General features: G+C 68.3%; 52 protein-coding genes and 1 pseudogene (1 of these 53 only partly in view). 33 read left to right on the top strand and 20 right to left on the bottom strand.

What is annotated here, in order from left to right:
* The 6 genes and pseudogenes from P1K88_RS16600 to cofG form a co-directional block, all read left to right on the top strand.
* Window positions 1-1,088, top strand: the 3' portion of a protein-coding gene (locus P1K88_RS16600; RefSeq protein WP_276411336.1) for a tubulin/FtsZ family protein. The gene continues 97 nt to the left of window position 1, outside the view; only the last 1,088 of its 1,185 coding nucleotides appear in the window; the start codon falls outside the window, past its left edge; its stop codon occupies window positions 1,086-1,088.
* 22 nt (window positions 1,089-1,110) lie between these two features.
* Window positions 1,111-1,839 (top strand): hypothetical protein, encoded by a 729-nt coding sequence (locus P1K88_RS16605; protein ID WP_276411337.1) that lies wholly within the window; start codon window positions 1,111-1,113, stop codon window positions 1,837-1,839.
* Entirely contained in the window at window positions 1,840-2,442 is a 603-nt protein-coding gene (gene cofC / locus P1K88_RS16610) for a 2-phospho-L-lactate guanylyltransferase (protein WP_276411338.1), read from the top strand.
* A gap of 85 nt (window positions 2,443-2,527) precedes the next feature.
* On the top strand, window positions 2,528-4,096 hold the full coding sequence (locus tag P1K88_RS16615; protein WP_276411339.1) for a methyl-accepting chemotaxis protein: 1,569 nt from the start codon (window positions 2,528-2,530) through the stop codon (window positions 4,094-4,096).
* Window positions 4,096-4,809 carry a bacteriorhodopsin gene (locus P1K88_RS16620; protein ID WP_276411340.1) on the top strand — a complete coding sequence of 238 codons (714 nt, stop codon included), beginning with the start codon at window positions 4,096-4,098 and terminating at the stop codon, window positions 4,807-4,809. The genes P1K88_RS16615 and P1K88_RS16620 overlap by 1 nt, the downstream gene beginning before the upstream one ends.
* A 54-nt stretch (window positions 4,810-4,863) precedes the next feature.
* Window positions 4,864-5,971 (top strand): annotated as a pseudogene (gene cofG / locus P1K88_RS16625) (7,8-didemethyl-8-hydroxy-5-deazariboflavin synthase subunit CofG).
* 286 nt (window positions 5,972-6,257) lie between these two features.
* Here cofG and cofH read toward each other — a convergent pair.
* Window positions 6,258-7,610: a 7,8-didemethyl-8-hydroxy-5-deazariboflavin synthase subunit CofH gene (gene cofH, locus P1K88_RS16630; RefSeq protein ID WP_276411341.1), complete on the bottom strand. Its 1,353-nt coding sequence runs from the start codon at window positions 7,608-7,610 to the stop codon at window positions 6,258-6,260.
* Between the two features lie 95 nt (window positions 7,611-7,705).
* Between cofH and P1K88_RS16635 the strand changes: the two genes are divergently transcribed.
* Window positions 7,706-8,740 carry a phosphoribosylaminoimidazolesuccinocarboxamide synthase gene (locus P1K88_RS16635; protein WP_276411342.1) on the top strand — a complete coding sequence of 345 codons (1,035 nt, stop codon included), beginning with the start codon at window positions 7,706-7,708 and terminating at the stop codon, window positions 8,738-8,740.
* Window positions 8,741-8,750: 10 nt separating this feature from the next.
* Here the strand turns inward: P1K88_RS16635 and P1K88_RS16640 are convergent, their stop codons facing one another.
* Window positions 8,751-9,854 carry a helix-turn-helix transcriptional regulator gene (locus P1K88_RS16640; protein ID WP_276411343.1) on the bottom strand — a complete coding sequence of 368 codons (1,104 nt, stop codon included), beginning with the start codon at window positions 9,852-9,854 and terminating at the stop codon, window positions 8,751-8,753.
* A gap of 153 nt (window positions 9,855-10,007) precedes the next feature.
* On the opposite strand from P1K88_RS16640, the gene P1K88_RS16645 reads away from it, so the two are divergent.
* A complete protein-coding gene (locus P1K88_RS16645; RefSeq protein ID WP_276411344.1) occupies window positions 10,008-11,249 on the top strand; it encodes a DUF7094 domain-containing protein in 1,242 nt (413 codons plus the stop codon).
* A gap of 7 nt (window positions 11,250-11,256) precedes the next feature.
* Here P1K88_RS16645 and P1K88_RS16650 read toward each other — a convergent pair whose 3' ends face one another.
* Entirely contained in the window at window positions 11,257-11,877 is a 621-nt protein-coding gene (locus P1K88_RS16650; RefSeq protein WP_276411345.1) for a methyltransferase domain-containing protein, read from the bottom strand.
* A 146-nt stretch (window positions 11,878-12,023) separates the two neighbouring features.
* Here P1K88_RS16650 and ahaH point away from each other — a divergent pair, with 146 nt between their 5' ends.
* The 11 genes from ahaH to P1K88_RS16705 all read left to right on the top strand — a co-directional run bounded on the left by ahaH (window position 12,024) and on the right by P1K88_RS16705 (window position 22,371).
* On the top strand, window positions 12,024-12,356 hold the full coding sequence (gene ahaH, locus P1K88_RS16655; protein ID WP_276411346.1) for an ATP synthase archaeal subunit H: 333 nt from the start codon (window positions 12,024-12,026) through the stop codon (window positions 12,354-12,356).
* Window positions 12,343-14,586: a V-type ATP synthase subunit I gene (locus P1K88_RS16660; RefSeq protein WP_276411347.1), complete on the top strand. Its 2,244-nt coding sequence runs from the start codon at window positions 12,343-12,345 to the stop codon at window positions 14,584-14,586. Before ahaH ends, P1K88_RS16660 begins: the two co-directional genes overlap by 14 nt.
* A gap of 224 nt (window positions 14,587-14,810) precedes the next feature.
* Window positions 14,811-15,065, top strand: coding sequence for a F0F1 ATP synthase subunit C (locus tag P1K88_RS16665; RefSeq protein WP_276278409.1), 255 nt, complete (start codon window positions 14,811-14,813; stop codon window positions 15,063-15,065).
* A 21-nt stretch (window positions 15,066-15,086) separates the two neighbouring features.
* Entirely contained in the window at window positions 15,087-15,671 is a 585-nt protein-coding gene (locus P1K88_RS16670) for a V-type ATP synthase subunit E (RefSeq protein WP_276411348.1), read from the top strand.
* Entirely contained in the window at window positions 15,668-16,744 is a 1,077-nt protein-coding gene (locus tag P1K88_RS16675) for a V-type ATP synthase subunit C (protein WP_276411349.1), read from the top strand. The genes P1K88_RS16670 and P1K88_RS16675 overlap by 4 nt, the downstream gene beginning before the upstream one ends.
* On the top strand, window positions 16,741-17,067 hold the full coding sequence (locus P1K88_RS16680) for a V-type ATP synthase subunit F (RefSeq protein ID WP_276411350.1): 327 nt from the start codon (window positions 16,741-16,743) through the stop codon (window positions 17,065-17,067). Before P1K88_RS16675 ends, P1K88_RS16680 begins: the two co-directional genes overlap by 4 nt.
* Window positions 17,068-17,069: 2 nt before the next feature.
* Window positions 17,070-18,830 carry an ATP synthase subunit A gene (locus P1K88_RS16685; RefSeq protein WP_276411351.1) on the top strand — a complete coding sequence of 587 codons (1,761 nt, stop codon included), beginning with the start codon at window positions 17,070-17,072 and terminating at the stop codon, window positions 18,828-18,830.
* Between the two features lie 2 nt (window positions 18,831-18,832).
* Window positions 18,833-20,260, top strand: a complete 1,428-nt coding sequence (locus P1K88_RS16690; RefSeq protein WP_276278414.1) for an ATP synthase subunit B — start codon at window positions 18,833-18,835, stop codon at window positions 20,258-20,260.
* Window positions 20,261-20,354: 94 nt separating this feature from the next.
* Window positions 20,355-21,107 carry a bacteriorhodopsin gene (locus P1K88_RS16695; protein ID WP_276411352.1) on the top strand — a complete coding sequence of 251 codons (753 nt, stop codon included), beginning with the start codon at window positions 20,355-20,357 and terminating at the stop codon, window positions 21,105-21,107.
* Between the two features lie 87 nt (window positions 21,108-21,194).
* On the top strand, window positions 21,195-21,887 hold the full coding sequence (locus tag P1K88_RS16700; protein WP_276411353.1) for a V-type ATP synthase subunit D: 693 nt from the start codon (window positions 21,195-21,197) through the stop codon (window positions 21,885-21,887).
* 91 nt (window positions 21,888-21,978) lie between these two features.
* On the top strand, window positions 21,979-22,371 hold the full coding sequence (locus tag P1K88_RS16705) for a DUF6276 family protein (protein WP_276411354.1): 393 nt from the start codon (window positions 21,979-21,981) through the stop codon (window positions 22,369-22,371).
* Here P1K88_RS16705 and P1K88_RS16710 read toward each other — a convergent pair.
* Entirely contained in the window at window positions 22,368-22,754 is a 387-nt protein-coding gene (locus P1K88_RS16710) for a DUF7968 family protein (protein WP_276411355.1), read from the bottom strand. The two genes, P1K88_RS16705 and P1K88_RS16710, sit on opposite strands and share 4 nt — an antisense overlap.
* 235 nt (window positions 22,755-22,989) lie before the next feature.
* Here P1K88_RS16710 and P1K88_RS16715 point away from each other — a divergent pair, with 235 nt between their 5' ends.
* A complete protein-coding gene (locus P1K88_RS16715; RefSeq protein WP_276411356.1) occupies window positions 22,990-24,120 on the top strand; it encodes a GNAT family N-acetyltransferase in 1,131 nt (376 codons plus the stop codon).
* Window positions 24,121-24,136: 16 nt separating this feature from the next.
* Here the strand turns inward: P1K88_RS16715 and prf1 are convergent, their stop codons facing one another.
* On the bottom strand, window positions 24,137-25,387 hold the full coding sequence (gene prf1, locus P1K88_RS16720) for a peptide chain release factor aRF-1 (RefSeq protein WP_276411357.1): 1,251 nt from the start codon (window positions 25,385-25,387) through the stop codon (window positions 24,137-24,139).
* A 504-nt stretch (window positions 25,388-25,891) separates the two neighbouring features.
* On the opposite strand from prf1, the gene P1K88_RS16725 reads away from it, so the two are divergent.
* Window positions 25,892-26,704, top strand: a complete 813-nt coding sequence (locus tag P1K88_RS16725; protein WP_276411358.1) for a MinD/ParA family ATP-binding protein — start codon at window positions 25,892-25,894, stop codon at window positions 26,702-26,704.
* Window positions 26,705-26,714: 10 nt separating this feature from the next.
* On the opposite strand, the gene argS is transcribed toward P1K88_RS16725, so the two are convergent.
* The 4 genes from argS to pyrH form a co-directional block, all read right to left on the bottom strand.
* On the bottom strand, window positions 26,715-28,505 hold the full coding sequence (gene argS, locus P1K88_RS16730; protein WP_276411359.1) for an arginine--tRNA ligase: 1,791 nt from the start codon (window positions 28,503-28,505) through the stop codon (window positions 26,715-26,717).
* A 51-nt stretch (window positions 28,506-28,556) separates the two neighbouring features.
* Window positions 28,557-30,323, bottom strand: a complete 1,767-nt coding sequence (locus P1K88_RS16735; protein WP_276411360.1) for a PDZ domain-containing protein — start codon at window positions 30,321-30,323, stop codon at window positions 28,557-28,559.
* A gap of 216 nt (window positions 30,324-30,539) precedes the next feature.
* The gene (lysS, locus tag P1K88_RS16740; protein ID WP_276411361.1) at window positions 30,540-32,180 is read right to left on the bottom strand and encodes a lysine--tRNA ligase; all 1,641 of its coding nucleotides are present in this window, start codon (window positions 32,178-32,180) and stop codon (window positions 30,540-30,542) included.
* A 1-nt stretch (window position 32,181) separates the two neighbouring features.
* Window positions 32,182-32,868: a UMP kinase gene (pyrH, locus tag P1K88_RS16745; RefSeq protein WP_276411362.1), complete on the bottom strand. Its 687-nt coding sequence runs from the start codon at window positions 32,866-32,868 to the stop codon at window positions 32,182-32,184.
* Window positions 32,869-33,201: 333 nt separating this feature from the next.
* Here pyrH and P1K88_RS16750 point away from each other — a divergent pair, with 333 nt between their 5' ends.
* Both P1K88_RS16750 and P1K88_RS16755 read left to right on the top strand, forming a co-directional pair.
* Complete coding sequence (locus tag P1K88_RS16750) at window positions 33,202-33,450, top strand: DUF7123 family protein (RefSeq protein WP_276411363.1); 249 nt, start codon at window positions 33,202-33,204, stop codon at window positions 33,448-33,450.
* 189 nt (window positions 33,451-33,639) lie between these two features.
* Window positions 33,640-34,836, top strand: a complete 1,197-nt coding sequence (locus P1K88_RS16755) for a site-2 protease family protein (RefSeq protein ID WP_276411364.1) — start codon at window positions 33,640-33,642, stop codon at window positions 34,834-34,836.
* An 8-nt stretch (window positions 34,837-34,844) separates the two neighbouring features.
* Here the strand turns inward: P1K88_RS16755 and thiL are convergent, their stop codons facing one another.
* Window positions 34,845-35,711, bottom strand: coding sequence for a thiamine-phosphate kinase (thiL, locus tag P1K88_RS16760; RefSeq protein WP_276411365.1), 867 nt, complete (start codon window positions 35,709-35,711; stop codon window positions 34,845-34,847).
* A gap of 78 nt (window positions 35,712-35,789) precedes the next feature.
* Here thiL and P1K88_RS16765 point away from each other — a divergent pair, with 78 nt between their 5' ends.
* The 5 genes from P1K88_RS16765 (at window position 35,790) to hisS (ending at window position 40,049) form a co-directional block, all read left to right on the top strand.
* On the top strand, window positions 35,790-36,833 hold the full coding sequence (locus P1K88_RS16765; protein WP_276411366.1) for a lysylphosphatidylglycerol synthase transmembrane domain-containing protein: 1,044 nt from the start codon (window positions 35,790-35,792) through the stop codon (window positions 36,831-36,833).
* Window positions 36,834-36,926: 93 nt separating this feature from the next.
* A complete protein-coding gene (locus P1K88_RS16770; RefSeq protein WP_276411367.1) occupies window positions 36,927-37,388 on the top strand; it encodes a 30S ribosomal protein S19e in 462 nt (153 codons plus the stop codon).
* 326 nt (window positions 37,389-37,714) lie between these two features.
* A complete protein-coding gene (locus tag P1K88_RS16775; protein ID WP_276411368.1) occupies window positions 37,715-38,065 on the top strand; it encodes a DNA-binding protein in 351 nt (116 codons plus the stop codon).
* Entirely contained in the window at window positions 38,066-38,665 is a 600-nt protein-coding gene (locus P1K88_RS16780) for a DUF7411 family protein (protein WP_276411369.1), read from the top strand.
* A gap of 76 nt (window positions 38,666-38,741) precedes the next feature.
* Window positions 38,742-40,049, top strand: a complete 1,308-nt coding sequence (hisS, locus tag P1K88_RS16785; protein WP_276411370.1) for a histidine--tRNA ligase — start codon at window positions 38,742-38,744, stop codon at window positions 40,047-40,049.
* Between the two features lies 1 nt (window position 40,050).
* Here hisS and P1K88_RS16790 read toward each other — a convergent pair whose 3' ends face one another.
* A complete protein-coding gene (locus P1K88_RS16790; RefSeq protein WP_276411371.1) occupies window positions 40,051-40,557 on the bottom strand; it encodes a GNAT family N-acetyltransferase in 507 nt (168 codons plus the stop codon).
* Window positions 40,558-40,653: 96 nt separating this feature from the next.
* On the opposite strand from P1K88_RS16790, the gene truA reads away from it, so the two are divergent.
* The 3 genes from truA (at window position 40,654) to P1K88_RS16805 (ending at window position 43,829) form a co-directional block, all read left to right on the top strand.
* Window positions 40,654-41,454 carry a tRNA pseudouridine(38-40) synthase TruA gene (gene truA, locus P1K88_RS16795; protein ID WP_276411372.1) on the top strand — a complete coding sequence of 267 codons (801 nt, stop codon included), beginning with the start codon at window positions 40,654-40,656 and terminating at the stop codon, window positions 41,452-41,454.
* A 40-nt stretch (window positions 41,455-41,494) separates the two neighbouring features.
* Window positions 41,495-43,339, top strand: coding sequence for an oligoendopeptidase F (pepF, locus tag P1K88_RS16800; protein WP_276411373.1), 1,845 nt, complete (start codon window positions 41,495-41,497; stop codon window positions 43,337-43,339).
* A gap of 145 nt (window positions 43,340-43,484) precedes the next feature.
* Window positions 43,485-43,829 carry a HalOD1 output domain-containing protein gene (locus P1K88_RS16805; RefSeq protein WP_276411374.1) on the top strand — a complete coding sequence of 115 codons (345 nt, stop codon included), beginning with the start codon at window positions 43,485-43,487 and terminating at the stop codon, window positions 43,827-43,829.
* Between the two features lie 65 nt (window positions 43,830-43,894).
* Here P1K88_RS16805 and P1K88_RS16810 read toward each other — a convergent pair whose 3' ends face one another.
* Window positions 43,895-44,365 carry a pyruvoyl-dependent arginine decarboxylase gene (locus tag P1K88_RS16810; RefSeq protein WP_276411375.1) on the bottom strand — a complete coding sequence of 157 codons (471 nt, stop codon included), beginning with the start codon at window positions 44,363-44,365 and terminating at the stop codon, window positions 43,895-43,897.
* Window positions 44,366-44,544: 179 nt separating this feature from the next.
* Between P1K88_RS16810 and P1K88_RS16815 the strand changes: the two genes are divergently transcribed.
* A complete protein-coding gene (locus P1K88_RS16815; protein WP_276411376.1) occupies window positions 44,545-45,849 on the top strand; it encodes an outer membrane protein assembly factor BamB family protein in 1,305 nt (434 codons plus the stop codon).
* A gap of 2 nt (window positions 45,850-45,851) precedes the next feature.
* Here P1K88_RS16815 and P1K88_RS16820 read toward each other — a convergent pair whose 3' ends face one another.
* From P1K88_RS16820 to pan2, 3 genes are all read right to left on the bottom strand, one after another.
* Window positions 45,852-47,066: an outer membrane protein assembly factor BamB family protein gene (locus P1K88_RS16820; RefSeq protein ID WP_276411377.1), complete on the bottom strand. Its 1,215-nt coding sequence runs from the start codon at window positions 47,064-47,066 to the stop codon at window positions 45,852-45,854.
* Window positions 47,067-47,106: 40 nt separating this feature from the next.
* A complete protein-coding gene (gene fer, locus P1K88_RS16825; protein WP_276411378.1) occupies window positions 47,107-47,799 on the bottom strand; it encodes a ferredoxin Fer in 693 nt (230 codons plus the stop codon).
* Window positions 47,800-47,866: 67 nt separating this feature from the next.
* Window positions 47,867-49,087, bottom strand: coding sequence for a proteasome-activating nucleotidase Pan2 (gene pan2, locus P1K88_RS16830; protein ID WP_276411379.1), 1,221 nt, complete (start codon window positions 49,085-49,087; stop codon window positions 47,867-47,869).
* A 234-nt stretch (window positions 49,088-49,321) separates the two neighbouring features.
* On the opposite strand from pan2, the gene P1K88_RS16835 reads away from it, so the two are divergent.
* The gene (locus P1K88_RS16835) at window positions 49,322-49,675 is read left to right on the top strand and encodes a DUF5811 family protein (RefSeq protein WP_276411380.1); all 354 of its coding nucleotides are present in this window, start codon (window positions 49,322-49,324) and stop codon (window positions 49,673-49,675) included.
* A 66-nt stretch (window positions 49,676-49,741) separates the two neighbouring features.
* Here the strand turns inward: P1K88_RS16835 and P1K88_RS16840 are convergent, their stop codons facing one another.
* The 5 genes from P1K88_RS16840 to infB all read right to left on the bottom strand — a co-directional run bounded on the left by P1K88_RS16840 (window position 49,742) and on the right by infB (window position 55,309).
* Window positions 49,742-51,415: a GMC family oxidoreductase gene (locus P1K88_RS16840; RefSeq protein ID WP_276411381.1), complete on the bottom strand. Its 1,674-nt coding sequence runs from the start codon at window positions 51,413-51,415 to the stop codon at window positions 49,742-49,744.
* Window positions 51,412-52,020, bottom strand: coding sequence for a gluconate 2-dehydrogenase subunit 3 family protein (locus P1K88_RS16845; protein ID WP_276411382.1), 609 nt, complete (start codon window positions 52,018-52,020; stop codon window positions 51,412-51,414). The genes P1K88_RS16840 and P1K88_RS16845 overlap by 4 nt, the downstream gene beginning before the upstream one ends.
* Window positions 52,013-52,915 carry a hypothetical protein gene (locus P1K88_RS16850; protein WP_276411383.1) on the bottom strand — a complete coding sequence of 301 codons (903 nt, stop codon included), beginning with the start codon at window positions 52,913-52,915 and terminating at the stop codon, window positions 52,013-52,015. The genes P1K88_RS16845 and P1K88_RS16850 overlap by 8 nt, the downstream gene beginning before the upstream one ends.
* Before the next feature lie 299 nt (window positions 52,916-53,214).
* Window positions 53,215-53,397 carry a DUF8015 family protein gene (locus P1K88_RS16855; protein ID WP_276411384.1) on the bottom strand — a complete coding sequence of 61 codons (183 nt, stop codon included), beginning with the start codon at window positions 53,395-53,397 and terminating at the stop codon, window positions 53,215-53,217.
* A 103-nt stretch (window positions 53,398-53,500) separates the two neighbouring features.
* Window positions 53,501-55,309 (bottom strand): translation initiation factor IF-2, encoded by a 1,809-nt coding sequence (gene infB, locus P1K88_RS16860; protein ID WP_276411385.1) that lies wholly within the window; start codon window positions 55,307-55,309, stop codon window positions 53,501-53,503.
* Between the last annotated feature and the right edge of the window lie 42 nt (window positions 55,310-55,351).

Consider the following 55,351-nt stretch of genomic DNA (forward strand, 5'->3'; position numbering starts at 1 on the left):
CGGCTGTCGCGGTAAACACAGCGAAGGCCGACCTGCTCGGTCTGAACCAGGTACCGGAAGAGAACCGCGTGCTCATCGGGCAGGCACGCGTGAAAGGCCACGGCGTCGGTGCCGACAACGAGCTCGGCGCGGAGATCGCCGAGGAGGACGTCGACGAGATCCAGGGCGCCATCGACAACATCCCCGTCCACGAGGTGGACGCGTTCCTCATCGTCGCCGGGCTGGGGGGCGGGACCGGGTCCGGCGGCTCGCCGGTCGTCGCGAAGCACCTCAAACGGATCTACACCGAACCCGTCTACGGTCTCGGTGTGCTGCCGGGCAGCGACGAGGGTGGCATCTACACCCTGAACGCCGCACGCTCGTTCCAGACGTTCGTCCGCGAGGTGGACAACCTGATGGTGTTCGACAACGACGCCTGGCGACAGACCGGCGAGTCCGTCGAGGGCGGCTACGACCACATCAACGAGGAGATCGTCCGTCGCTTCGGCGTCCTCTTCGGTGCGGGCGAGGTGGAGGCCGGCGACAACGTCGCCGAGAGCGTCGTCGACTCCTCGGAGATCATCAACACGCTCGACGGCGGCGGCGTCTCGACGGTCGGGTACGCCTCGGAGGACGTCGAGATATCCTCGAACGGCGGGGGCCTCCTCTCGCGGTTCAAGGGCGGCGACGACAGCACCGACGACGGCATGGACACTGCCAACACGACCAACCGGATCACGTCGCTGGTTCGCAAGGCCGCCCTCGGTCGCCTCACGCTGCCGTGTGAGATAGAGGGCGCAGAGCGTGCGCTGCTAGTGATGGCCGGCCCGCCCGAGCACCTGAACCGTAAGGGCATCGAGCGCGGGCGCAAGTGGCTCGAGGAGCAGACCGGGTCCATGGAGGTCCGGGGCGGGGACTACCCGACGAACTCCCCGAAAGTCGCGGCCTCGATACTGCTGGCCGGCGTCCACAACGTGCCACGGATCAAGGAGCTCCAGCAGGTCGCCATCGAAGCCCAGGACAACATCGACGACATCAGGCGCCAAAGCGAAGATAACTTAGAGGAGTTAGTCGAAGACGACGAAGATGAACTCGATCCGCTGTTCTAAGGGAACAATCGCTCTGCTTTGTGTGGTCGGCCTGCTCGCGTTCGCGGGGACGGCCACCGCGTTTTCCGTCGCTGCAGACGGCGTTCCGTCCGAAGTGGCAGTTGATGAGGAGGTAACGGTCACGTACACCATCGACGACCCGTTCACCGACGCGCCCAACCAGTGGACGCTCCGGGGAACGACTGAACTGGAGAGTGTCAGCTGGCAGGTGTCGGTGTTCCGTGCCGGGAACCAGATAAGCGAGGACACCTACGGGAGCCAGAACATCTCCCAGGACCTGGATATCGACGACAACGGTGACGAGGTCCAAATCGAACTGTCGGGGACCGTCCCGAGCGTCGAGAACTACACGTACGCGCCGGAAGAACGGTTCACGGTCGCGACGCTCTCGCGCCAGACCGGCAACAACACCGAGGAGTTCCAGAACGACACGGCCCACCACTTCACCGAGGACAGCAAGGAGGCCCGTGAGGCCATCGACGCCGCCCAGGCGAGCATCGAGGCGGCCGGCGGCAACGAGGAGGCCGAGAGCCTCGTCGACAGCGCCGTCTCCTCCTACGAGAACGGGAACTTCCAGAACGCCATCGACCTGGCAGATCAGGCCCGGGACACCGCCGAGAGCGCCCAGCAAAGCCAGCAGACGACCCGGACGCTGCTCATCGTCGGCGGCGCGCTCGTCGTCCTCCTCCTGCTCGCCGGCGGGGGCTATTACCTGTACTCCCAGCAGGGAGACGACTACAGCAAGCTGTAGATGCGCGTCGTCGTCCCCGTCTCGGGGTCGAATCCCAAGACTCGCCTCGCACCCGTGCTCGACGCCGACGAGCGACTGGCCTTCACCGAAGCGATGCTCACAGACGTTCTCGCGGCGCTCGACGGGGCTGGACACGACCCGGCGGTGGTGACGACGGCGCCGATAGATTGCCCGGCGCCCACGACCGTCGACGACCGGGGGCTCGACGCCCTGGTCAACGACTGCCTCTCGCGGGGCGACCTCGCCGTCGTCATGGCCGACCTGCCGCTGGCGACGCCCGAGGCGATAGCCCGCCTGTTCGCGCCCGACGCGGACGTCGTGCTGGCGCCGGGCCTTGGCGGCGGGACCAACGCCTTCGTCAGCCGCCATCCCGACTTCCGCGTGGACTACCACGGCGCCTCGATACGGGACCACAGACGCATCGCCCGCGACGTCGGCGCGACCCTCGCGGAGGTCGACTCCCGGCGCCTGGCCACCGACGTCGACGAACCGGCGGACCTCGCGGAGGTCCTGCTCCACGGCGAGGGGGCCGCCGCGGACTGGCTCCGGGACGCCGGCTTCTCGGTCGGGGTCACCGACGGCCGTGCCGTCGCCGAGCGGTAGGTCCACCGTGCGGACAGCGCCCGCCAATTTTTGTGAGTGATAACTGTGTGAAAGTGTTTATGCTGATTTCGGCCAACGTCCAAATATGGTACTGTCCGTCATCAAGCAACGGTACGGCGCCAAGCTCGGGCTTGGTTACGTCGCGGCGGCGGCGCTGCTGGTCGCCGTCGGCGTCCTGACACAGGACGTCGCCTCGACCATCGTCGCGGGCATCGCCGGTCTGCTGACGCTCGGGTCGATAAACGCGGCCGAGACCGTCGCGAGCGTCACCGAGCTGTCGGCACAGACGAGACAGGTTGCCGACGGCCACTTAGACACCCAGATACGCTCCACCCGGACAGACGAGTTCGGGGACCTCGCCGGGTCGATAGAGGAGATGCGGGTCTCGCTGCGGGACCGCCTCGAGGAGATGGAGACCGCCCGCGCCGAGCTGGAGACCGCCCGCGAGAACGCCGACCAGGCGCGCGACGAGGCGGAGGCGGCCGAGCGCGAAGCGCGCGAGATGGCCGAGGCCTACCGCGACATCGCCACGGACTACGGGGCGGTGATGGAGCGGGCGGCCGACGGGGACCTCACGCAGCGAGTCGACGTGACCACCGAGTACGACGCGATGGAGACCATCGGTCGGTCGTTCAACCAGATGATGGACGACCTCCAGGGGACCATCGAGACGGTGACGGACGTCACCGACCGCATCGCCACGGAGACCGAGGAGATGACCGACATGAGCCGGCGGATAGAGCAAGGGGTAGCGGAGGCCGTCGACACGGCGGTGGGCATCCAGGAGCGTGCGACCCACCAGCAGCACGAGCTGGAGACGGCCGCCGCCGACGTCCAGGACGTGAGCGCCTCGGCGGAGGAGATAGCGGCCACCGTCGACGACCTGGCCGCCCGCAGTACCGAGGTCGAGGAGGCAAGCGTCGACGCCAAGTCGGCCTCCGAGACGGCACTCTCCGAGATGGAGAGCATCGAGGGTGACGTCGAGAGCGCGGTCGCACAGGTCGAGACGCTCCGCGAGCGCATGACCGAGATCACCGACATCGCGGACATCATCTCCGACATCGCCGAGCAGACGAACATGCTCGCGCTGAACGCCTCCATCGAGGCGGCCCGCGCCGGCGGCGACGGGGGCGGCGCCGACGGCGACGGCTTCAGCGTCGTCGCCGACGAGGTCAAGTCCCTCGCCGAGGAGACCCAGGACCGCGCCGACGAGATCGCGACGCTCATCGAGGAGGTCTCTACCCAGACGGAGGAGGTGACAGACTCCATCCAGCAGACCGAGAGCAGAGTCGAGACAGGGACCGAGACGGTCGAGTCCACGCTCGAGGAGATCGCCACCATCGCGGGGGCCGTCGACGACATCTCGGCCTCCATCGAGGAGATACGCGACACGACAGCCGACCAGGCCGACACCGTGCAGACGACCGCCGAGTCCATCGGTGACGTCACCGACGCCAGCGCGGAGACGGCGACGACCGCCGAGGAGATGTCGACCCAGATTCGCCAGCAACAGGACGTGGTCGAGTCCATCTCGGAGTCGCTGACCGCGTTCCGCGAGCGTGCCGTCGACAGTCTGGAGTCGCAGGTCCAGGTCTTCACCGTCGACGGCGCGGCCGGCCGCGAACACGCCGTGGCCACGGGGGGTGACGACTGATGGACGCCGTCACCGCCGCCTACTGGATGACCGGCGCGGGGTTCCTGGTGGGCGTCGCCATCGTCTGGTGGCTGTACGCCTCGCTCGAGGGGGCCGAGGAGCGGTCGGTCCTCGCGGCACTCGCCATCATCCCCGGGTTCGCCGGCGTCTCGTACGCCCTGATGGCGCTGGGGGTCGGCACAGTGTCGGTCGGCGGGACCACCCTGGTCGGCTTCCGGTACGTCGACTGGCTCGTGACGACGCCACTGCTGGTCGGGTTCGTCGGCTACGTCGCCGGCGCGTCCCGTCGGGCCATCCTCGGCGTGATGGCCGCCGATGCGCTGATGATACTGGCAGGCGTCGGCGCGACGGCGACCGAGGGGAGGCTGAAGTGGGCGCTGTTTGCCGTCTCCGCGGCGTTCCACCTCTCGCTGTTTGCCTACCTCTACCTGGTCTTCCCGAGGGCCGTCCCGGACGACCCGGAGCGCCTGGGGCTGTTCAGCCTCCTGAAGAACCACATCGGCCTGCTGTGGCTGGCGTACCCCCTGGTGTGGTTGGCCGGGCCGGCCGGCCTCGGAATCGGTACCTTCGTCGGGACCAGCCTCACCTACGCGTTCCTCGACCTGCTGGCGAAGGTCCCCTACGTCTACTTCTTCTACGCCCGGCGACAGGTCTTCATCGAGGGCGTCGTCGACAAGACGACCGGACGGACGGGGCCCACGACGGCGGACTGACGCGGCCGGGGAACAACCCCGCCGTTTTTGCGCCCGGAGCGCAGAGAAGGTGACGTGATACCGGGCGCCGCCGACCACGACGTGGACGTCTCGATAGCGGACGCGGCCGTCGAGCGCCTGCTATCGGTCACGCCTGCCGACGTGGACCCGGCAACCGAGCTCAGTTACTGTCGGAACGTGTTCGTCCCGCTGACGACCGCCTGCCGGTACACCTGCACCTACTGTACGTACTACGACCCGCCGGGCCAGGCCGACCTCCTCTCGCCAGCGGAGATACGCGACATCTGTCACCGCGGGGCCGACGCCGGCTGTACGGAGGCGCTCTTTACCTTTGGCGACGACCCCGACGACCGCTACACCGAGATATACGACCAGCTGGGAAGAGCTGGGCCACGAGAGCGTCCACGAGTACCTGCGGGAAGCCTGCAAGATCGCCCTCGAGGAGGGACTGCTCCCCCACGCGAACCCCGGCGACCAGACCCGCGAGCAGATGGCGACCGTCGCCGACCTGAACGCCTCGATGGGCGTGATGCTGGAGACGACAGCCGAGGTACAGGCCCACGGCGGCCCCCGGTCGAAGTCGCCGGGTCAGCGCCTCGCCACGCTCCGGACGGCGGGGGAACTGGGCGTGCCCTTTACCACTGGGATTCTCGTCGGCATCGGCGAGGACTGGCGGGCCCGCGCCGAGAGCATCCTGGCCATCGCCGAGCTCCACGACCGGTACGGCCACATCCAGGAGGTCATCGTCCAGCCGGTCGTCGAGAACGAGCGCTGGCGTGACGGGTCGCCGGACCTGGCGACGATGCGACGCGTCACCGCGATGGCGCGGGCGGGTCTGCCCGACGAGGTGGCCGTCCAGGTCCCGCCGAACCTGGCGCCGGCCCGGGACCTCACTGACTGCGGCGTCGACGACCTGGGCGGTGTCTCGCCGGTCACCGTCGACCACATCAACCCCGAGTACGAGTGGCCGGCGCTGCGCGAACTGGAGGCCGTCGCCGAGGCGGCCGGGGTCCCGCTCACCGAACGCCTGCCCGTCTACGAGCGGTTCGTCGAGTCGGGGTGGCTCTCGTCGCGGGTCGAGGCCGCTATCGACGCCGACACCGCGGCCGGCGAGCGGTTCCGCGCGGTGCTCGCCGGAGAGCAGTCGCCGGCCGACCCCTGAACCGTGGCGAGATGGGTCGAGGCGGGCCGGGATGAGACGAGAGGAGACACGAGCGCCGCGTCCGAAACGATGCCCACGGGCCCAGAGGCGACGTGCGCTCGTGTCAGGTATCGATCAAACCTAGTCGACTAGGCCAGACATATATACCGGTCCCACACTCTGTTTTCAGTGGCCCGGGTCTGCCTCTGACAATTTCCCGGGTTTCAAACCGTTTCCCGTACAGAGTGACAACAGATAGAGAGGTTCGCGTCTCCCGTCCGGGAGGGTGCCCCGTCGAGCTGTGGGCTCACTCGAGCAGCGGCGTCCCGTCCGCCTCCGGCCCCAGTCGCGGGCCGACCACGTCGGCGTCCGGGTCGACGACCCGGCGCTCGGTGTAGTCGGTCGACCGTTCGACCGGCGTCCGACCGATGGCCCGGATCATGTCGGCGTACTCCCGGACCGAGCGGAACTCGCCGTAGTCGCCGCCGGCCCGCTTTGTTATCTCCTCCGAGAGGATGGTCCCCATGAAGTCGTCGGCCCCGCAGGTGAGCATCTTCAGCCCCTGTGTGTCGCCGTATTTCACCCAGGAGGACTGAATGTGGTCGACGTTGTCCAGGAAGAGCCGCGAGACGGCGATCATCAGCTCGTCCTCGGCGGTGCTGGCGCCGCCCTCGACCATGCCACGCTCGTACAGCGGCGTCGCCTCGTGGACGAAGGACAGGGGAACGAACTCCGTGATGGCACCGGTCCGGTCCTGCAGGTCGCGGACCCGTTCGAGGTGCATGACCCGGTGCATCTCGTTCTCGACGTGGCCGTACATGATGGTCGCCGTGGTGCCCAGGCCGACGCTCGCGGCGGCCTCCATCGCCTCGAGCCACTCCGCAGTGCCGATCTTCCCCGGGCAGATGACCTCGCGGACCTCGTCGACGAGGATCTCGGCGGCCGTCCCCGGCACGCTGTCAAGTCCCGCGGCCTGCAACCGCCGGAACACCTCCTCGTAGGACCAGTCGGTCCCGCGCCGGGCGTGATACGCCTCCTCGGGCGTCATCGAGTGGACGTGGACGCCGCCGACGTCCATCGCCCGGATCTGTGCGCAGTAGGTGCCCGGGTCGACGTCGTACTCGCCCGGCGAGCGGTAGTTCAGGTCGCCCCGGTCGCTTCCCTCGAGTATCTCGCGGTGCTCGTCGTCGAGGGCGAGCGCCGGATGCAGGCCCGACACCGAGCAGACCTCGTAGATGCCCCGGTCAACGGCGTCGGCGACGATGTCGCGCGACTCCGCGGGCGTCTTCGTGAACCCGCCGTGAGACCCCTGGTACTCGGTCCGGAACTGCTCGGAGCGGTCCTTGAAGTTGCAGAACAGACAGCCCGTGTTGCAGGCCGTCGTCACGTTGTTGTTGAGGTTCGCGACGAAGGTGACCTCGTCGCCGACCACCTCGGCCCGGCGCCGGTCGGCCGCCTCGAGGACCCGTTCTTTCCGTCGTGGGTCGATCCCCTCGGTGTCGGTGCCGGTCGTGAGCAGTTCCACCCCGTCGGCCACTGAGAGGCGGACGCCGTCGCGAGCCTTCGCCAGCGCGTTCTCGAAGGACTGGTCGGTCACCGGTCGGTGCCTGAACTCCACGGTGTCGACCGGACGGCGCGGGGACTCGGAGGCGTCGGACATTGTACAACGGAAGGGGAGTAGCGGAGAAAAAGGTTGGTGACTGGCACGGTGTCGAAGTGCAAACCTCTTTGCCACGGCCCGAAAAGGCAGTCCCAATGACGAGCGTCAAGGACTTCCGCGTGGACGAGCCCGCGACGGCCGACGAGCTGGGCCGTGGCTCGTTCGTGTTCACGGACGACTACTCGGTGTTCGACTGGGGGAAGATGCCCGACCAGATACCGGACAAGGGCGCCTCGCTGTGTACGATGGGCGCGTTCAACTTCCAGCTGCTAGCGGAGAACCACGTCCCGACCCACTACGAGGGGGTCCGCGTCGAGGGTCACGACGAGGTGCTGGACCTCGGCGATGCGCTCTCGGTGGGCCAGCCGCCGACGGAGATGGTCATCTCGCTCACGCAGGTCCCCGACCTGCCCTTCGGCGACGGCACCTACGACTACGACGCCTACCACGACGAGGCGGGCGAGAACTTCCTCGTCCCCCTCGAGATCGTCTTCCGCAACCGCGTCCCGGTCGGGTCGTCGCTGCGCTCGCGGACCGACCCGGCCGACCACGGCCTCGACTTCGAGGAGTGGCCCGACGAGCCGGTCGACCTCGAGACGCCGGTCGTCGAGTTCTCCACGAAGTACGAGGAACAGGACCGCTACCTCGACCGCGAGGAAGCCGACCGCATCGCGGGCGCCGCCAGCATCGACCGGCTCGAGGAACTCGCGCTCGCGGTCAACCACATCCTCACCCGCCAGGCCGAGCAGGCCGACCTGGTCCACGAGGACGGGAAGATAGAGTGTCTCTACGACGACGGCCAGATCCGCATCGCCGACGTGGTCGGGACCTTCGACGAGAACCGCTTCTCCTACGACGGCCAGCAGGTCTCGAAGGAGGTCATCCGCCAGTACCACAAGCGCACACAGCCCGAGTGGGTCGCGGCCGTCTCCGAGGCGAAACAGCGAGCGACCGAGGAGGGCATCGCCGACTGGAAGGGCCTCTGTGAGGTCGACCCGGAACCGCTGGACGAGCGGGTCGTCCGGGTCGCCCGCGACCTCTACTGTGCCGGGACGAACGCCTACGTCGGCGGCGACGTGTTCGACGCGCCGTCGCTCGCCGAGGCCGTCGACGCGGCCGCAGAGCTCTAAGCCGGCGGCGTCACTCCTCGAAGTCGCCGATCTCCTCGTCGGGGAACGAGATGAGGTTCTCCCGGCCGATGCGGAGTTTGTCGATTCGGCCGTCCTCGTCCATCGACGAGAGCAGCTGCGAGACCTTCGCGTTCGACCATCCGGTCTCCTTGACGATGCGGGCCTGTTTCATCCGGCCGCCGCTCTGCTCTAACAGGCGTTCGACACGCTCCTCGTCGCTGAGCAGTTCCACGTCGACGTCGGCGTCGTCGGTCGAGTCCGTCGCGTCGGCCACCACGTCGTCGCTCTGCCCGGCCCCGTCGTCGCCGTCAGCGTCGTCCGTCCCTGCGGGCTGTGGGACAGCTCCCTGCCGGGCCATGTAGCCGACGGCCACGACGAGGCCGAGGATGAGCACCGCGGCGCCGCCCAGCCAGAGCGACCCGCCGCCGAACGGGGGGCCGTCGTCGGGCGTCTCGGGTGCGGTGGTCGTGGTGGGGGCCTCGCCTGCGTAGACGATCTGCAGGTAGCCCGGTTCGAACGTCCGGGGGCCCTCGAACCGGAGTTCCCCGCCCTCGACGGCCGTGGGAACGCTGCGGACGCCGTAGTTCGTCGGCGGGGAGATGACGAGTCGCTGTTCCTCGGTCAGGCGGCCCAGCCAGGTGCCGTCGGTGGTGTTGAACGCGTCACCGACGACCAGGCGGTCGCCCTCGACGGTCGCGAAGTTCGTCCAGGTGAACTCGAGGACGATGGTCCCTTTCCCCTCGCTGACGACGTAATCTCGCCGCACGTCGGTGACGTTCATCTGCCGGCCGGTGGCCTCGCTCGCGGCGGTGCTGGCCCGCCGGAACGACTGCTCCCACCCGACGTCCCTCTCGCCCTCGACGTAGGCGGTGGCGAGGTCTTCGAAGGCCCGGGTGTCGTTCTCGTCTTCGAGGGCGTACGTGTCGGTTATCGTCCACCGCGCGTCACCGTTCGCCCGTATCTGGAGGTAGAACGTGGTGTTCTCGGTGACCGACGTCGTGGGCGTCGTCTGTGCGACGGAGCCGTCGCCACCCAGCGTCGCACCGACGACAGGGGTCGCGGCCGGAACGAGGAGGAGGAGAGCGAGGAGGGCGGCCAGTACCCGCGGGGACATTTCACCTCGAGACTGCACGGTCCGGAGCAAAAACCCTTTCCATCCGAGAATAAAACGTCTCCGGACGTTTTGAAACGTCTTGAGCACTCTACGCCGTCTATCCGGGGTCGGGAATGCAGGGATTTTTGTACTGGCGGACTGTACGCCGTGGTGATGCGCCCATCCCCCGCCCTCCTCGTCGCCATCCTCGTGGTGGTGACGGCACCTCCTGCCGCGGTTGCGACGCCCGCGCTCGCCGCCGGGGACGGCGGCACGTACCAGATCACGCCCGTCAACGGGACGACCAACCAGCTGTCGATTCCCGAAAGCGAGGTCCGGACGGCGGCATTTACCTCGCCGGACGTCGAGGTCGGGACGGCCGTCGCGGCCGGGTCCCGGCAGCTCCACCAGGAACACGAGACCCAGGCCTTCGAGGAGCGGTTCATCCGCGCCGACTCCCAGCGGGCCCGTGCGGTGCTCGTCGATGACCGCCTCGACGCCATCGAGGAGCGCCGGCTCGAACTCGAACGCCAGCAGCGCGATGCGCTCGCGGCCGCCAGCGACTCGAGGTCGGTCGCCGAGTTCGTGACGGTGCGCGCACTGGTCGACGCCGAGGCCCGGTCGCTCGCCGACGGCCTGCGGCGAATCGAACGCACCGATCGCAACAACCCCGATTTCTCGCTGGGGCGCGAGCGACGGACCGAGCTCGAGAACACCAAGGGGAACCTCCGGATGCTCACCGGACCGGTGGCCACACAGCTGGGCCGGTCGCTGTCAGGGCAGTCGACGAGCGGTCCCGTCTACTTCGAGACGGCGACGGACGGCTACACGCTCGCGTTCGTGACCGAAAGCGAGTACGTCCGCGAGACCCACCTCGACGACCAGCGGTCCCCCGGGGCCACCGACCAGTTCGCCGAGAGCGAGGGCGACCGCCTGCGTAACGCCGCCGACCGCGCCGAGTCGCTGTACCCGTGGCTCTACGACCGTCAGCTGCCCAGCGTCCAGAGCTTCGGGGGGACGAACATCTACCAGCTGACCGCCGACCACTCCGACGGCCGGTTGACGGCGTACCTCGATGGCGGGTCGACCCAGGTGTTCCGCGAGATACAGTACCGCCAGCTCTCGACGGTCGAACCGACGGCCTCGGAGACGACCGTCGAGGAGTCCGTCCGCCTCACCGTGAACCGGGCCTACGAGACGGGCCCGCTTCGCGTGGTCGTCGCAAGCAACGAGACCGGCGCCCCGATCGAGGGGACCGTCGCGGTGAGTGGCCAGCGCGTCGGTGAGACCGGGGCCGACGGGACCCTGTGGACGGTCGAACCCCGCGGCGCGTACAACGTGACCGTGACTACCGCCGACGGGACCGAACTCGAGGTCGAGCGGACCGAGCTCGACGTGGACTCGTCGGTCCAGTGAGCCGTCGTTACTCGGGGACGTCCGCGACGGTCGTGATGGCGCGTGGACTCCCCGGCCGGGACTGCTGGATGTGGTGCTCGAAGGAGTCGAAGCCGGCGTCGGCGAACATCCGGTCGGCCTCCGCCTCGTCGTAGAAGAGCATGATGGCGTCGGCCATCTTCTGGAAGACCGTCGACCGGGGGTAGTCGGGGCCGACGATGAGCACCCTCCCGCCCGGTTTCGCGACGCGGCGACACTCAACGAGGGCGTCGACGGGGTTGGGCCAGTACTCGATCGAACCCGAGGACCAGACCACGTCGAACGTGTCGTCCGCAAACGGGAGGCGCTCGGCGTCGCCGAGGTGAAAGCGGACGTCGCCGTGCTTGCCGAACTTCTCGTAGGCCTTCGAGAGCTGGTGGGGGCTCTGGTCGAGGCCGTAGACGACGTCGACGTGGCGGAGCAGGCCCTCCGTGGCGAAGCCGGTGCCACACCCCACGTCAAGCACCCGGTCGTCGGAGTCGAGTCCGAGCATGTCGATCGCCTCGTCGCGCATGCGTTCGTCCCAGATGAAGGGGTTTACCTGGTCGTAGACCTTCGAGAGGTACTTGTAGAACAGCCGCGCGCGCGATTTGTTCTCGAGGACACCCATTGGCAGTACTTGGGACGAGACGGTCATAATTCCCCGGATTTCGGACCGCGGGGCTGGCCCGCTGTGGCGGCGCTACGGTGCGCTCGCGGCGCGCAAGTTTCGCAACTACCAAATAGGCGCTCTGGCAACGTCCGTACGATTAGAGAATGCCACGGCCAGAAGTTCTCGACAAGATAAAAGAGGCCGAGCAGGAGGCCGACGAGATCGTCGCCGAAGCCGAGGAAGACCGCGAGCAGCGGATCCAGGAGGCTCGCGAGGAGGCCGAGGAAATCCGCCAGGAGGCCCGCGAGGAGGCCGAGGCGGCGGCCGAAGAACGACTCGCCGAAGCCCGATCGGAGATCGAGGCCGAGCGCGAGGAGATTCTCGCCGACGGCGAGGCGGCCCGCGACGAGCTCGAGGCAGCGGCCGAAGACCGCGTCGACGAGGTGGTCGACTACGTGACAGAGCTCTTCGAGGAGGCGGTACATGCTCAGACCTGAGAAGATGTGCCGCGTCTCGGTGACCGGGTCGAAACGGTCCATGCGGGACACCGTGGAGGCGGTCCACGACCTCGACATGCTCCACGTCACCGAGTACGACGGCGCGTGGGACGGGTTCGAGCCGGGCGACCCCGTCGAAGGCGCCGACGAGGCCTCGGAGAAACTGGTCACCGTCCGGTCGCTGGAGTCGATTCTGGACGTCGGCGCGGACGATGCGGGCCCGACCCGCGTGGTGACCGACGAGGCCATCGACGAGGAGCTGGCGTCCGTCCGCGAGCAGGTCAACGAGCTCGACGACCGGCGTGACGACCTTCGCGGCGAACTCCGCCAGGTCGAAGAGCGCATCAACGCGATGGAACCGTTCGTCACGCTGGGCATCGACCTCGACCTCCTCCGTGGCTACGAGTCGCTGTCGGTCGTCGTCGGCGAGGCCGACCCCGACGAGGTGAAGGTCGCTCTCGCCGACAGTCCCGTCGACAGGTTCCGCGTCGACGCCGTGGACGGTGTCGTCGCCATCTTCGCCAAGGCCGAGGAGAGCGAGGTCCAGGACGCCCTGGTCGGGGCGACGTTCACCGGGCTGGAGATCCCCGACGGCGACGGCGACCCCTCGTCGTACCTCGAGGAACTCCAGCACCGCAAACAGAAACTCGAGTCGAAGCTCACGACGGTCCAGGACGAACTGGACGACCTCCGACTCGACTACGCCGGCTTCCTGCTGGCCGCCGAGGAGAAACTCTCCATCGAGGTCCAGAAGGCCGAAGCACCCCTGACCTTCGCGACGACCGAGAACGCCTTCATCGCCGAGGGCTGGCTCCCGAACGACCGCTACGAGGAGTTCCAGAGCGCGGTCCGCAGCGAGGTCGGCGAGGCCGTCGACATCGAGAAGCTCGAAGTCGCCGAGTACGACTCCGACGGGCACGCACACGCCGCCGAGGAGGTCGAACACGAGGCGTCGGCACCCGCCGCAGACGAGGGCGCCGCCACCGCCGACGAGGAGGGCGAGACCCGCGAGGCCGCTGCCGACGGCGGGACGGTGCGCTCCGACGGTGGCATCGTCACGATGGGCAGCGACGCCCCGCCGGTCGTCCAGGACAACCCGGCGACGGTCAAGCCCTTCGAGGCGCTGGTCGAGGTCATCAACCGACCGAAGTACAGCGAGTTCGACCCGACCGTCGCCTTCTTCCTGACCTTCCCGGCCTTCTTCGGGTTCATGATCGGCGACCTGGGATACGGGACCATCTACCTGCTGCTGGGTTACACGCTGTACAGCCGCGTCGACAGTGACGTCCTGAAGAGCCTCGGCGGCGTCGCGATGTGGGCCGGTGGCTTCACGATGCTGTTTGGCGTCCTCTACGGCGAGATATTCGGGTTACACCAGCTCGGTGAGATCGTCTGGGGCGGCAACCCGCCGATCCACAAGGGCCTCCAGCCCCACTACGGCGAGTACGCGCTCGGCTGGCTCGTCCTGAGCCTCTTTGCCGGGATGCTCCACCTCGCGGTCGGCTGGATCTTCGACTTCATCGAGAACCTCAGCCACGGCCTCAAGGACGCGGTCCTCGAGAGTGGCTCCTGGCTCATGATGCTGTTTGGCTTCTGGGGCTGGATCCTCGCCGACGCGCCGCCGACCGGCGCCGCACCGCCGCTGCTCGTCGGCTCTGCCGAACAGAGCGTCTTCGCCGGGAACCCGTTCCCGTTCGGCTTCACCGTCCTGCCGGAAGTAGTCGGCTTCCTGGCGTTCGCGGTCTTCGCCGTCGGCCTGGTCCTGCTGGTCGTCGGTGAGCCCATCGAGGGCGTCGAGTTCCTCAACGTGCTCGTCAACGTGCTCTCGTACACCCGACTCGCCGCCGTGCTGCTCGCCAAGGCGGGGATGGCCTTCGTGGTCAACCTCCTCTTTTTCGGCGTGTGGGTCACGGGCTCGGGCGCCGACGCCGAGTGGCACTTCGGCATCAACCACGCCCCCGCGTACTACCTCGAACAGGGGACCTACCACGGTGCCGAGGTCACCGAAGTGATGTTCGGCGGCCTGATGCACTCGGGCATCGCCGGCGTCATCGGCGGCCTGCTCGTGCTGGTCATCGGCCACCTGCTCGTGCTGGTGCTGGGTATCACCAGTGCCGGCCTGCAGGGGGTTCGTCTCGAGTACGTCGAGTTCTTCGGGAAGTTCTACGAGGGTGGCGGCAAGCCCTACACCCCGTTCGGCTACGAGCGCAACTACACGACCGAGGACTGAGGCTCGGTCCAGCGGATCGCTTTCTGCGTTCACACAGGTCCTGAGCGACGCGTCCCGGGCGGAGTGCGTCGGGGCGTGGCTGTTATCAGTCCACACCCCCGGCCCAGCGAGAGCGTAAATCGCCGGAACAGCGTCCCGCTGAAGCAGTTTGGGAAGTTTTATGAAGTACGTCGCGCCACATACGCCTGTTCGGACACGAGCAACCTCAGAGAGGACTTCAAACAATGATTGAATCCATCGCACCCGTTGTCAACGCTGTACTGCAGGGATCGAGCGCACCAGCAATTCCGCCGGCCGCCGGCGCAGCACTCGCCGTCGGTCTGGCCGCTCTCGGCGCCGGTATCGCCGAGCGTGGTATCGGTGCTGCCGCGGTCGGTGCCGTCGCCGAAGACGAGAGCATGTTCGGGCGTGGCCTCATCCTCACGGTCCTCCCGGAGACACTCGTCATCCTCGCGCTGGTCGTCGTCTTCGTCGTCTAAACGCACCCCCCTTTTCCAACAATGAGCCTTGAAACAGTCGTAGAGGACATTCGAGACGAAGCCCGCGCGCGTGCAGACGAGATTCGCGACGAGGCCGACGAGCGCGCCCAGGAGATCACCGACGAGGCACGAGCCGACGCCGAGCAGATCCGCGAGGACCGCGAGGCCGAAGTCGAGAGCGATATCTCCCAGGAGCGCGAGCAGCGCCTCTCCTCGGCGAAGCTGCAGGCCAAGCAGGCCCGACTGGGCGCCCGTCGTGACGTCCTCGAGGACGTCCGCGCCGACGTCGAGGCGGCACTCGCCGACCTCGGAGCCGACCGTCGCGAAGAGCTCACCCGGGCCCTCCTGGACGCCGCCGTCGCGGAGTTCGACGACGGCGCCGACCTGGCCGTCTACGGCCGGGCCGACGACCAGGACCTGCTCGAAGACGTCCTCACAGACTACGACGGTGCAACGTTCGCCGGAGAGCGAGACTGCCTCGGTGGTGTCGTCGTCGAGAGCGAGGCCTCCCGAGTCCGCGTGAACAACACGTTTGACTCGCTGCTCGAGACGGTCTGGGAGGACAACCTGCGAGACATCAGCGACCGCCTCTTCGACCCACAATGAGCCTGCGAACGGACGCAAAGCGCGGTCAAGGAAGTAACTACGAGTACGTCGTCGCCCGCGTGCGGTCGCGCCGCGCGTCGCTGTTCGACGACGACGACTACCGGAAGCTGGTCCGCATGGGGACGGGCGAGATCGCCCGCTTCATGGAGGAGACCGAGTACGAGACCGAGATGAACGCACTCGGCGCCCGATACAGCGGTATCGACCTCGTCGAGTACGCGCTGAATCGCAACCTGGCCAAGCACTTCGACGACCTGCTGAACTGGGCCGAAGGGCAGCTGTACGACTACATCGCCCGGTACCTCCGGAAGTTCGACGCCTGGAACATCAAGACCATCATCCGGGGAATCTACTCCGGGGCCTCCCGGACAGATGTCGAAGACAACCTCATCGACGCCGGGGAGTTCGACGAGCGACTGCTCGAGCAGCTGCTGGCCACCGAGAGCATCGAGGAGGTCGTCGAGACCCTCGAGACCACCATCTTCGGCGACGCCCTCGCGATTGCCTACGGCGAATTCGAGGACAGCGGCGTCCTCGTGCCGCTGGAGAACGCCGTCGACCGCGCGTTCTACGAGATGCTCCTGTCGGGGCTCCCGACGGGACCGGAGGTCGACAGCCCGACGGGGCTGTACATCGAGTTCCTCCAGGCCGAGGTCGACTTCCGGAACCTCCGGAACGCCCTCCGACTCGCTCGGAGCGGGGCCGACATGGACCCGGCCGAGTACTTCATCGAGGGCGGTCGGCTGTTCAAAGAGCGCCAGCTCGCCCAGCTTGCGACCGACACCGACCAGCTCGTCAACGCCGTCCGGGAGAGCCCATACGGCGACGACTTAGAGGACGCGCTGGAGACGCTCGAGGGCGCCGACAACCTCATCGACTTCGAGCGCGCCCTCGACGTCGCCTTGCTCGAGTACGCGGAACAGCTCTCGAACCGGTATCCGCTGTCGGTCTGTCCCGTCCTCTCGTATATCCTCTCGAAGGAGCGGGAGGTCGACAACATCCGCGCCATCTCGCGCGGCCGGGAGGCCGGGCTGGATGCCGACGAGATAGAACAGGAACTGGTGATACTATGAGCCAGGAGATAGCCGTGATCGGGAGCCCGGAGTTCACGACGGGGTTCCGGCTGGCGGGCGTCCGCAAGTTCGCGGACATCCCGAACGAGGAGAAAGACGAACGGTTGGACGACGCCGTCGAGGAGATGCTCACCGACGACGACGTCGGCATCGTCGTGATGCACGACGACGACATGGAGCGTCTCTCCCGTGGCGTCAGGAAGGACGCAGAGACCAGCGTCGAACCGGTGCTGGTGACCCTCGGCGCGAGCGGCGCCGGGAGCGGCGGACTGCGTGAACAGATCAAGCGAGCCATCGGAATCGACCTGATGGACGAAGACTAATCATGAGCCAAGCAACAGAAACAGACGTCCGCGAGGACGGTATCATCGAAAGCGTCTCGGGACCGGTCGTATCGGCTCGGGACCTCGAAGCCCGGATGAACGACGTCGTGTACGTCGGTTCGGAAGGGCTGATGGGCGAGGTCATCGAGATCGAAGGAAACATCACCACCATCCAGGTCTACGAGGAGACCTCCGGGGTCTCCCCGGGCGAACCCGTCGAGGGGACGGGCTCGCCGCTCTCCGTGGACCTCGGGCCGGGCATGCTCGACGCCATCTACGACGGCGTCCAGCGCCCGCTCGACGTCCTCGAAGAGAAGATGGGCTCCCCGTACCTCGACCGCGGTGTCGACGCACCCGGTATCGACCTGGAGAAGACCTGGGAGTTCACGCCCGAGGTCTCTGCGGGTGACGAGGTCGAACCCGGTGACATCGTCGGGACCGTCCCGGAGACGCCCAGCATCGACCACAAAGTGATGGTCCCGCCCGAATCCGAGGGCGGCGAGGTCGTCTCGGCGAACTCCGGCTCGTTCGACGTCCAGGAGACGGTCGTCGAGCTGGACACCGGCGAGGAGATCTCGATGCACCAGGAGTGGCCCGTCCGCAGTCAGCGGCCGGCCGACGAGAAGCAGACCCCGACCGAACCGCTCGTGTCGGGCCAGCGCATCCTCGACGGCCTGTTCCCCATCGCGAAAGGTGGGACCGCCGCCATCCCCGGTCCGTTCGGCTCGGGGAAGACGGTCACCCAGCACCAGCTCGCGAAGTGGGCCGACGCGGACATCGTCGTCTACGTCGGCTGTGGCGAGCGTGGCAACGAGATGACGGAAGTCATCGAGGACTTCCCGGAACTCGAGGACCCGACCACCGGGAACGCCCTGATGGACCGGACCTGCCTCATCGCCAATACGTCGAACATGCCCGTGGCGGCCCGGGAGTCCTGTGTCTACACCGGCATCACCATCGCGGAGTACTTCCGCGACATGGGCTACGACGTCGCGCTGATGGCCGACTCCACCTCGCGGTGGGCCGAGGCCATGCGCGAGATATCCTCGCGGCTGGAGGAGATGCCCGGTGAGGAGGGGTACCCCGCGTACCTCTCGGCTCGCCTCAGCGAGTTCTACGAGCGCGCCGGCTACTTCGAGAACATCAACGACACCGAGGGGTCGGTCTCGGTCATCGGGGCCGTCTCCCCGCCCGGCGGGGACTTCTCGGAACCGGTCACCCAGAACACGCTGCGCATCGTCAAGACGTTCTGGGCGCTGGACGCCGACCTCGCCGAGCGCCGGCACTTCCCCTCGATCAACTGGAACGAGTCGTACTCCCTGTACCGCGACCAGCTCGACGACTGGTTCGTCGAGAACGTCCGCGAAGAGTGGCCCGAGACGCGACAGTGGGCCATCGACGTGCTCGACGAGGAGGCGGAGCTCCAAGAGATCGTCCAGCTCGTCGGGAAGGACGCACTGCCGGAAGACCAGCAGCTCACGCTCGAGGTCGCTCGCTACCTGCGTGAGGCCTGGCTCCAGCAGAACGCGTTCCACGACGTCGACACCTACTGCGAGCCCGAGAAGACCTACCGCATCGTGAACGCCATCCAAACGTTCAACGACGAGGCCTTCGACGCGCTCGAGGCGGGCGTCCCCGTCGAGGAGATCACGGACATCGACGCCGCACCGCGGCTCAACCGCATCGGCGTCCAGGAGGACTACGGGGCGTACGTCGACGACTTAGAAGAGGACCTCGCTGCGGAACTCCAGGAGAAGTACTAACGATGAAAGAGTACCAGACAATCACGGAAATCAGCGGACCGCTGGTCTTCGTCGAGACCGACGAACCGGTCGGCTACGACGAGATCGTCGAGATCGAGACGAGCGACGGCGAGACCCGCCGTGGCCAGGTGCTGGAGTCGACCAGCGACTACGTCGCCATCCAGGTGTTCGAGGGCACCTCCGGTATCGACCGGAAGGCGTCCGTTCGCTTCCTCGGCGAGACCATGAAGATGCCCGTCACCGAGGACCTGCTGGGACGGGTCATGGACGGGACCGGCCAGCCCATCGACGGCGGGCCCGAGATCGTCCCCGACGAGCGCCAGGACATCGTCGGCGCGGCCATCAACCCCTTCTCGCGGGAGTACCCCGAGGAGTTCATCCAGACCGGGGTCTCGGCCATCGACGGCATGAACACCCTGGTCCGTGGCCAGAAGTTGCCCATCTTCTCGGCCTCGGGGCTGCCCCACAACGATCTGGCGCTCCAGATCGCCCGCCAGGCGACCGTCCCCGAAGAGGAGGAAGGCGGCGACGACGAGGAGGGGTCCGAGTTCGCAGTCATCTTCGGCGCGATGGGCATCACGGCCGAAGAGGCCAACGAGTTCATGGACGACTTCGAGCGCACCGGCGCGCTGGAGCGGTCGGTCGTCTTCATGAACCTCGCGGACGACCCCGCCGTCGAGCGGACGATCACGCCGCGACTCGCGCTCACCACGGCCGAGTACCTCGCCTTCGAGAAGGACTACCACGTGCTGGTCATCCTGACGGACATGACCAACTACTGTGAGGCGCTCCGAGAGATCGGTGCCGCACGTGAGGAGGTCCCCGGCCGGCGTGGGTACCCCGGGTACATGTACACCGACCTGGCCCAGCTCTACGAGCGGGCCGGTCGTATCGAGGGCCGCGAAGGGTCTGTGACCCAGCTGCCCATCCTCACGATGCCCGGCGACGACGACACCCACCCCATCCCGGACCTAACTGGTTACATCACCGAGGGCCAGATCTACATCGACCGGGACCTGAACAGCCAGGGCATCCAGCCGCCGATCAACGTCCTGCCGTCGCTGTCGCGCCTGATGGACGACGGTATCGGCGAGGGCCTGACTCGTGGCGACCACGCGGACGTCAAGGACCAGCTGTTCGCCGCGTACGCGGAGGGGGAAGACCTGCGCGACCTGGTGAACATCGTCGGTCGCGAGGCCCTGTCGGACCTGGACAACAAGTACCTGGACTTCGCCGACCGGTTCGAGTCCGAGTTCGTCGATCAGGGCTTCGATACGGCTCGTGACATCGACGAGACGCTCGAACTCGGCTGGGACCTCCTCTCGATGCTGCCAAAAGAGGCGCTCAACCGCATCGACGAGGAACTCATCGAGGAGAACTACCGCGAGGACGAGGACGCCGCGGCCGAGGCCGTCGAAGCCGAAGCCTAGCGTCGGCGAGCGGTTCGCCGTCGCGGCGTTACCCCGTCCCTAACCATTTTGGTATGATAGATATTGGCAGTTACTTCTTAGTGAGTGATGCACTATGCCTGCACCAGGTGGCGAATCGATATGGCTATGGCTCGGTACTGCCGGGATGTTCCTCGGCATGTTGTACTTCATCGGTCGCGGTTGGGGAGAAACCGATGAACGAAGACAGAAGTTCTACATCGCAACGATACTGATAACGGCGATCGCCTTCGTGAATTACCTCGCGATGGCGCTCGGGTTCGGACTGACGATAATCGAGTTGGGCGGAGAGGAGGTGCCCATCTACTGGGCCCGGTACACGGACTGGTTGTTCACCACCCCGCTGTTGCTCTACGACCTCGGGTTGCTCGCGGGTGCCGATCGCAACACCATCGCCTCACTGGTGAGCCTCGACGTCCTGATGATCGGCACCGGTGTCGTCGCGACGCTCAGCGCGGGGAGCGGCGTCCTCTCGGCCGGCGCGGAGCGACTCGTCTGGTGGGGTATCAGCACGGCGTTCCTGCTCGTGCTGCTGTACTTCCTGTTCAGTTCGCTCTCCGGCCGGGTCGCCGACTTGCCGAGCGATACCCAAAGCACGTTCCGCACGTTGCGGAACCTCGTGCTGGTCGTCTGGCTCATCTACCCGGTCTGGTGGCTCGTCGGAACGGAGGGTCTCGGCCTGGTGACGCTGGGTATCGAGACCGCCGGCTTCATGGTCATCGACCTCACCGCGAAGGTCGGCTTCGGGTTCATCCTCCTGCGCAGTCACAGCGTCCTCGACGGCGCTGCGCAGGCGACTGCGAGCGGCGCGGCCCCGGCCGACGACTGACGACCGACGCGGCGTCCATTTTTTCGTGCGCCGACCGCCAGTCCCGACTGAAAACGGTTAACTGACTCCGCCCTGAAAGAGTCGGTAATGGCGAAGGACGTCAAACCCACGCGGAAGAACTTGATGCAGATCGAGGACCGCATCGAGCTCTCCGAGCGTGGGCACGACACGCTGGAGAAGAAGCGTGACGGCCTCATCATGGAGTTCATGGACATCCTGGACCAGGCTCAGGACGTCCGCGAGGACCTGGGCGAGGACTACCAGCGGGCCCAGCGGGCCATCAACATGGCGCGAGCGATGGAGGGGGACGTCGCCGTGCGAGGCGCCGCCGCCGCGCTGAAAGAACACCCCGAGCTGACGACCCAGTCGAAGAACATCATGGGCGTGGTCGTCCCCCAGATCGAGTCCAGCAAGGTCAGGAAGTCCCTGGACGAGCGTGGCTACGGCGTGATGGGGACATCGGCGCGCATCGACGAGGCCGCAGAGGCCTACGAGGAGCTGCTCGAGACCATCATCCTCGCCGCCGAGGTGGAGACGGCGATGAAGAAGATGTTAGAGGAGATCGAGACCACCAAGCGTCGCGTCAACGCCCTGGAGTTCAAGCTCCTGCCGGACCTCTATGACAACCAGGAGTACATCGAGCAAAAGCTCGAGGAACAGGAGCGCGAGGAGATCTTCCGCATGAAGAAGATCAAGGCCAAGAAGGAGGCCGAGGAGGACGCGATCGCGGCCGAGGAGGCCGCCGAAGAGGAAGTCGAGCCCGTCTCCGCCGACGACTGAACCCCGTTCGATTCGCTCTCGTTCTCGCACCGACCGCTGGTTCGGGGGTGCCAGCCGTCACGCTCTTCCTGCCGCCCCACGGACTACCGGCATGGCCTGTTCGAACTGTGGTGGCGACACCGTCGCGGTCCCGGTGGCCGAGGAGTTGCGCCAGTACCTCCCAGAGGGGACTGTCGGGGTGAGTCTCTGCCGGTCGTGTCTCACGATGGACCCCGTCGAGGACCCCCCGGAGACGGTGCCCGACCTCACCGCGCTCGACGACAGCTTCCCGTCGAACCCCGAGGCGGCGGTGCCATTGGCGTTGCTCGTCGGGTTGCTCGACTCGCTCGCGCTCAACCGCCAGGAGATCACGGCGTTGCTCGAACGGGTCGAGCGAGCGGGGACGGACCCGCTGCTGGTGGTCGACCGACTGGACGATTCGTTCGGGGGCGACGCCTTCGTGGACCTCGGGGCGCGTCGCCACCAGCTGGCGCAGTTGCTCTAGGGGGGGCGGACCGCACTGACGTCGTCGGCGTCCAGCACGGTCTTTCGCGAGACGACGTCGATGGTCGTGTCCGCGCCGATGCCGGTGCCGCCCTCGACGCGCTCGACGCGCAGTATCACGTCCTCGGGACTCGCACAGCCACAGTTGACGAACTCGTCCCACTCGTCGCCGACGGCGACGGGGCCGGCGTGGGCCCACCGGAGGTACCGGAGGTAGGTCGGTTCGGTCATGTTCTCCTCGAGCCAGGCGCTGTCGGCGACGAACCAGCCCTCGTTCTCGTCGGGGTCGGTCTCGGGCGACCGGAAGGAGACGAGGACCCGGTCTGCCTGGTCCGACACCGTCGACGGGTCTGTCCTGTTGACGCGCTCGCTGTCGGTGGTCATTGCTACGTCTACGCGGGACGACGGGTTAAGAGTTTTGTCCACATAGTGCAATACTACCGTAACCGAACCCGTGTCGCCGTCGTCTGCGAACGTTCCCACGAACCGACAGGGTCCGCCGGACGGACCGAAGACGACGGCTCCCGTACGGGACTGCCACGTCTGGTGTCCATCCTGATACGTTTGGCTTCCCGGTCAACCGATAGAACTTACGTAAACGTCACCGAATGGGTCGCGCATGGACCTCTTCGGGATCGCCGTGGAGAACGTTGTCGTCGGTATCGGGGCGGCGTTGCTGGTCGGGGGCGTGATGCGGGCGAAGGACGTTGCCTACAACAAGTATCTCGAGCGACAGTATCCGATCGCGGGCGAGTACATCACCATCTGGGAGCAGGAGGTCGACGGCGAGCTCGTCACCGAGTCGGCGGCGGCGACCCTGACACAGCGTGGGACGGAGATAGAGGGCGTCTCGGAGATGCCCGATTCCGACATCGAGTGGAAGTTCGAGGGACAGGTGTCCGAGACCGGCTACCTGAACGGCATCTACTACTCGACCAATCCCCACGACACTTCCATCGGGAACTTCTTCTTCCACATCAACTACGACGGGGAGCTCGAGGGGCTGTGGTCGGGGTACCAGGAGCGAAACGACACGTTGAACTCCGGTCGCTACCGATTCGTCCCGGTCCTCGATGCGTACAACATCCACCCGGTCCACAGGTCCCACGTCCCCGCGGCAGTCGACATCGCCGAGCAACGGCTGGGACCGGAGGACGCCTCGGCCGAGTTACTGACGCGGGCACTCGACGCCGACGACGCGCACTTCGGGCACGTCGCACAGATCGACACCGGCTTCGAGACGGAGACGTCGCTCGGGGCGAACCTGACCGACTCGTTGCTCGGCGAACCGTCGATAACCGACCAGACCGGGCCGGGAGACCCCGTGCCGAGCGACGTGATCGGGTTCTGCGTGGGTGCGGTCCTCGACCAGGACACGTTCCGGTCGTCGCTGAACGTCCCGGAGACGGAGCTCTCGAAGGCGTTGCAGCACGCAGACCGCGTGGGCGTCATCGAGGTGGTCGCGGTGAAAGACGGCTTCGAGAAACGCGGCATCGGGACCGAACTGGTCGAGCGCTGCCTGGCGGCCTGTGCCGACAACGGCGCGACGGCGCTGTTCGCGCTCGGGCGTGAGCACGACGACGACGTCGCCATCGCCGGGATTCTGGAGTACTTCGGCTTCCGGGCGGTCGCTCGTATCGACGATTACTGGCGCGAGGAGCGGACCGCCTGTCTCGACTGCGAGGCCTCTCCGTGTACGTGTACGGCCGTGCTCTACGCCCGCTACCAGTCGCCCGAAGAGATAGCGTGAGGGGGGCTGCCGTCGCTTACACGCCCGTCGAGTACCGCAGGAGGCCGGCGACGCCGCCGAAGGCGTTGAGCAGCTGTTCGCCTTTCTCGAAGTCGGTGGAGATGAACACCGTCTCGGTGCCCCGCTGGTCGGCCAGTTCCATCAGGTGGTCGATGGCGTCCTCTCGCTCGCCCTCCTCGGCCGGGACCGTCGCGTTACAGCGGGTGCAGTCGTGGTCGCCGGTGCTCGCGTTCGCATCGACGAGTTCGAACTCCTCGTGGCCGTTCTCGCAGGTGTAGGCGACGACGTCCTTCCGGAGGTCCTCGGAGATGAGCAGCTGTTCGACGGCACCCATGTTGAGGTTCTTCCGGGTCTGGTCGAACCCGTAGGTGGCCTTCTCGCCGTCGTGGAGCTGCTTGAAGAACTCCTCCATGACCTGCTTGTCCTGGAGCATCTCGTGTTCGGCCAGGACGTCCTCGGCGGCGTCGACCAGGTCATAGAGGCCGGACTCGTCGGTGTAGGCCACGTCGAACTTCCCGAGCACCATGTCCTGGAGCTCGTGATGGAGGTAGTCGCCGTCGAGGAACTCGTCTTTCGTCGGCGAGGGGCCACCGACGAGCACGCCGTCCATCTCGTGGCGCTCGGGGACGAACAGCTCGTTTGCCATCCCCGCGACCTCCTGGTAGAAGTTGTCGATGGCCTCCAGGCGCAGACGGGCGAACCGCTGTGCGGACTGGCCACCTTTGCGCTGCTTGCCGGGGACCAGCGAGGAGGCCGACTTGACGGCCTCGACGCGCTTGCCCTTGAGCCACCCGACGTTGGCCTCGCGGCGGTCGAGGACGACGAGGCCGAACAGGCCCTTGTCGGCCAGCATCTCTTCTAAGGGTTCGGTGAGGAACTCCGAGTCACAGTGGTACCGGAACGACTCGATGGGGTCCGGCGGGTTCTCGAGGGACTTGGTGACCATGTCCGTCCGGCCGCCGCCGGTGTCGATGGCGCCCGAGAACAGGACCATGCCGTTCTCCGGCGGGTTGTCGTAGTACCGAAGCCGGTCCTTGATCGAGGTCAGCGCGTCCTGGACGGCCGTCCGGGTGTCCTTGGACTTGATGTTCGACGCCTCGGAGTGTTCCTGCGTGACGTGGGCGACCACGTCGCTCAGCTGCTTGTCCTCGGGGACGTAGATAGAGACCAGCTGGGTGCCCGAGCCGCTGTATCCCTTGAGCTCCTCGATGACCTTGCGGAACTCGTATTTCTGTTTGTCCGACTGCTCCTGTTCCTGCTCACTCATTGTCCCCGTTTGGCTAGTGGTGGGTAAGAAACTGTTGAAGGTAGCGAGGGGCGCGAACGAGCCGTGCGAGTGAGCGGCCCTCGAAGCGGAACGGCGAGCGAAGCGAGCCGTGGAGCAGAAGCGAGGCGCTACGCGCCTCGAAACGTCGAGCGGTGAAACCGCGAGACAGGTAGCGAGGGGCTGAGCGAAGCGAAGTCCCTCGATGTGAAGCGGTGAGCAAAGCGAACCGCGGAACAGATCTCCAAGAGCGTAGCGAGGGGCGCGACCGAGCCGTACGAGTGAGTGGCCCTCGAAGCGGAACGGCGAGCGAAGCGAGCCGTGGAGCAGGAGCGAGGGCGGCCCGTAGAGCACGGACGGGCCGACCGCCAGACGAACGGTTCCAGCGCGCCGATGCACCCGTTCAGGGCGGATACAGACACACACACCGGCGAACTGCCGACAGCACGCGTCCGGCCGACAGCCGGATTTATATGCCCCACTACCCTGAAGACAAGCAATCAGAACATGGCGGGCTACGTCTGTACAATCGCGGGCGGGAAAGGCGGCGTCGGGAAGACGACGACCGCGGTCAACCTCGGGGCCGGACTCCAGGAGCTGGGGTACGACGTGGCGGTCGTCGACGCCGATCTCGGGATGGCGAACCTGGGTGCGATGCTCGACGTCGAGCCCGACCGGAGCCTGCATGACGTCCTCGCCGGTGACGGCCCCGTGAGCGAGGCGCTCACCGACGCGCCCGGCGGCCTGACGGTCATCCCCGGCGACCAGTCGCTCGACGCCTTCGCCGACGCGGACCCCGCCAACCTCCGGCGGGTCGTCAAGACGCTGCGCAACGCCTACGACGTGGTGCTGGTCGACACCGGCGCGGGCCTGAGCGACGCGGTGGCGGTCCCGCTGGGACTGGCCGACGGCATCGTCCTGGTGACGACGCCGGACGACGTGGCCGTTGGCGATACGATAAAGACCGCGGAACTGGCCGACCGCATCGACGGGGCCGTCGTCGGCGCGATACTCAACCGGGTGACCCGCGAGACGGACGTAGCCGCCATCGCGGACCGATTTTCGTTCCCGCTGCTCGCGGTCGTCCCGGACGACAGGGAAGCGACGGCCGACGAACCGCTCTTGTTCAACGCCCCGGAGGCCCCCGCCTCGGACGCCTTCATGCGACTGGCCGAGGCGCTCGAGGGCGTGTTCTTCGACGGCGAGACGGCTACCGAGGACGTCGAGACCATCGTCGACGAGGAGTGGTTCGTCGACGAATCCTCCGACGCAGACGACGAGGAGGAGAGTTCCGGCGGCGTCTTCGGCCTGTTCAACTGAGTCGCCGGCCCTACATCGAGTCCGGCGCGGCGACGCCCAGCACGTCCAGCGCGTTCGCGACGGCGTGGCGCGTCCCGGCGACCAGCGCCAGGCGTGCGGCGCGGGTCTCGGGTTCGGCGTCGAGGACCGGGCACTCGCGGTAGAAGGCGTTGAACGTCTCCGCGAGGTCACGGGTATAGGTGGCGACCGTGTGTGGCTGGAGGTCGTCGGCGGCCGTCTCGACCACGGCCGGGAAGCGGGCGAGGACCCGCAGGAGGTCGCGTTCCTCGGGTTCGTCGAGAGCGTCGGCGTCCGGCGCGGCCGGCACCTCGGCTTCGACCTCGTCGTCTCGCGGTTCCACCGCTCGACTGTCCGAGGCGCGGTTCCGCGCCTCGCTAAGGATTCCGCAACACCGTGCGTGGACGTACTGGACGTACGGTGCGGACTGGGCCTCGAAGTCGAGCGCGCGGTCCCACTCGAAGGTGATACCCTTCGTCGGTTGCTTGGAGACGATGTCGTAGCGGACCGCCCCGATGCCGACCTGGTGGGCGATGCGCTCGACGTCCTCGTCGTCGAGGTCGTTGCGGGTCCGGTCCTCCAGCCGCGACTCGACCTCCTCGCGGGCGCGGTCGATGGCCTCGTCGAGCAGGTCGTCTAAGTCGATGCCGGTCCCCTCGCGGGTGCTCATCCCGCCGTCGGGGAGGTTGACCCACGAATAAAAGACCTGCCGGAGGGCGTCGGTGTCGTTGCCAAGCAGGTCCAGCGCCGCGGAGAGCTGGTCGGCCTGGAGCTTGTGGTCCTCCCCCAGCACCGTCACGGCACGGTCGTAGTTCTCGAACTTCCACTCGTGGTGGGCCAGGTCCCGCGTGGTGTACAGGGAGGTGCCGTCCGAGCGCAGGAAGACGAGGTGCTTCTCGAAGTCCGGCAGGTCCAGCTGCCAGGCGTCGTCCTCGTAGACCGCACAGTCCAGTTCCTTCAGGCGGCCCACCAGGTCGTCGGTGGAGCCGTCGCGCATGAATCGGGTCTCCTTGACGAACTCGTCGAACTCTGCGGGGAGGCGTTCGAGGGTGCCGCGCATCCCGCCCAGCACAGTATCGACAACCTCGGCGACTCGTTCGTAGGTGTCCTCGTCGCCCGCCTCGAGGCCCTGCAGGATGGCCTGGACCTCGGCCTCGGCCGACTCGACGCGCTCCGGGTCGGCCTCCTCCAGGAACTGGTTGCCCTTGCGGTAGTAGCGGACCATCTCGTACTCGGGGGAGTCCCGTTCCGGTTCGGGCAGGTCGCTCTCGTCGAATGTCTCGTAGGCCCACGTGAACACCGCGATCTGGCGGCCCGCGTCGTTGACGTAGTAGTGGCGGTCGACGTCGTAGCCGGCGTAATCGAGCACGCGTGCGACGGCGTCCCCGATGATGGGGTTGCGCGCCCGACCGACGTGGACCGGGCCGGTGGGGTTGGCCGAGGTGTGTTCGACGACGACGCTCTCGTGTCTGGCGGGCAGGCGACCGTAGTCGGCGTCGGTCGCGGCGTCGAGCGTGTCCGCGAAGTACGCGTCGCTGGGCAGAAAGTTGACGTAGGGGCCCTGAGTCGCGACCGTGCTGACGTAGGGCAGGGCCGCGGCGTCTATCTCGTCGGCGACCCGGGCGGCGACCTCCGGCGGCGGGGCGCCGACCTCACCGGCGAGGCGGAAGGCCACGCTCGAGGCGAGGACGGCGTCGACGTCCGCCGGCGGCTCCTCGATACCGAGGTCGTCGGTCGGCAGGTCGAGACGCGTGAGCGCGGACTCGAGGGCGTCCTCGACCTCCGCGCGGAGCTGCAGGAACATACGCCCGGCTTTCGCGGCGGGGGGTAAATGGGTAACGAAAGGCCCGATCGGTCAGGTAAGCAGCCGGGGGCCAAAGACCATCAGGACGAGCCCGCCGATCATCGACAGGGTGACCGTCAGCGTGACAGCCGTGGTCAGGCGCCGCCGGTCCGGGATCGGCAGCCGGGAGACGAACGACTCCGTCGTCGTCCGGAGGATGTGCCCGCCGTCGAGCGGGAACGTCGGCACGCAGTTGAACTGCCCGATGACGACGTTTATCCACCCGGTCCAGAACAGCGCGTTAGCCAGGACGAAGACGCCGCCGGTACCGAGGGCGGAAAGCGGTCCCTGGACGGTATAGAAGCTCGTCGCGATGCCGGTGAAGCCGGCGAAGTTGTAGCCGAAGCCGCCGGCGACCCCGATAAAGGGCAGGATGAGCACGCCGAAGACTCGCTGGGCGAACGAAAAGCCCCGGTCGGCCGTCGGGTCGTCCGTCTCGCCGCCGATGAAAGAGAGGAAGGTGGCGGCGGGGTACTCGTCGATGCCGAAGTCGTCGACGGAGACGCCGCTGACCCCCGCCAGCGCGTTGATACCGAGGATGCCGTTGTCGGACCCTGCGGTCGACCCGAGCGTGACGTCGTACGTCCGGCGCTCGCCGTCGACGTAGCCGGTGACGGTCACCCGGTCGCCCGGGCTGGTCCGATCGAGCGCGGTCAGGAGTGCCTGGGAGTCGTGAATCCGCTGGCCGTCGAGCTCGGTGACGACCATGGACCCGCCGGCGGGGCCACCCGCGTCGGCCAGCGCACCGCCCTCGGCCACGAGGACGTAACTGCCAAGCGGCATGGTCACCGTCCGGCCGCCCTCGGTCTGGAGCGTCGCGACAGTGGTGTTGCGCGCGGCCCGTTCGAACTCGCTGCGGGTGCTCACCGCCGTCCCGTTGACCGCGGTGATGGTGTCCCCGTTGCGCAGTTGCGAGCTCTGGACGGCGCTGGCGACGACGACGGCCCGCTCGACGGGGACGGCCTCGCCGTCGCGCCGCGAGACGGTCACGGTCTGGTTGTCGGTCGCCGCGAGGACTGCCTCGAGGTCGCGCCCGTTCGCGACGGGGTCGCCGTCGACGGCCGTGATGACGTCGCCGGACTCGAGGCCGGCGTCGGCGGCTGGCGTCCCTTCCAGCGTCCCCCCGACCGGGACGCCGTCGACGACGGCGATGGCGCCCGCGACGGGTCCAAACAGGAGGACGAGCGCGACCAGGGCCAGCGCGAAGTTGTTCGTCACGCCCGCGGCGTACATCCGGGTCTGTGCGCCCCGGTCCGACTTCAGGAGCGCCTCCTCGTCGGGTTCGACGAAGGCTCCGACGGGGACCACGGTCAGCATCGCCAGCCCCATCGACTCGATGTCGATGTCCTCGACCCGGCAGAGCAGTCCGTGGCCGCCCTCGTGGACGACCAGGCCAAGCACCAGGCCCAGGACGATCTCGGGCGCCACCGAGAGCGGGAGGAAGTCGTTGACGCCGGGGATCGCCAGCGCGTTGCGCGGTTCGTTCAGCGCGGAGGGCTGTGGGTCGAGGATCGCCTGGACGGCCCCGACGGCGACCAGCAGGAAGGACCCGACCATCACGACGATGGCGATGCCGACACCCAGGTTCCCCCAGGCCCGCCAGAACCGCTTCGGGCGGGCCAGCCAGGTCAGGAACGCCTTTCCGCGCTGGGTGTGTATCGTCGTGATCGGGCCGCTGAACCGGACGTACTCGGGTACCACGCCACGGGCACGGAGGACCATCGCCACGAAACTGTAGGCGACGAGGCCCGCGAGGACCCACGTCAGCGTGCTCACCATCTACCGCTATGGAAGGGGCACCGATTCAAGAGGGTTTGGTTCCACGCAGTCGGCCAGTCAGTGGGCGTCACGACAGCGAGCGATGGTCCCGCAGACGACGGTCGGGACCGACCACCCGGCCATGGACGCGGCGACCGTCGCCCCGGCGAGGTGGAGGGCACTGCGGCGGTCCATCCGTGCCGACCGGCCGGGCGACAGATCAGTGTACCGACCGGCCTACGCCTCGCGGCGGAGCCGGTCGACGACGAACTCGCGGTCGAGTTTCGCGATGAACGGGCCCAGTTGCGGGCCCTGCGTGTCGTCGAACAGCAGGCGGTAGCCCGCCGCGAAGAACTCGCCGATGTCGATGTCGTGGCGTTTCGCCGTCTCGTATATCTCGCCCTGGATCTCGTCGCCGTCGTGGCCCTCCGCCACGAAATCGGCCAGTTCGTCCAGCGCGGCCTGGGTCGCCACGTCGAACTCGGCGTCCGGCATCGCGGTTCGCTTGAGCTCGTAGTCGAACTCGTTGCCGGTCCGGCGGGCCCAGTTGCGGGCGCGCTCGACCCGCGCCAGGGCACTCTCGACGGCCCACTCGGGGGCGTCGTCGGGGATGTGGCCCTCGTTTCGTGCGATCTCCTCGCGCAGGTCGGGGTCGTCGGTCATCCCCAGCACGGCGGCGAAGGTGTAGGGGATACGCAGACGCTCCTGGCGGGGGTCGTCGACGACCATCGGGTAGGCGCGCTCGGCCAGTTCCCGCTCGTCGTCCTCGCGGGGCTCCACTTCGCCGAAGTACACCCGCTCGAACGCGTCGAACTCGTCGACGAGCTGGTCGACGTGCTCGACCGAGAAGTCCCGCTGCTTGCGGGGGTTCTTCACGAAGAAGTACCGGAAGACCTCCGGTTCCAGCAGGTCGAGCACCTCGTCGACCGTGACGACGTTGCCCGACGACGAGGAGAGCGGTTCGCCGTCGAGCGTGAACCACTCGTAGACCATCGGGACGGGCGGCCGGATGTCCAAGACGTTCTCGGCGACGTCCTCGCCGGAGGGCCAGGAGCCCTCGGCGTGGTCCTTGCCGAACGGCTCGAAGTCCACGCCCAGAATCTCCCACTGGGCGGGCCACTCGAAGCGCCACGGGAGCTTGCCGTCCCGGAGCGAGGCGACGCCCTCGTGGCCACAGCCCTCGATCGTCTGGTCGCCGGCCTCGACGTCCGTACAGACGTAGTGGACCTCGCCGGCGTCCAGGTCGACGTCCGTGACGCCCTCGGTGAGTTTTCCGCATTCCTCACACTGGGGGACGAACGGGACGTACTCCTCGTCGACCTTGTTCTGGTAGTCGGCGAGCACCTCGCGGGCCCGGTCGGCGCGGTCGAGCACCCGCCGGGTGACCGCCTCGAACTCCCCTTCGGCGTACAGCCGGGTGTTCGAGACGAACTCGACGTCGACGCCGACGAGGTCGGCGCTCTTTTTCAGCAGGTTCGTGAAGTGCGCGCCGTAGGAGTCACAGCAGCCGAAGGGGTCGGGGATGTCGGTGTAGGGCTTGCCGAGGTTCCGGCCGAGCGCGCCCGCGTCGACCTCACCTAGGCCGACGACGTTCCACTCCAGGTCGGCGAGTTGCCGGGGGACCTTCCGCAGGCGGTCCTTGTCGTCGGCGGTGAAGACCTGCCGGACCTCGTGGCCGCGGTCGCGCAGCGCTTCGGCGACGAAGTAGCCTCGCATTATCTCGTTGAAGTGGCCAATGTGGGGCACGCCCGAGGGAGAGACGCCGCCCTTGACGACGATGGGGTCCTCGGGGTCGCGAGCCTCGACGGCGTCGGCGACAGAGTCGGCCCAGAACGCCCGCCGGCCGCCGCGACCGACCTCGTACGGGTCTTCGGCCATCTCAGGCCCCCGGAACGATGGCGGTACCGTCGACGTCGTCGTCCTGGACGGCCTGCCGGACGCGGTCGGGGTCAGTCCCGTCGAGGACGACCGTCTCGATGCCCGAGCGCTGGATGACCTTCGCGGCCAGCAGGTCGACGGGCGCGTTGCTCCCGGCGTTCATCTCGTTGCCGACGACGATGTCGACGAGTTCGTCGGCAGTGAGCTCGTCGAAGCGTGTCGCGTCGGGGTCCTCGTTCGGATCGGCGTCGTAGACGCCGGGGACCGAGGTGGCATAGACGAGCAGGTCGGCGTCGACGTACTCGGCGAACGAGGCGGCGACGGCGTCGGTGGTCTGAGCGGCGACGATACCCCCCAGGACCGGCACCTCGCCCCGGCGCATGGTCGCCCGGCCCTCGTCGTAACTCTCGGCCGGCGCGGGCGCGGCCAGGTCATCGAGCGCGGCCGTCAGCAGGCGCCCGTTCAGGCGCGTGACGGCGATGCCCAGCTGGTCGAGTTCGATCTCGTTTGCGCCCAGTTCGCGGGCGGCACCGATGTACTTCCGTGCGGTGGGCCCGCCGCCCACCACGGCGCCGAGGCGGTGACCCGCGTCCACGAGCGCCTGGACGACGTCCGCGTAGGCTTCGACTCGGTCTGATTCCAGGTCGGGGGCCAGGACGCTCCCGCCGACTGAGACGACGACTTTCATTGGCCCGGCGTAGCCACGATGCGGTCTTAAGGGTTGTCAAGCCCACTGACCAACCGGCCGCCTCGACCGGCAGACGCCACACTATATCCGGCAACATGCTCCGTTAAATGCGCCACTGGGTACGTGAGAAATCGGTTTTACACAGGCTATATAGCAACGACATCCGGACTCGATTTTACCGACGCTAAAGCGTTCGTAAAATGTCTAAGCGCCTCTCGAACCGTCGTAAAAGGACGATTTTTCGTTGATTTCGGCTGAAAGTGACCGAAGAGACTCGAAGGTTCCTTCCTTTATATACTCGTCCCGCAGCAAGGGGGTAGTGAGGTGACACAGATGAGCGCGACAGTTTCCCCTGCTACGAAAGAAGAGCCCTCCAAAGAAGAACGCCTGCAGTCCTTCCTCACCAAGAAGGCGGCCGACGGCGAGATGTACTTCAAGAGCAAGTTCATCGCGGACGAAGTCGGCCTCTCCCCGAAGGAGATCGGCGCGCTGATGGTCAAGCTGAAAGACAGCGCGTCCGAGCTCGAGGTCGAGAAGTGGTCCTACACCAGCGCGACCACCTGGCGCGTCGAACCCGCGTAACCGCCCCAGCCGGTCCCCTCTACCGTCGAGTGTTCGCGCTTTCGGACCCACCCGGTCGGCCCGACCCGGCGGGTCCACCGAACGCTATGCCATCACGCGCCCGGATAGCCGACCTTACCCGGGTAGTACGGTCCTTCGGCCCGGTATGGCCGACAGTATATTAGTAGCCAGCGCCCATATCGAGTGACGATGAGCCGCTCCGCCGACGACCCACCCGCGCCGGCCGAGTTCTCGGACGTGTTCTTCGTGACGGCCGTGCGGCGCGACGGGGAGGCGGTCAGGTACGTCGGTGACTCGCTGGTCCCGCCGGAGGCGCTCCTCGCCGAGCTCCGCCCCCGGTTCCGCGAGCGGGGCTATACGCTCTCCCTCCAGCGGCGGTCGGCCGCCACGGGGCCGACGGACGGGGGGACGACGCTCGACAGTCCGTCGGGAGGCCGGACCGCCCCGTACGAACTCGTCGCCGAACCCACCGGGACCGACACGGGCGGCGTACCGTGGCTGAACGTGGTCCTCTTGCTCGTGACTGTCGCCTCGACGCTGTACGTCGGCGCCAGCCGGTGGTACTACATCCCGGTCTTCGAACAGCCCTGGCGCGTCATCGAGGCCTGGCCGTTCGTCGTCGCGATGCTGGGCGTGCTGGGCATCCACGAGCTGGGCCACTACGCGGCCGCGCGGTACCACGGCGTCGACGTGACGCTTCCCTACTTCATCCCGTTCCCGTCGCTGCTGGGGACGATGGGTGCGGTCATCAACATCCGCGGCCGCATCCCGGACCGGACGGTCCTGTTCGACATCGGCGTCGCCGGCCCGCTTGCGGGCCTGGTCGCGACGGCCGTCGTGACAGTCGTCGGCCTCTCGCTCGACCCCATCACCGTCCCCGAGCGGGTCGCAGAGGGGGGCGCGAACTTCGTCATCACCTTCCAGGACCCGCTGCTCCTGCAGGCGCTCGAGTTCATGGTGCGGTCGGCCGGGCTCGGCGCGGAGTACGGGCCCGGCACGGCCGTCCACCCCATCGTCTTCGCCGGGTGGGCCGGGATGTTCTTCACCTTCCTGAACCTGCTGCCGGTCGGGCAACTCGACGGCGGGCACATCGTCCGCGCGATTCTGGGCCCGCGCCAGGAGACGGTCGCCGCGGCCGTCCCGGGTGGCCTGTTCGCGCTCGCCGGCTTCCTCTATTTCACCCGCGATCCGCCGCCCGTCGGCTTCGGCGTCTGGACGCTGTGGGTGTTCTGGGGGCTGTTCGCGACCGGCCTGGCGTACGCCGGCCCGGCGAGGCCCACCGTCGACGACACGCTCGACCGCCGGCGGGTCGCCATCGGCGTGGTGACCTTCGCGCTGGGCCTGGCCTGTTTCACGCCGGTCCCGTTCGAGATCGTTGCTGCCTGACCCGAGAGTCAGTGCGAGTAGCCCCGGTCCGGCAACGGATCGCCGTCGAGCATCACGCCCGACTGGGTGACCCTGCCGATGCGATGGAGCGGGCAGGGGACCGCCTGGCGGGCATCGTCGAAGTCCGGTTCCGGCACCGTACAGACGAGTTCGAAGTCCTCGCCGAGAAAGAGGCCCAGTTCGCGGCGCTCCGCGGCGTCCGCTGCCACCCCATCGACGCGCTCGTCGATGGGCAGGGGCGACTCGATAGCGGCCCCACAGTCGCTGGCCGCCGTCAGCTGGTGGAGCGATCGGGCCAACCCGTCGCTGGAGTCCAGCATCGCCGTCGCGTGTGGGCGAAGCGCGGTCCCGGCGGCCACTCGCGGTTGGAAGCGAAAGAGGGCGTTCGCGCGCTCGATTTCGCCCCGCTCGAACAGTTCGAGGGCGACCCCGGTCCGGCCCAGCGTCCCGGTGACACAGACCGCCTCGCCCGGCGAGGCCCCGGAGCGCAGGACGGGGTCGTCGACCTCGCCCAGCGCCGTCGTCGCGACGGTGAACTCCTCGTGGCCGTCGAGGTCGCCACCGACGTACTCGGCGCCGACGGCGTCACAGACGTCGCTCGCCCCGTCGACGAACGACAGGAGGTCCTCTGCGTCGAACGCTGGCACCCCGTAGACGGCCACCGCGGCCGTCGCCCGAGCGCCCATCGCCGCCACGTCCGAGAGCGAGGCACCGACGGCCCGCCAGCCGGCCGTGTAGCGGGTCGTCCCGTCCGGGAAGTCGGTTCGGTCGTGGAGCATGTCCGTCGTGAGGACCTGGCCGTCGACGACGGCACAGTCGTCGCCGGCCGCCGACAACCGATCGCCGATGAGCGCGAGTGCGGCCTGTTCGTCCATACCGTCCAGTGGTGACCGGCGGGCAAAACGGTCGGGGATTGCGGTGCCTTCATACCCACGACGCCCGACGGCACCGATATGGACGAGAGCCGGTGGGCGACGGTCCTTGGCTTCGCTGGCACGCTGGTCGTGCTCTCGGCGCTCGTGGTGGTCGTCGGCGTCGACGACACCGTCCGGGCGCTGACCCGTGCCGACCCGGGGGCGGTGGTGGTGGTGGTCGCCATCGCCGTCGTCTGGCTCACCTCGTGGGGCCTGGCGCTGTGGACCATCCTCCGCGCGCTGAACGCACCCATCGCGGCGCACCGCGCAGTACTGCTCTTTGCGGGTGCCGTCTTCTCGAACAACGTCACGCCCTTCGGCCAGGCGGGCGGGGAACCGCTCAGCGCCCTGCTCATCTCGACGGCCGCTGACAGCGAGTACGAGACCGGCCTGGCGGCCATCGCCAGCGTCGACACCATCCACTTCGTCCCCTCGGTGGGCTACGCCATCGTCGGGTTCACCTTCGTCGCGGCCGGCGCGGTCCGGCTCGGGCGGAACCTCATCTTCGCCGCCGCCGCCGTGGCCGTCCTGGCCGTCGGCCTCCCCGTCGGCGCGTACCTGGGCTGGCGGTACCGATACGAGCTCGAGGCCGCCGTCGTCAGGCTCTTCACCCCCGTCATCCGCTTCCTCGGTCGCATCGCACCCCGTCGCTCGCCGCCCACCGCCCGGATGATCGAGGACCGCATCGAGAGCTTCTTCCAGGCCATCGACCGCGTCGCGACCGACCGGTGGACGCTGCTCCAGACGCTCGGGTTCTCGGCGCTCGGGTGGGCCTGTCTGGCCGCCTCGCTGTGGACGTCGCTGTACGCCGTCGGGTACAGCGTCCCGCCGTCGACGGTGCTACTCGTGGTCCCGGTCGGCAGCATCGCCAGTCTCGCCCCGCTTCCCGGCGGATCCGGCGCCATCGAGGCCGTCCTGGTGACGCTGCTCGTCTCGACGGCACCGGTGCCGGCGGCGGCGGCCACCTCCGCCGTCCTCGTCCACCGCGGTGCGACCTACCTGCTCCCGACGATCGTCGGCAGCGGCGTCGCGACGGCGCTGGGCGTCGACCGCGCCGTCGAGTTGAACCGCGAGGACGAGTGAGCCGACGGTCCCCGGCGAGGGAGCACGTGAACGGTTCACTCTCCGGACCAGGGAACGATGCGCTTAAATGACGGCGACGGAAAGAAAGCGGCAATGACGACACTCTACGACGTTCCCGCCGAGGACCTCATCGAGGCCCTCACGGAGACGCTCGCCGAGGAGGACGCCATCGAAGCACCGGAGTGGGCCGCGTTCACCAAGACCGGCGTCGACAAGGAACTACCCCCGGAACAGGAGGACTTCTGGCAGCGACGCGCCGCCAGCCTGCTCCGCAAGGTCGCCGTCGACGGCCCCGTCGGGGTCAACCGCCTGAAGACCGAGTACGGCAGTTCCAAGCAGGGCACGACCCGCTATCGGGTCCGACCACACCAGAAGGTCGACGGGTCGGGGAACATCGTCCGGACCGCCCTCCAGCAGCTCGAAGAGGCCGGCTACGTCGAGACCAGCGAGAACGACGGCCGCCGCGTCACCGGCGAGGGCCGGAGCCTCCTCGACGACACCGCCAGCGAGGTGCTCGAGTCCCTCGACCGTCCGGACCTCGAACGCTACGCCTGACCACCGCTCTCTAGTTCTTCCGTCACTCACGACCGCCTCGAGCCGCTGGTGGGTCGCTGGCGCTCCCCGCTCGAGTCACCGAGGGTCTTCGCTCCGCTCAGACTGCAACGTCCCGACAGCACCGTCGGCTCTCGCGGGTCGCTGGCGCTCCCCGCTCGAGTCACCGAGGGGCTTCGCTTCGCTCAGACTGCAACGTCCCGACAGCACCGCCGGCTCTCGCGGGTCGCTGGCGCTCCCCGCTCGAGTCACCGAGGGGCTTCGCTTCGCTCAGACCCTCGCTACTCCCGAAATTGTTTTCCGCCCGACTCCAGTACATCTAACCAGTCATGAGTGGCGACCCAAGCGAGGAAGAGCTCGAGGAACTCCGCCAGAAGAAGATGGAACAGCTCAAAGAGCAACAGAGCGAGGAGGGGGACGCCGAGGCCCAGCAGGCCGCCCAGGAGCAGGCCGAGGCCCAGAAGAAGGCCATCCTTCGCCAGCACCTCTCGGATGGCGCTCGGAAGCGACTGAACACCGTCAAGATGTCCAAGCCGGAGATCGGCGAGCAGGTCGAACAGCAGATCGTCTCCCTGGCCCGGGCCGGCCGCCTCGGCGAGCAGATCGACGAGGAGAAGATGAAACAGCTGCTCTCGGAGCTGACGCCGGACTCGAAGAGCTTCGACATCAAGCGCCGGTAGATGCGCTGTGGGTTGCTGTACAGCGCGGGCAAGGACTCGACGCTCGCCGCCCTCCTGGTAGAGCGGTTCTACGACGTGACGCTCGTCAGTTGCACGTTCGGGATCGTCGACCCCGAACCAGCACGCGAGGCGGCCGCGAGCGTCGGCTTCGACCACGAGACGGTCGAACTGGACCCTGCCGTCGCCCGCGAGGCCGTCGACCGGATGCACGACGACGGCTTTCCGCGCAACGGCATCCAGCAGGTCCACGAGCACGCCGTCGAGACGGTCGCCGCCGGCGAGTGGACCGACGCGCTCGACGCCGTCGCCGACGGCACCCGCCGGGACGACCGCGTACCGACCGTCGAACGACCGTTCGCCCAGAGCGTCGAGGACCGCTTCGACGTGGCCTACCTGGCGCCGCTGGCGGGCGTCGGCCGCGGGGCCATCGACGCCATGGCCGCCGCCTCGCTCGACGTCGAGACGGGACCGAGCGACGAGCTGCAGCAGGGCGACTACGAGGTGGAACTGCGAGCGCTGCTCGCCGAGGAGTACGGCGCCGACGCCGTGACGTCGGTGTTCCCCGAGCACACCCAGTCGCGGGTCCGGGGCCGCACCTGACCGGCCCGGGTCGGGCGGTCGCCGGCGTCCGGACCGAACGGACAGGTTCAAGCGCACGGTGCCTGTAGACCGCGACATGTACGACTCCGTCAAGGGCTTTCGCGACTTCTACCCCGAGGAGATGCAGGCCCGTCGGTGGGTGATGGACACGCTCGAGGATACGGCAGGCCGCTACGGCTTCCGTGAGATCGGCACGCCGGCGCTGGAACCGACCGAGATGTACGTCGACAAGAGCGGCGAGGAGATCGTCGAGGAGCTCTACAGTTTCGAGGACAAGGGCGGCCGCGACGTGGCGATGACTCCCGAGCTGACGCCGACGGTGGCCCGCATGGTCGTCGCCAAGCAACAGGAGCTCTCGAAGCCCATCAAGTGGGTCTCGACCCGGCCGTTCTGGCGCTACGAGCAGGTCCAGCAGGGCCGCTTCCGGGAGTTCTACCAGACCAACGTCGACATCTTCGGGTCGTCGGACCCCGCCGCTGACGCCGAGATCCTGGCCGTCGCCGTCGACATGCTCACCGACCTCGGCCTCTCCGGCGAGGACTTCGAGATTCGCGTCTCGCACCGCGACATCCTGGCCGGCCTGCTGGAGTCCTTCGAGGCCGACGTGGACGTCCGCGAGGCCATCCGCGCGGTCGACAAGCGCGCCAAGGTCGACCAGGACGAGTACCACGACCTGCTGGTCGAGGCGGGCCTCAACTACGGCCAGGCCGACAAGTTCGACGAGATGCTCCAGGTCGAGGAGGACGAACTCGACGCGTTGGCCGAGATTACCGGCTCGGACGCGGTCCGTGAGGCCACGGAGAACCTCCAGGCCGTCCTCGAGGCGACGGCGGATTTCGGCGTCCGCGAGCACCTGACGCTCTCGCTGACGACCGCCCGGGGTCTGGATTACTACACCGGCGTCGTCTTCGAGTGCTTCGACTCGACCGGGGAGGTCTCCCGCTCGGTGTTCGGCGGCGGCCGCTACGACGACCTCATCGAGGGCTTCGGCGGGCAACCCACGCCGGCCGTCGGGTTCGCGCCCGGCCACGCCACGCTCGGCCTCCTCTGTCGGCGCGCCGGCGTCTGGCCCGAGGAGGAACTGACGACGGACTACTACGTCCTGCAGGTCGGCGACACCCGGCCGACCGCCGCGCGGATCGCCCGCGAGCTGCGCGAGAATGGCCACGTCGTCGAGAGCGACGTCGCCGGCCGTTCCTTCGGCGCCCAGATGGGCTACGCCGACGGCATCAACGCCGAGACGGTCGTCATCGTCGGCGAACAGGACCTGGAGAACGACGAGGTGACGCTCAAGGAGATGGACGAGGGCGAACAGACCACCGTGCCGCTCGCCGAGTTCCCGGGTGAGTACGACCGGCCGACGTTCGAGGACTTCGCGGAGTGAGTCACATCTCGAGTTCCATCTCGTGTTCGGCCCGGTCCCGGACCGTCGTCTCGAACCCGACCGACTTGTAGAGGTTCATCGCCACGAGGTTCGTCCGCTCGACGGCCAGCCAGACGTGGTCCAGCCCGTTCGCCTGGCCGTACCCCAGCAGAACCCGGATGAGCCGCGAGCCGATGCCGATGGTCTGGTAGTCGGGGTGGACGAAGATGGCCAGTTCCGCCGTCTCGTCGTACGGGAACAGCACCGCGTGGCCGACGATCCGGTCCCCGTGCCAGGCGGCGACGCTCAGCCCCTCCGCGAGCAGGTCGTCGAGCCACTCCCGGATCTGAGCCTCGCCGCGCGGCGGGAGCCCCTGTGCCCGCGAGTCGTCGTCGTAGTCGAGGTACATCTCCGCGAGCGGGTCCTGCCCCCCCTCGTAGGTGCTGATCCGGATGTCGTGGCCGGCCCGGTCAGTAAACTCCAGGGGCGGGCGGGGAAACTCGGTGCCTTCCTCGGCGGACGACTCCATGTGTCGGGGGTCAGTCGGGACGGCAATAAACCCCGCCGCCGTTCTCGCCGGGCGAGAGCCGGACGGCACAAGTGCCCTGCCCGCCAAAGGCCGTCGATGCGCGCGTTCCGCGTCGCCTACGACGGCCGGCCGTACTACGGCTTCCAGCGCCAGCCCGACGTCGAGACGGTCGAAGGGCGACTCCTGTCGGCGCTCGACCGCCTCGGCGTGACCGACGGCGACACGCCCGAGGGGTACGCCGCCGCCGGGCGCACGGACGCCGGCGTCTCGGCCGTCGCCCAGACCGTCGCCTTCGCGGCCCCCGAGTGGCTCTCGCCGGCCGCGTTCAACAGCGAACTCCCGGCGAGCGTCCGGGTGTGGGCCCGCGCACCGGCTCCCACGGACTTCCACGCGACACACGACGCCACCGAGCGCCGGTACGCGTACCACCTCTACGCGCCCGACGCCGACGAGGGCCTGGCGCGGGCGGCGCTCGACGCGCTCACCGGCGAGCAGGACTTCCACAATCTCACCCCCGACGAGTCCGGGACCGTCCGCAACCTCCGGGGAGCGCTCGAGCGAGACGGCCCCTTCCTCGTCGTCAGGCTCCGAGCCGGGGGGTTCTGTCGCCAGCTCGTCCGGCGCGTGGTCGGCCTCGTCGCCGAAATCGCTCGCGGCGACGCGCCGCCGGCGAAGGTCGACCGGGTCCTCGGCTCCGACCCGTTACCGGGGCCCGAGGGCGTCGCTCCCGCCCCGGCGTATCCGCTGGTGCTGACCGGCGTGGCGTACCCGGACGTGACCTTCGAGACGGACCCCGAGGCCGCCGCGAGCGCCCGGGAGGTGTTCGCCGACCTGCGCGCGGAGCGCCGGGCCGGGGCCCGGGTCGCCGACAGCGTCCTCGACGGCATCGAGCGGTAGTCTGGAAAGGCTTACTTCCGGGCCGACCCTACTCCGGGCCATGAGTTCGGTACCCGTACGCAGCGAGGTCGACGAAGAGTACAAGTGGTCCCTGGAGAGTCTCTTTGCCTCCGACGAGGAGTGGGAGGCCGCCTTCGAGGAGGCCGAGTCGCTGGTCGAGGACCTCGCGGCCTACGAGGGACGGGCAACAGAGGACGCCAGTACCCTGCTCGAGACCCTCGAGACCTACGAGCAGACGATGCGGACCGTCTCGAACGTCGCGGCCTACGCACGGATGCGCCGCGACGAGGATACGACCGACGACACCTATCAGGCCCTGACCGCCCGCGCCCAGTCGCTCTCCTCCGACGCCAGCAGCGCGGCCTCGTTTCTCGAACCCGAACTGCAGGCACTGGACTACGGCGACATCGACGCGCTGATCGACGAGGAATCCGCCTTAGAGGAGTACGACCACTACTTCGACGACGTCCTGCGGATGAAAAACCACACCCGCTCGGCCGAGGTCGAGTCGCTGCTGGCCGAACTCGGGGAGGTCACCGGCGCACCGGGCGAGGTGTACAACATGCTCGCCAACGCCGACATGGAGTTCCCGACCGTCGAGGATAGCGAGGCGCGAAGCGCCTCGGACCGTTCGAGCGGCGAGGAGCCGCGAGAAGACCCCGAGGGCGGCGACCAGCCCATCACGCTCAACAACTTCACCACCCTCCAGAAGCACCCGGACCGCGACTTCCGCCAGCGGGTCTACGAGGCCTTCTACGACGAGTGGGGGACGGTCCGCAACGCCGTCGGCGCGGCCTACAAGAACTCGGTCAAGACCGACGTCAAGATGGCCCGGGCGCGCAACTACGACACCGCCCGCGAGGCCGCACTCGACGGGCCCAACGTCCCGGCGGAGGTCTACGACACGCTGGTCGACACCGTCGACGAGAACCTCGACACCCTCCACCGCCACGCCGACCTCAAGCGCGAGGCGCTCGGGGTCGAGGAGTTGCGGATGTGGGACCTCTACGTCCCGCTGGTCCAAGAGGAGTCACCGACGATCGAGTACGAGCAGGCCTGTGAGTACGTCGTCGACGCCGTCGCCCCGCTGGGCGACGCCTACCAGAGCCGCCTAGAGGAGGGACTGGACTCCCGCTGGGTCGACGTCTACGAGACGAAACACAAGCAATCGGGGGCGTACTCCGGGGGTACCTACGACTCCCAGCCGTTCATCCTGCTGAACTACCAGGACGACGTCGAGTCGATGTACACGCTGGCCCACGAACTGGGCCACTCGCTGCACTCGGAGTACACCAGCGAGACCCAGCCCTACGTCTACTCGGGCTACGAGGTCTTCGTCGCAGAGGTCGCGAGTACGGTCAACGAGACGCTGCTGACCCACCACCTCCTGAACACCGTCGAGGACGAGCGACTGCGCCGGCACGTCCTCAACGAGTACCTCGAACGGTTCCGCTCGACGCTGTACCGCCAGACCATGTTCGCGGAGTTCGAGCACCGCACCCACGAGATGGCCGAGGCCGGCGAGCCGCTGACGCCGGACCGCCTGGACGACCTCTATGCCGACCTCAAGGGGGAGTACTACGCCCCCGCCCAGCTCGACGACCGCATCGCCCGCGAGTGGATGCGCATCCCCCACTTCTACCGGGCGTTCTACGTCTACCAGTACGCCACCGGCATCTCGGCCGCGGTGGCACTGGTCGACAACATCCTCGAACACGGGGAGCCCGCCGCCGAGCGGTACATTGATTTCCTGCGGAGCGGCTCCCGGGAGTACCCCCTCGAACTGCTTCGGGACGCCGGCGTCGACATGGCCAGCCCCGAACCGGTCGAGTCGGCGCTCGACACTTACGCCCAGTACTTAGACGAGTTCGCGAGTCTGAACTGACAGGGCCGTCTCGTTCGGGCGTGGGGCCGTCGACCGGTCACGAGAGGCACGCGGGCGGGAGTCCGGATACCGGCCCACGGGGGCGCGGACACTGATATCGCATCTCAATGTGGCTTTAATATTGTGGGATTCCTACACTAGAGAGATGCAACATTCGGAACCGTCACCTCGGTGTGACTGTACCCCAGTCGTCGCGACGCGGTTCGGCGGCGACACCGGACACAGCCCGGCCGAAGCGATCGTCGAAGCCGTCGCGGCCGCCGAAGACGTCGCGCCACTCGAACTCGCCCCGCTGTACGAAGAGATCGACCTGGAGTCGGTCGACCGACTGTTCTCGGAGACCACCCCGCCGTCGACCCGCCCCGCACTGCTGCAGTGCTCCGTTCTGGGATGGAAGGTCTACCTTCGCGGCGACGGCGCGCTCCGGGTGTGTGACCCCGCGCAAAGCACCGACCCGGGACCGGTGTTCGAGAAAGCGATCGGCGATTGAGCGCGCCGGGACGCCGTTCGTCTCCCGCCGCGAGGAGACGCCGACCCGCACGGGAGCGGTGTCGCTCAGACGACCGGGTGGCTCTCGCCGTACGTGGCCAGCACCACGGCGCTCGCGAAATCGTCCGCGGGCGCGACCGACTCGACGTGGACGGTCTCCTCGACGAAGTCCCACTCGCGCAGACTCCGGCCGGCCGCCAGGCCCTCGCGGATCTCCTCGCGCACGGCGTCGGGGTCCTCGCCATCGACCTCGTAGAAGATACCGGGGCCGTCGGCAGTCCGCGCCCAGCCGATGCCGGCGGCCGCTCGCTCGCCCGGTGCCGCCGTCGCCGCCGACTGGACGACCTCTAGCGCCTCGCCCGGCGGCCCGAGGTCTGGTGCCGTCCCCGCGACCTCGATGTCCGGCCCGGCGGGGATGACCGACGAGAGTGCCACCAGGTTGTAGTTGTGGACGCCCGCCGCGGCCAGGGCGGCGTCGTACGCGGACAGTTCGGTCGGGCCGTGGGCGGTCCCCCAGACGACCCGAATCGTGCTCATAGCCGTTGGTGGACGACCCGGAAGGGAAGGGGTTTCGCTTCGCCGACGTGTCCCGGGTCGAGCGTCCCGAACGGGGGCCGTTCGGAGGGTCGAACTGGGAGAGGGGTGGCGGGTCCAGAAGGCGAAAGCCGAGTTTGACCGACCACAAGGCCGATACCGTCAGTGTGTCACTACCCCGTATGCGCCGCCGAGCCCTCCTGGCGACGACGGGTGGTCTCCTCACCGGCGGGTTAGCGGGCTGTCTGGCAGCGCCGGGTGCGTCGACAGAGTCGACCGGGGGGATTCCCGAGGGGACGTGGCCACAGGTCGCCTACGACAGCCGGAACACGCGCCACCCATCGGACGCCACGGGGCCACGGGACGGGGGCGAGATCGCGTGGCGGGCACTCGGAGACCGGCCGGTGTATCCGCCCGTCGTCGAGAACGACCTCTACCTGACCGAGGCGTGGACCGACGGGGCCGCGTTCTCGCTCGGGACCGTGGACGGGCGGGAACGATGGTCGAACAGCGACCTCCCGCCGATACGCTGGGCGCCCGCGCTCGCCGAGGACCGCGTGTTCGTGCTCAGCCGCGAACCGGGGAACGTTGTCCGACTCCACGCGCTCGGTACGGAGACGGGTGAGCAGGCCTGGGTCCGGGACGAGGGAATCACGGCCTCGTCCGGAGAGCATCCGCCGATAAGTCCGACCGTCCGCGAGGGGTCGATCTACATCGCCTCGAACCGCGGGGTCGTCGCGTGCGACGCGGCGACCGGCGACGTCGACTGGACCGCGACGCTCGGCCACCACGTCGTCGACATCGCGGACGGGCCGACGTGGCGAACCGACTGGGCGAAACCGGCCGTCACCGCCGACCGCGTGTTCACGTTCGACACGAACGAGAACTACCGGACGACGCGGGAGGTACACGCGGTGGCGCGAGCGACCGGCGAGGACGAGTGGACCGCCGAACTGGACGTCGGCGACGGCTGGTACCTCACTGGCCACGTCGTCGCCGGGTCCGAGCGCGTCTTCGTCTCGGTTCTCAAACCGAACGTCTCGGTCGACCAGGGCGACTCGGAGTGGTCGGGGGCCGGACGGCTGTTCGCGCTCGATGCCGCGTCCGGGAGCGTCGAGTGGGACTGGGAACCGTCACGAACGACGCTCACCACGCCCGCCTACGCCGATGGAACGCTCTACGTGGGCGCGTGGAATCCGACCGACGCGGACCAGCGCCTCCACGCGCTCGACGCAACTGACGGGAGCACCGCCTGGACGTACCCGGTCACGGAATCGGTGCAGACGCCGACTATCGGCCGCGATACCGTCTACCTCAGTCACGGGCGCGAACTCACCGCCCTCGCGACGGCGGACGGGACGCGCCGCTGGCGACTCGAACTCGGTACGCCTGCGGGGCCGCCCGTCGTCGCCGGCGACACGGCGTATCTCCGGACGAACCCCGGCCACGACGACGACAGCCAGCTCCTGGCGGTTCGGGCGCCGTAGCCTCACGCCGGCACCAGCTTGTAGCACATCCCGGGCCGACTCGCCTCGCCCTCGACGGCCCGTTCGGCGTAGTAGACCGCCTCGTCGGTGACCAGCGGCGCGCTGGTCGCGTGGCCCCGACCTTCGAAGCGCCACGTCTCGCTGCCGTCGGCGCGGTCCAGCGCGTAGAGGTGGGTGTCGTACGAGCCGACCAGCACGTGGTCGGGGGTGGCGACGACGCTGCCGATGAGCCAGCCGCCGGTCTCGAAGTGCCACTCTTCCTCGCCGGTCTCCAGGTCGATGGCGTAGACGTTGTCGTCGTGGCTGCCGACGTAGACGGTGCCGTCGTGGACGGCCGGGGCACACATATTGTCCTGGCCGGTCTCGAAGGTCCAGCGGACCGAGCCGTCCTCGATATCGAGCGCGGTCACCGTCGCGGCCCACGACGGGACGACGGCGACGCCGTCGGCGATGGGGATGGGCGCTTTCACGTCGCCGCCGGTGTCGTAGGACCACGCCCGTTCGAGGTCGGGGAACGACCAGGCGTAGACGTGGCCGTCGTTCGAGCCAAAGAGCAGGCGATTCCCGTCGACGTCCAGCGCCACCGTCGAGTGGGGGTGGTTCGTCGGCCAGCTGTCGCGCCACTGGACGTCGCCGGTCGCGGCGTCGACGGCCGCGACGCTCCCGCTGGGCGCGGCGTGTTCGACGGCCGTGAACAGCGTGCCGTTGTAGTAGGTCGGACTCGCGCCGATGGCGTCGCCCAGCTCGGTGCGCCACCGGCGGCGACCGGTCGCGAGGTCGATGGCCGACAGCGCCCCGTCGTAGGTGCCGATGTAGGCGGTGTCGTTGGCGACGACCGGAGTCCCGTGACTCCCGCGGGTGGCCTGCGTGATGGTCGTCGACCACAGTACCTCGCCGCCGGGCGAGAGCCGACGGATGCGGCCGGTGTCGTCGGCGAGCACGATATCGCCGTCCGGCGTCGGTGCGGGACTCCCCTTCGCGGCGGTGTGGTCGCCCCGGTTCGTCGGCACCGACCACGCCTCCGTCACGGCGGCGGGTAGCGTGCGGTCCTGGTAGCCCTGGTTCAGCGGCCCCTGGCGGAACTGCGTGGCCGCGTGCTCGTCGAGCGCCGTCGAGGCCAGCGGGTCGAACCCGGACTGACAGCCCGCGAGCGATCCGACGACGGCGGTGCCGGCGGCCGCGAGGACGGCCCGTCTCGTCTGTCCCGCCCCTGTCATGGCAGGCGCTACCGGGTGGGGCGGCTTAAAACGCGCGGCGTCACTCCGGCGAGCGAGCCTGCTCGAACCGGCTGGCGGGCAACAGCAGTTCCGCGACCTCCGGCAGGTGTTTCATGTTGAACACCACCTTCATGTCGTCGGAGACCGGCGCACTGATACACGAGAGCCGGATGCCCCGCTCGAAGAGGTCCGGCGGGAGGACGTGGCTGGCCGGCGACGGCATCTCGCCGTCGACGACGGCCACCGCGCAGTTCGTGCAGGCGCCGCCGCGACAGGCAAAGGGCCAGTGCAGGCCGCTCTCCTCGGCGGCCTCGAGCAGCGTCTGGTCCTCGCTGGCCCGGAACTCGCCGTACGCGGCCGCCTCCAGGTCGGCGTCGGCCGCCCGCTCGAAGAGGTCGGGGTCCTCGAGCGACCACCCCCGGTCGACGACGGCCTCGTAGTCCAGATACTCCACCCGGATCCCCTCGGGTTCCGGCGGCTCCGCGGGTTCGGTGTCGGGTTCCTCGTCCGTCCCGGCCGGGTCCGCGGGGGCCGCCGGGTCGGGGTCGGGGACCGGGTCGCCGGGTCGATAGCCCGCCTGGATACGCTCGTAGGCGGTCTGTACCATCCGAAACTCGCGGGCCGACCCGCCCTGGTCCGGGTGGACTTCCTTCACCCGATCGCGGTAGGCGTCGACGATGGTGGCGTCGTCGGCGTCCGGGTCGACGCCGAGAATCTCGAACGGTGATTCCACGGCTGCCACTAGCGAGGTGGCGTATAAATTTGTGTTCCCACACTGGTTTGCCGTCCCCCGGTCGCCGTCAGACGAAGGCGATGGGGCCGGTGTTCTCGTCTTCCTCTTCGCGGATCTTCTCGAGGGCGTCCCGGAAGTCGCCGTACGCGACGGTCGTCCGGTCGTCGCGGATGGCGAACATCCCGGCCTCGGTCGCGAGCGAGGTGAGTTCGGCCCCGGAGAGGCCGTCTGTCTCGTCGGCCAGCGCCGCGAAGTCGACCTCGTTCGCGAGGCTCATCGCCTCGGTGTGAATCTCGAGGATGCGCTCGCGGCCCGCGGCGTCGGGCTTGGGCACCTCGATGAGGCGGTCGAACCGGCCCGGCCGCAGGATGGCGCGATCGAGCATGTCGAAGCGGTTGGTGGCCGCGATGATGCGGACCTCGCCGCGGTCGTCGAAGCCGTCCATCTCCGAGAGCAGCTGCATCATCGTCCGCTGGACCTCGGCGTCCCCGGAGGTCTTCGACTCGGTGCGCTTCGAGGCGATGGCGTCGATCTCGTCGATGAAGATGATGGCCGGTTCGCGCTCGCCGGCGAGTTCGAAGAGGTCGCGCACGAGGCGTGCACCCTCGCCGATGAACTTCCGGACGAGCTCCGAGCCGGCCATCTTGATGAACGTCGCGTCCGTCTCGTTGGCGACCGCCCTCGCGAGCATCGTCTTGCCGGTGCCGGGCGGCCCGTGGAGCAACACGCCGCTGGGCGGTTCGATGCCGATCGTCTCGAACTGTGCCGCGTTGACCAGCGGCGCCTCGACGGCCTCGCGGACCTCGCGGATCTGGTCCTCGAGACCGCCGATGTCGTCGTAGGTGACGTCGGGCGACTGGGAGATCTGCATCGCCTGGGCCCGCGAGTCGGTCTCCGGGTCGAGGATGGTCTTGATGGAGAAGGAATCGTTGATCGCGACCCGGTCGCCGGCCTCGAGGTCGTCCCGGACCGAAGGCGAGACCTCCGTCAGGACCTCCTGGTTGTTGCCGTGTTGCTTGACGATGACGCCGTCGTCGGTCAGTTCCTCGGCCGTCGCGACGTACAGCGACGACGTCTTCAGCGTCTCGTTTTCCCGCTCGAGTTTCTCGACCCGGCCGGTGAGGTCCGCCTGTCGGTTCCGGGCGGAGTCGAGCTGTTCTGTGAGCTGTTCGTTGACGCGGACGATCTCTGCGAAGTGCTGCCGGAGTGCCTCCAGACGCTCGTCGGGTGTCATGTCGGGGTCGAGCTCCAACCGTGGTCGCTCCGGAAGCGAGGGACTACGCGACATTTGGATGGCCGTAAGTAGAGGGCTGGGGGACAAAGGTCCTTTGGGTCGTGGGAGTGTTCCACAGGGAACCGGAGGGCTTTTTTGCCGTGACGACACGCGGGGTCGGACCAGTCACGGGCGCCCGCGCACCCCTCGTCGCGTCGACCGCCGGATGCCGGCGCGGCAGGGCGTCTCGGCGCTGCTGGGAAGCCACCGGGTTTTAGTACCCCACCCCCTAAGTATGGGAGAACGTCCATGTATGGAAACTCGCCGTTCGGTGGAGAGACGGAGGAAGTGACGCTCACCGCCGAGCAACGCGACCAGCTCCGGAAGGACCTGGCGAGCGTCGCGGCCCGGACCCGCGACCTGCTCCCCAGCGAGTTCGTCGTCGGCTCGGAGATTCACACCAGCGAGACGGGCCCGCGGGCGACCATCGCGGTCCAGCCGCCCGTCGGCTCCGTCGTCAGCGCGGACTACCGGCCCGAAGACGCCGAGAGTTCGGGCATCACGTCGGACGAACGAGACGAACTCGCCCAGGGCATCGCCGCCTCGGCCGCCCTGCAGGTCAAACAGGTGCTGGGCGAGGACACCGCCCCGACGGCGCAGTAAGCCGCCACCGAACGCGCCCGTTCTGCCGACCCCCGCCAGCACGTCTCGAGGGACTTTCCCACCGAGTCAGCGCAGCTGTCCGTCGATGACGTCGGCGGTCCGCAGCGCCAGGGCGGCGATGGTCAGCGTCGGGTTGTTGGCGCCACCGGTCGGGAACACGCTCGAGGAGGCTATCCAGAGGTTCCCCAGGTCGTGGGTCCGACAATACTCGTCGACGACGCTCTCCTGTGGGTCGGTCCCCATCCGGGTGGTCCCCATGTGGTGTGAGCTCATCTCGCGGTCCTCGAGGGTCAGCGTGCCCGTGATCTCCGCGCCGAGGGCGTCCATGATGTCGGCCTGGACCTCGAGACAGTACGCCATGGTCTCGCGCTCGCGGTCGCCGTCCGAGAGCTCGATGGAGGGGACCGGCCGGCCGTACGTGTCGGTCGTCGAGCGGTCCAGCGTCACCCTGTTTTCGGCCCGGGGGAGCATCTCGCCCGCGCCCCGGATGGAGACGGGGTAGGGCGGGCCGTCCGTCGTCGGGAGTTCGAGGTCCTCGCCCAGCTGGGTCTGGCTGAACGGGTCCGCGGCCAGACCGGCCATGTCTTCGACCGAGCCGACCGCGCCGAGAATCTGGGACATCGCGGGGTCCCGGGTCTGTGCGCCACCGGAGTTCGACCGGGCGTTGTTGCCGAAGGTGAGGTGGAAGCTCCCGGGGACCCGGTCCTCGTGGTCGTAGAACTGATCGCTCCGGCTGGAGACCCAGCCGATGTTGTTCTGCCACGTGGGGTCGTCCAGCACCGCCCGCGTCTCGACGCTCGGGTGGTCCATGAGGTACCGGCCGACGGCGCCACTGGAGTTGGCGAGGCCGTCGGGGTACAGGTCCGAGTCCGAGAGCAGGAGGAGCCGCGGCGTCTCGATGCCGCCCGCGGCGACGACGAAGTGGTCGGCCTCCTGGCGGTACTCGGTACCCTCGGGGGTGACGTAGACGACGGACGTGACCGCGTCGCCGTCGTCGTCGTGTTCGAGAGAGAGGACCTGCACCTGGTCGACGATGCGGGCGCCCTCGGCCTCGGCCTTCCTGGCGTGGACCTCGGCGCTGTACTTCGCGCCGGACGGGCAGGCGTTACAGACGCCGTAGCCAACACAGCCCGAGCGGCCGTCGTAGGCCTCGGAGTTGATGGCCTTGGGCTGGGTGGCCATCGAGATGCCGAGCTCGTCGCAGGCCTCCCTGAACAGCTCGTCGGAGTAGCTCGGCGCGAACCCCTCGAGCGGGTACGGCGACTCCCGCGGCGGGCCGTGGGGGTTGTCGTCGACGCCGGAGACGCCCATCTCGCGCTCGGCGAGGTCGTAGTACGGGCTCAGGTCGGCATACGAGATGGGCCAGTCCGTCGCCAGGCCGTAGCGCGACTCCATCTCGAAGTCCTTCTCGTGGAGGCGCGGCGTGTTGGCGTTCCAGTGCAGCGACGTGCCGCCGATTGCCTTGACCCGGACCTTGTTCAGGCGCGCGAAGATGTCGCCGGTCGAGGAGTAGCGGTCCCTGGCCTCGTCGACCCAGAAGGCCTCGCGCTCGAAGTCGGGACGGAGCCACATCTCCATGCGGCGGTGGTGGTCCGTTTGGGTGTAGTGCTTCCCCGCGTCGAGGACGACGACGTCGTGACCCCGGCGCGCCAGCGAGTACGCCATGATGGCGCCCGCCGGTCCCGCGCCGACGACACAGACCTCGGCCGGCGATGGCGACCGGTCCAGATCGTCGCTCACTGGCTCTCACCCCCGGGACCCTGCGTGTAGACGTCCGTGCCGCCGGGGTGGCCCGGCGGGTTGGCGATGCCCGTCAGGTCGCTGCTCTCCGGTGCGGTCAGCAGGACGTAGAGCAGGTCACCCAGGAGGTAAAAACGGACCCGCTCGGCCGTCGTGCCGTCGGCGGTCGGGTGCACCTCGGTGGCGCCCAGCGAGTGCAGGACGCCGCGGCGGTGGTCGGGCGAGAGGGCGGTCACCGGCCCGCCGAACCGGGCCCGCGCGTGCGTGTCGACTGCCTCGACGGCCGCGACCAGCTGGTCGAAGTGACCCGCCTGGGGCTCGACGCGGCCGAAGACGCGGTTCTCGATCCAGGACTCGTCGACGGCCATCGAGGGCGGGTAGATGGCCTCGGCCAGGGCCGTCAGCGTCTCGACGTGGGCGGGCGAGGCGGGCGAGTCGCTCGCGTCGCCACCGCCGCCGGGAGTCAGTCCCGCACCGCCGCGGACGCCGTACCCGTAGCCGCCGGCGGCGACGGCCGCACCGCCGAGCGCGGCGAGCAGCTGGCGCCGCGACAGCGTCGGCAGGTCGTCGCGCGTCGTCGCCGGTGTGGAGCGGTCCTCAGTCATCGTCGGTCCCCCCGTTCACCAGGTCGATGTCCGGGGTCGGGGACCGGACACGCGTCCGACCGACGGTGACCAGTACCCACGAGAGGACGCCGGCCAGGGGTGCCGACAGCACCACGGCGAGTTCGCCGTAGCGGTAGACGGTCAGTAACACCGCACTCCCCACGGTCGACACGAGCGACCCGGTACCCAGCAGGCCGGCGACGTAGTAGGCCAGCTGGATGTCGGTGGGGAACAGGCCCAGGTCGTGGGCGAGCAGGTCGGTGCCGACGGCCCCGGCGAGCCAGGCGGCCCCGACGACGAACAGGCCGAGGGTCGTCAGCCGGCCGGGGCGGGTCCCTGCGCTGGATTGGGGGACCGGGACGTCCCGGTCGAGTCGGGACGCGACGGCGATGACGGCGACGCCGACCGCGCCGGCGGCGAGGACGCCGGGGAGCAGGTCGGCCGCGGCCGTGTAGAACCGCTCGTGCCCGGCCACCGTCGACACCCACGCCGAGAGCGCCGTGGCGTACAGCCCGGCGACGACGACGCTGGCGACATACGAGCGCAGCGCTCGTGGTTGCGACCGGACCGAGACCCGGGGGCGTCCGCCGGCGAGGGTGGGCGAAAACCACGCGAGCAGCGCGACGAAGGTACAGAGCCAGACGGCGACGGCGAGCGTACTGGAGCCGACGGCGCCGCGGAACAGGTCGTGTATCACGAGACCACTGGTCCCCCCGATAGCGGCCGACGGGCCGACCAGCAGCGCCGCAGCGACCAGGAGGCCACCGACGACGGCGACCGGAACCCTGACCCACGTGGCGACCGCCACGAGCAGGAAGCCGACCCCCGACGCGAGGGCGACGTGTTCGGGCACCACCGGCGAGGCGACCGAAGACCGCTGGAGTGTCTCCCACATATGCGCGGCTAGAACGGCCAGACTGGCATAGTAACAGAGTCCCTGAACGACCGCGTCCGCGGCCGGGCGAGGCCGTATAGCCCGTATAATCAGTGAAAACGATCGAGAGACCGCCACAGCGACCACCTCTGCCCCGCTCGCCCTGGCTCAGTCGGTCGGTCACAGGCCGGTCCCACCCCCGGCCGGTCGTTTCGGTAGGTGCGACCCATCTGCGAGGGAGGGCGGTCAGCCGCCGAGCGACGCGGATTCGACGCTTGAGAGCGGAGTTAGGCGCTGATTACCGACCACCGACGCCCGCGTCACGCCGTGTCTTCGGGCGGGTCACAGAACAGCGCGTAGCCGATGGAGCTCCCGGCGGGCAGACTGCCCGCGCCCAGGGCGGTCCAGAGACTCAGCGAGGAGGTCAGACCCCCGACGGCGGCCACCAGCATCGACAGAGCGATACTGAGGAGGACGAGGTCAGGTGTCGAGAGACCGAGCATCGTGTCTGTTCGAAGACACGCCTGTTAATTAAATATTATTACTCGTCCACGGAGTGGGGCTCTCTCCCACGTCCGACACCGACCAAGGTGTGGGTGGCGCCCGTCACTTGCCCCAGAAGGGGTCCCGCTTGCGCTGTTGCTCCAGGTACATCGACAGCGCCTCGCGCTCGTCGACAGTGATGTCCTCGGTGAGCTCCTGCTCCAAGATTTTCGCGTGTTTCTCGGGGATCTCGACCCAGAGGTCGTCGCCCTCCTCGATCTGGCGGCCGACCGTCGGGCCGTCGATGGAGACGGCCATGCGCTCGCCGGTCCGGGCCTCGTCGACGTCCTCGCCCTCGTCCTGGATGGTCTTGAGGTGGCCGACGCGCTTCTCCTCGTTGCCGTCCCACTTCACGACGTTGACGTTCCGGCGCAGCGCCCCAGAGAGCACCTCGACGCCGACGACGGCGGGGTCGGACTGCCGGAAGGTGTGGTCCGGCAGGACCCGGAACTTCGCGGGCCGGGTGATGTTCTCCAGGATCTGTTCCTGCTGGGCCTCCTCGATGGCGGTGACGTGGTCCTCGTACTCCTCGATGAGCTGGTAGATGACGTCGTTCTCGAACAGCTCAACGCCCTCCTGGTCGGCCAGTCGGCGGGCGTCGTCGAGCACGTCGACGGAGAACGCGAGGATAGCCCGGTGGGTCGGCTCGTTGGCCGTCTCGGCGACCCGGACGTCCCGCGGGGCGACGGCCCCGACCTCCGCGCGCATGATGGGGATCTCCTCCTCGGCGAGCGTACTGGAGATGGCCTCGAGCGACCCGAGCGTGTCGGCCTTGACGACGACGCCCTCCTCCTGGGTGGTCACCTCGATCTCGGCCAGTTCCTCCTCGACCTCGGCGATGACCTCGGTCCGGTCGCGGTCGCGGACGACGCGGATGGGCGCGCCGGCGATGGCGTCGTCTAAGTCCGGCGCGGCGACCTTCACGCCGTCGGCGGCGGCCACCTCCTCGACCTGCTCGAACTGCTTCTCGGTGCGGATCTCCTCAAGGGGACGCGGGCGAAGCAGCGCGCGGACGTCCGTGACGATGGGGCCCTGGAGCCCGCCGACGACGATGGTGTCGTCTCTGTGGATGGTACCGTCGTAGATGATGGCGTCGAGCGTCGCGCCAAAGCCCTGCGTGTCCTTGACCTCCAGGACGGTCCCGACGGCGGGCCCGTCGACGTCGATCTCCATCTCCGCTTTCATGTAGCGCTGGGACAGGCCCATCTGGACGGTCAGCAGGTCCGGGATGCCCTCGCCGGTCTCCGCGGAGACGGGGACGACGCCGATGTTGTTCTGGAAGTTCTGGACCCGCCAGTACATGTCGGCAGAGAAACCGTTGTCCGACAGCTGGCCGATGATCTCGTAGAGTTTCTCGTTCAGGTCCGACTGGACCCGCTCGGACTGTTTCTCCATCGTCTGCTGGATCGGTTCGCCCTCGTTGGGGTTCCAGCCCGGAATCGTGTCGACCTTGTTCGCGGCGACGACAAAGGGCGTCTGGGTGCGCTTGAGGATGTCGATGGCCTCCAGCGTCTGGGGCTGGAAGCCGTCGTTGACGTCGACGACGAGGATGGCGATGTCGGCCAGCGCCCCGCCGCGCGAGCGCAGCGTCGAAAAGGAGTGGTGCCCCGGCGTGTCGATGAACAGCAGGCCCGGCAGGTCGAAGTCCGTGGGGTCTACCAGTTCGCCCGCGATGTTGGAGATGACCGAAAGCGGGACCGCCGTCGCCCCGATGTGCTGGGTGATGGCCCCGGACTCGCCGGCGGTGACCGCCGACCCGCGGATGCGGTCGAGCAGGCTCGTCTTGCCGTGGTCGACGTGGCCCAGGACGGCGACGATTGGCGTTCGGAGGGATGCGGCGTCGGTCTCTGGTGTGGCGTCCGTGTCAGACATAGATGGCTCCAGAAGTTGTCTTGAGGGAGTTTCCGGTGCCAG

It is taken from the genome of Haloarcula halobia, assembly GCF_029338255.1.
Lineage (GTDB): Archaea > Halobacteriota > Halobacteria > Halobacteriales > Haloarculaceae > Haloarcula > Haloarcula halobia.

Excerpts from the sequence above, each read along its gene's own strand:
- cofC (WP_276411338.1), top strand. The coding sequence starts at position 1,840 with ATGCGCGTCGTCGTCCCCGTCTCGGGGTCGAATCCCAAGACTCGCCTC.
- P1K88_RS16615 (WP_276411339.1), top strand. The coding sequence starts at position 2,528 with ATGGTACTGTCCGTCATCAAGCAACGGTACGGCGCCAAGCTCGGGCTT.
- P1K88_RS16620 (WP_276411340.1), top strand. The coding sequence starts at position 4,096 with ATGGACGCCGTCACCGCCGCCTACTGGATGACCGGCGCGGGGTTCCTG.
- cofH (WP_276411341.1), bottom strand. The coding sequence starts at position 7,610 with ATGTCCGACGCCTCCGAGTCCCCGCGCCGTCCGGTCGACACCGTGGAG.
- P1K88_RS16635 (WP_276411342.1), top strand. The coding sequence starts at position 7,706 with ATGACGAGCGTCAAGGACTTCCGCGTGGACGAGCCCGCGACGGCCGAC.
- P1K88_RS16640 (WP_276411343.1), bottom strand. The coding sequence starts at position 9,854 with ATGTCCCCGCGGGTACTGGCCGCCCTCCTCGCTCTCCTCCTCCTCGTT.
- P1K88_RS16645 (WP_276411344.1), top strand. The coding sequence starts at position 10,008 with ATGCGCCCATCCCCCGCCCTCCTCGTCGCCATCCTCGTGGTGGTGACG.
- P1K88_RS16650 (WP_276411345.1), bottom strand. The coding sequence starts at position 11,877 with ATGGGTGTCCTCGAGAACAAATCGCGCGCGCGGCTGTTCTACAAGTAC.
- ahaH (WP_276411346.1), top strand. The coding sequence starts at position 12,024 with ATGCCACGGCCAGAAGTTCTCGACAAGATAAAAGAGGCCGAGCAGGAG.
- P1K88_RS16660 (WP_276411347.1), top strand. The coding sequence starts at position 12,343 with ATGCTCAGACCTGAGAAGATGTGCCGCGTCTCGGTGACCGGGTCGAAA.
- P1K88_RS16665 (WP_276278409.1), top strand. The coding sequence starts at position 14,811 with ATGATTGAATCCATCGCACCCGTTGTCAACGCTGTACTGCAGGGATCG.
- P1K88_RS16670 (WP_276411348.1), top strand. The coding sequence starts at position 15,087 with ATGAGCCTTGAAACAGTCGTAGAGGACATTCGAGACGAAGCCCGCGCG.
- P1K88_RS16675 (WP_276411349.1), top strand. The coding sequence starts at position 15,668 with ATGAGCCTGCGAACGGACGCAAAGCGCGGTCAAGGAAGTAACTACGAG.
- P1K88_RS16680 (WP_276411350.1), top strand. The coding sequence starts at position 16,741 with ATGAGCCAGGAGATAGCCGTGATCGGGAGCCCGGAGTTCACGACGGGG.
- P1K88_RS16685 (WP_276411351.1), top strand. The coding sequence starts at position 17,070 with ATGAGCCAAGCAACAGAAACAGACGTCCGCGAGGACGGTATCATCGAA.
- P1K88_RS16690 (WP_276278414.1), top strand. The coding sequence starts at position 18,833 with ATGAAAGAGTACCAGACAATCACGGAAATCAGCGGACCGCTGGTCTTC.
- P1K88_RS16695 (WP_276411352.1), top strand. The coding sequence starts at position 20,355 with ATGCCTGCACCAGGTGGCGAATCGATATGGCTATGGCTCGGTACTGCC.
- P1K88_RS16700 (WP_276411353.1), top strand. The coding sequence starts at position 21,195 with ATGGCGAAGGACGTCAAACCCACGCGGAAGAACTTGATGCAGATCGAG.
- P1K88_RS16705 (WP_276411354.1), top strand. The coding sequence starts at position 21,979 with ATGGCCTGTTCGAACTGTGGTGGCGACACCGTCGCGGTCCCGGTGGCC.
- P1K88_RS16710 (WP_276411355.1), bottom strand. The coding sequence starts at position 22,754 with ATGACCACCGACAGCGAGCGCGTCAACAGGACAGACCCGTCGACGGTG.
- P1K88_RS16715 (WP_276411356.1), top strand. The coding sequence starts at position 22,990 with ATGGACCTCTTCGGGATCGCCGTGGAGAACGTTGTCGTCGGTATCGGG.
- prf1 (WP_276411357.1), bottom strand. The coding sequence starts at position 25,387 with ATGAGTGAGCAGGAACAGGAGCAGTCGGACAAACAGAAATACGAGTTC.
- P1K88_RS16725 (WP_276411358.1), top strand. The coding sequence starts at position 25,892 with ATGGCGGGCTACGTCTGTACAATCGCGGGCGGGAAAGGCGGCGTCGGG.
- argS (WP_276411359.1), bottom strand. The coding sequence starts at position 28,505 with ATGTTCCTGCAGCTCCGCGCGGAGGTCGAGGACGCCCTCGAGTCCGCG.
- P1K88_RS16735 (WP_276411360.1), bottom strand. The coding sequence starts at position 30,323 with ATGGTGAGCACGCTGACGTGGGTCCTCGCGGGCCTCGTCGCCTACAGT.
- lysS (WP_276411361.1), bottom strand. The coding sequence starts at position 32,180 with ATGGCCGAAGACCCGTACGAGGTCGGTCGCGGCGGCCGGCGGGCGTTC.
- pyrH (WP_276411362.1), bottom strand. The coding sequence starts at position 32,868 with ATGAAAGTCGTCGTCTCAGTCGGCGGGAGCGTCCTGGCCCCCGACCTG.
- P1K88_RS16750 (WP_276411363.1), top strand. The coding sequence starts at position 33,202 with ATGAGCGCGACAGTTTCCCCTGCTACGAAAGAAGAGCCCTCCAAAGAA.
- P1K88_RS16755 (WP_276411364.1), top strand. The coding sequence starts at position 33,640 with ATGAGCCGCTCCGCCGACGACCCACCCGCGCCGGCCGAGTTCTCGGAC.
- thiL (WP_276411365.1), bottom strand. The coding sequence starts at position 35,711 with ATGGACGAACAGGCCGCACTCGCGCTCATCGGCGATCGGTTGTCGGCG.
- P1K88_RS16765 (WP_276411366.1), top strand. The coding sequence starts at position 35,790 with ATGGACGAGAGCCGGTGGGCGACGGTCCTTGGCTTCGCTGGCACGCTG.
- P1K88_RS16770 (WP_276411367.1), top strand. The coding sequence starts at position 36,927 with ATGACGACACTCTACGACGTTCCCGCCGAGGACCTCATCGAGGCCCTC.
- P1K88_RS16775 (WP_276411368.1), top strand. The coding sequence starts at position 37,715 with ATGAGTGGCGACCCAAGCGAGGAAGAGCTCGAGGAACTCCGCCAGAAG.
- P1K88_RS16780 (WP_276411369.1), top strand. The coding sequence starts at position 38,066 with ATGCGCTGTGGGTTGCTGTACAGCGCGGGCAAGGACTCGACGCTCGCC.
- hisS (WP_276411370.1), top strand. The coding sequence starts at position 38,742 with ATGTACGACTCCGTCAAGGGCTTTCGCGACTTCTACCCCGAGGAGATG.
- P1K88_RS16790 (WP_276411371.1), bottom strand. The coding sequence starts at position 40,557 with ATGGAGTCGTCCGCCGAGGAAGGCACCGAGTTTCCCCGCCCGCCCCTG.
- truA (WP_276411372.1), top strand. The coding sequence starts at position 40,654 with ATGCGCGCGTTCCGCGTCGCCTACGACGGCCGGCCGTACTACGGCTTC.
- pepF (WP_276411373.1), top strand. The coding sequence starts at position 41,495 with ATGAGTTCGGTACCCGTACGCAGCGAGGTCGACGAAGAGTACAAGTGG.
- P1K88_RS16805 (WP_276411374.1), top strand. The coding sequence starts at position 43,485 with ATGCAACATTCGGAACCGTCACCTCGGTGTGACTGTACCCCAGTCGTC.
- P1K88_RS16810 (WP_276411375.1), bottom strand. The coding sequence starts at position 44,365 with ATGAGCACGATTCGGGTCGTCTGGGGGACCGCCCACGGCCCGACCGAA.
- P1K88_RS16815 (WP_276411376.1), top strand. The coding sequence starts at position 44,545 with ATGCGCCGCCGAGCCCTCCTGGCGACGACGGGTGGTCTCCTCACCGGC.
- P1K88_RS16820 (WP_276411377.1), bottom strand. The coding sequence starts at position 47,066 with ATGACAGGGGCGGGACAGACGAGACGGGCCGTCCTCGCGGCCGCCGGC.
- pan2 (WP_276411379.1), bottom strand. The coding sequence starts at position 49,087 with ATGTCGCGTAGTCCCTCGCTTCCGGAGCGACCACGGTTGGAGCTCGAC.
- P1K88_RS16835 (WP_276411380.1), top strand. The coding sequence starts at position 49,322 with ATGTATGGAAACTCGCCGTTCGGTGGAGAGACGGAGGAAGTGACGCTC.
- P1K88_RS16845 (WP_276411382.1), bottom strand. The coding sequence starts at position 52,020 with ATGACTGAGGACCGCTCCACACCGGCGACGACGCGCGACGACCTGCCG.
- P1K88_RS16850 (WP_276411383.1), bottom strand. The coding sequence starts at position 52,915 with ATGTGGGAGACACTCCAGCGGTCTTCGGTCGCCTCGCCGGTGGTGCCC.
- P1K88_RS16855 (WP_276411384.1), bottom strand. The coding sequence starts at position 53,397 with ATGCTCGGTCTCTCGACACCTGACCTCGTCCTCCTCAGTATCGCTCTG.
- infB (WP_276411385.1), bottom strand. The coding sequence starts at position 55,309 with ATGTCTGACACGGACGCCACACCAGAGACCGACGCCGCATCCCTCCGA.